The sequence below is a fragment of the Chloroflexota bacterium genome (assembly GCA_016235055.1).
Lineage (GTDB): Bacteria > Chloroflexota > Anaerolineae > JACRMK01 > JACRMK01 > JACRMK01.
Window position 1 is genome coordinate 1 of the sequence record JACRMK010000008.1, and the last position, 41,439, is coordinate 41,439.

General features: G+C 64.4%; 34 protein-coding genes and 2 tRNA genes. 31 read left to right on the plus strand and 5 right to left on the minus strand.

Annotation, left to right across the window (positions count from 1 at the left end):
• Positions 1-181: 181 nt before the first annotated feature.
• The 23 genes from HZB53_02170 (at position 182) to HZB53_02280 (ending at position 20,974) form a co-directional block, all read left to right on the plus strand.
• Positions 182-925: a PHP domain-containing protein gene (locus HZB53_02170; GenBank protein MBI5876431.1), complete on the plus strand. Its 744-nt coding sequence runs from the start codon at positions 182-184 to the stop codon at positions 923-925.
• 53 nt (positions 926-978) lie between these two features.
• Entirely contained in the window at positions 979-1,467 is a 489-nt protein-coding gene (locus HZB53_02175) for a TlpA family protein disulfide reductase (GenBank protein MBI5876432.1), read from the plus strand.
• Positions 1,468-1,541: 74 nt separating this feature from the next.
• Positions 1,542-2,078, plus strand: coding sequence for an NADH-quinone oxidoreductase subunit NuoI (nuoI, locus tag HZB53_02180; protein MBI5876433.1), 537 nt, complete (start codon positions 1,542-1,544; stop codon positions 2,076-2,078).
• A 57-nt stretch (positions 2,079-2,135) separates the two neighbouring features.
• Positions 2,136-2,909 (plus strand): slipin family protein, encoded by a 774-nt coding sequence (locus HZB53_02185; GenBank protein MBI5876434.1) that lies wholly within the window; start codon positions 2,136-2,138, stop codon positions 2,907-2,909.
• A 10-nt stretch (positions 2,910-2,919) separates the two neighbouring features.
• The gene (locus HZB53_02190) at positions 2,920-4,317 is read left to right on the plus strand and encodes a cation-efflux pump (GenBank protein ID MBI5876435.1); all 1,398 of its coding nucleotides are present in this window, start codon (positions 2,920-2,922) and stop codon (positions 4,315-4,317) included.
• Positions 4,318-4,397: 80 nt separating this feature from the next.
• Positions 4,398-5,756 carry a beta-lactamase family protein gene (locus tag HZB53_02195; GenBank protein MBI5876436.1) on the plus strand — a complete coding sequence of 453 codons (1,359 nt, stop codon included), beginning with the start codon at positions 4,398-4,400 and terminating at the stop codon, positions 5,754-5,756.
• A gap of 269 nt (positions 5,757-6,025) precedes the next feature.
• Positions 6,026-6,328 (plus strand): hypothetical protein, encoded by a 303-nt coding sequence (locus HZB53_02200; protein MBI5876437.1) that lies wholly within the window; start codon positions 6,026-6,028, stop codon positions 6,326-6,328.
• 65 nt (positions 6,329-6,393) lie between these two features.
• Entirely contained in the window at positions 6,394-7,002 is a 609-nt protein-coding gene (locus HZB53_02205) for a flavin reductase family protein (protein ID MBI5876438.1), read from the plus strand.
• Positions 7,003-7,145: 143 nt separating this feature from the next.
• Positions 7,146-7,811: a DUF3105 domain-containing protein gene (locus tag HZB53_02210; GenBank protein MBI5876439.1), complete on the plus strand. Its 666-nt coding sequence runs from the start codon at positions 7,146-7,148 to the stop codon at positions 7,809-7,811.
• An 87-nt stretch (positions 7,812-7,898) separates the two neighbouring features.
• A complete protein-coding gene (locus HZB53_02215; GenBank protein MBI5876440.1) occupies positions 7,899-9,344 on the plus strand; it encodes a CBS domain-containing protein in 1,446 nt (481 codons plus the stop codon).
• A gap of 25 nt (positions 9,345-9,369) precedes the next feature.
• Entirely contained in the window at positions 9,370-10,119 is a 750-nt protein-coding gene (locus HZB53_02220; GenBank protein MBI5876441.1) for an alpha/beta fold hydrolase, read from the plus strand.
• Positions 10,120-10,769: 650 nt separating this feature from the next.
• Complete coding sequence (locus tag HZB53_02225; protein ID MBI5876442.1) at positions 10,770-12,272, plus strand: DUF4118 domain-containing protein; 1,503 nt, start codon at positions 10,770-10,772, stop codon at positions 12,270-12,272.
• Complete coding sequence (locus HZB53_02230; protein ID MBI5876443.1) at positions 12,253-12,951, plus strand: response regulator transcription factor; 699 nt, start codon at positions 12,253-12,255, stop codon at positions 12,949-12,951. Before HZB53_02225 ends, HZB53_02230 begins: the two co-directional genes overlap by 20 nt.
• 224 nt (positions 12,952-13,175) lie before the next feature.
• Positions 13,176-13,625: a hypothetical protein gene (locus HZB53_02235; protein MBI5876444.1), complete on the plus strand. Its 450-nt coding sequence runs from the start codon at positions 13,176-13,178 to the stop codon at positions 13,623-13,625.
• Between the two features lie 6 nt (positions 13,626-13,631).
• On the plus strand, positions 13,632-15,611 hold the full coding sequence (locus tag HZB53_02240; GenBank protein ID MBI5876445.1) for an APC family permease: 1,980 nt from the start codon (positions 13,632-13,634) through the stop codon (positions 15,609-15,611).
• 293 nt (positions 15,612-15,904) lie between these two features.
• Positions 15,905-15,977: transfer RNA gene (locus HZB53_02245), tRNA-Lys, on the plus strand.
• Between the two features lie 66 nt (positions 15,978-16,043).
• A tRNA-Leu gene (locus HZB53_02250) sits at positions 16,044-16,126 on the plus strand.
• 339 nt (positions 16,127-16,465) lie between these two features.
• Positions 16,466-17,821: a trigger factor gene (gene tig / locus HZB53_02255; GenBank protein ID MBI5876446.1), complete on the plus strand. Its 1,356-nt coding sequence runs from the start codon at positions 16,466-16,468 to the stop codon at positions 17,819-17,821.
• Positions 17,822-17,939: 118 nt separating this feature from the next.
• Complete coding sequence (locus tag HZB53_02260) at positions 17,940-18,566, plus strand: ATP-dependent Clp protease proteolytic subunit (protein MBI5876447.1); 627 nt, start codon at positions 17,940-17,942, stop codon at positions 18,564-18,566.
• A 122-nt stretch (positions 18,567-18,688) separates the two neighbouring features.
• Positions 18,689-19,903: a molybdopterin molybdotransferase MoeA gene (locus tag HZB53_02265; GenBank protein MBI5876448.1), complete on the plus strand. Its 1,215-nt coding sequence runs from the start codon at positions 18,689-18,691 to the stop codon at positions 19,901-19,903.
• Between the two features lie 4 nt (positions 19,904-19,907).
• Positions 19,908-20,168 carry a DUF4160 domain-containing protein gene (locus tag HZB53_02270; protein MBI5876449.1) on the plus strand — a complete coding sequence of 87 codons (261 nt, stop codon included), beginning with the start codon at positions 19,908-19,910 and terminating at the stop codon, positions 20,166-20,168.
• A gap of 21 nt (positions 20,169-20,189) precedes the next feature.
• Positions 20,190-20,450, plus strand: a complete 261-nt coding sequence (locus HZB53_02275; GenBank protein MBI5876450.1) for a DUF2442 domain-containing protein — start codon at positions 20,190-20,192, stop codon at positions 20,448-20,450.
• A 170-nt stretch (positions 20,451-20,620) separates the two neighbouring features.
• Positions 20,621-20,974 carry a hypothetical protein gene (locus tag HZB53_02280; protein ID MBI5876451.1) on the plus strand — a complete coding sequence of 118 codons (354 nt, stop codon included), beginning with the start codon at positions 20,621-20,623 and terminating at the stop codon, positions 20,972-20,974.
• Between the two features lie 105 nt (positions 20,975-21,079).
• Here the strand turns inward: HZB53_02280 and HZB53_02285 are convergent, their stop codons facing one another.
• Positions 21,080-21,841 carry a hypothetical protein gene (locus HZB53_02285; GenBank protein MBI5876452.1) on the minus strand — a complete coding sequence of 254 codons (762 nt, stop codon included), beginning with the start codon at positions 21,839-21,841 and terminating at the stop codon, positions 21,080-21,082.
• A 1-nt stretch (position 21,842) separates the two neighbouring features.
• Entirely contained in the window at positions 21,843-23,213 is a 1,371-nt protein-coding gene (locus HZB53_02290) for an MFS transporter (protein MBI5876453.1), read from the minus strand.
• Between the two features lie 163 nt (positions 23,214-23,376).
• Here HZB53_02290 and HZB53_02295 point away from each other — a divergent pair, with 163 nt between their 5' ends.
• The 3 genes from HZB53_02295 (at position 23,377) to HZB53_02305 (ending at position 28,130) form a co-directional block, all read left to right on the plus strand.
• The gene (locus HZB53_02295) at positions 23,377-26,217 is read left to right on the plus strand and encodes a tetratricopeptide repeat protein (GenBank protein MBI5876454.1); all 2,841 of its coding nucleotides are present in this window, start codon (positions 23,377-23,379) and stop codon (positions 26,215-26,217) included.
• Positions 26,218-26,403: 186 nt separating this feature from the next.
• Complete coding sequence (locus HZB53_02300) at positions 26,404-27,321, plus strand: ABC transporter ATP-binding protein (protein MBI5876455.1); 918 nt, start codon at positions 26,404-26,406, stop codon at positions 27,319-27,321.
• Positions 27,318-28,130 (plus strand): ABC transporter permease, encoded by an 813-nt coding sequence (locus HZB53_02305; GenBank protein ID MBI5876456.1) that lies wholly within the window; start codon positions 27,318-27,320, stop codon positions 28,128-28,130. Before HZB53_02300 ends, HZB53_02305 begins: the two co-directional genes overlap by 4 nt.
• A 183-nt stretch (positions 28,131-28,313) precedes the next feature.
• On the opposite strand, the gene HZB53_02310 is transcribed toward HZB53_02305, so the two are convergent.
• From HZB53_02310 to HZB53_02320, 3 genes are all read right to left on the minus strand, one after another.
• Positions 28,314-30,275 (minus strand): ABC transporter ATP-binding protein, encoded by a 1,962-nt coding sequence (locus HZB53_02310; protein ID MBI5876457.1) that lies wholly within the window; start codon positions 30,273-30,275, stop codon positions 28,314-28,316.
• Between the two features lie 153 nt (positions 30,276-30,428).
• Complete coding sequence (locus tag HZB53_02315; protein MBI5876458.1) at positions 30,429-32,387, minus strand: ABC transporter ATP-binding protein; 1,959 nt, start codon at positions 32,385-32,387, stop codon at positions 30,429-30,431.
• 26 nt (positions 32,388-32,413) lie between these two features.
• Positions 32,414-32,947 (minus strand): winged helix DNA-binding protein, encoded by a 534-nt coding sequence (locus HZB53_02320; protein ID MBI5876459.1) that lies wholly within the window; start codon positions 32,945-32,947, stop codon positions 32,414-32,416.
• Positions 32,948-33,805: 858 nt separating this feature from the next.
• Here HZB53_02320 and HZB53_02325 point away from each other — a divergent pair.
• The 5 genes from HZB53_02325 to tuf form a co-directional block, all read left to right on the plus strand.
• Positions 33,806-37,624 carry a DNA-directed RNA polymerase subunit beta gene (locus HZB53_02325; GenBank protein ID MBI5876460.1) on the plus strand — a complete coding sequence of 1,273 codons (3,819 nt, stop codon included), beginning with the start codon at positions 33,806-33,808 and terminating at the stop codon, positions 37,622-37,624.
• Positions 37,625-37,924: 300 nt separating this feature from the next.
• The gene (gene rpsL, locus HZB53_02330; protein ID MBI5876461.1) at positions 37,925-38,362 is read left to right on the plus strand and encodes a 30S ribosomal protein S12; all 438 of its coding nucleotides are present in this window, start codon (positions 37,925-37,927) and stop codon (positions 38,360-38,362) included.
• Between the two features lie 150 nt (positions 38,363-38,512).
• The gene (rpsG, locus tag HZB53_02335; GenBank protein ID MBI5876462.1) at positions 38,513-38,983 is read left to right on the plus strand and encodes a 30S ribosomal protein S7; all 471 of its coding nucleotides are present in this window, start codon (positions 38,513-38,515) and stop codon (positions 38,981-38,983) included.
• Between the two features lie 192 nt (positions 38,984-39,175).
• The gene (gene fusA / locus HZB53_02340; GenBank protein MBI5876463.1) at positions 39,176-41,254 is read left to right on the plus strand and encodes an elongation factor G; all 2,079 of its coding nucleotides are present in this window, start codon (positions 39,176-39,178) and stop codon (positions 41,252-41,254) included.
• Positions 41,255-41,301: 47 nt separating this feature from the next.
• Positions 41,302-41,439, plus strand: a 138-nt coding sequence (gene tuf / locus HZB53_02345; protein ID MBI5876464.1) for an elongation factor Tu, incomplete at its 3' end; no start/stop codon positions are given.

Below are 41,439 nucleotides of genomic sequence, written 5' to 3' on the forward strand. Positions count from 1 at the left end.
CCCAACTCCGTTGGGAGGGGGTCGGGGGGAGGGCAACGCCGCTTTCTTGTCGAGCCAGCTTGCGTGACAAGTACCAGGGGCCAGTTCATAGCAAGCCGGCATTGGAAAATACCTGTCCAAAGCCAAAATGAGAATTGCTGCCCGCGCAACCCGCCCGCGGCCTGTGCTATAATTGACAGGTATGGGTAAAGCGGACCTGCATATCCACACCGAGTGGAGCGATGGCTTGCCCTCGGTGCGCGAGGTCCTTGAGCACATCGAGAACCAGACCGATCTCGACCTGGTCGCCATCACCGATCACGACATGATCGAGGGGGCGTTCGAGGCGCTTGAGATCGTCGCGCAGAAGCACTACCGGTTCGAGCTGATCGTCGGCATGGAGGTGACCACGCTGGAAGGGCACCTACTGGCCTACGACCTCAAGCAACCGCTGCGCATGATGAAGCCGCTCGATTGGACGATCCAGGCGATTCGCGACCAGGGCGGCTGGTGCCTGCTGCCGCACCCGATGAGCCCGCTGATCCGCAGCGTCGGCGCGCGCGGCATCCGGCGCGTCATGCGCGACACGCGCACCGGCATCAGCTTCGACGGCATCGAGGTGATGAACCCGAGCATCGCCGGGCGGGTCATCGCGGGCAAAGCGCGGCGTTTCAACGCCGAGGCGCGCCTGCCGGAGACCGGCGGCAGCGACGCGCACACGCTCGACCTGATCGGCTCGGGACACACGCTGTTCGAGGGGCACAGCGCGGCAGACTTCAAGGCCAGCCTGGCCGCCTCGCGCACGCAGGCCGGCGGCGCGTTCTGGGGCGGCCCGGAGTACCGCGCACTGGCCAAGATCGCGCGGCGCCAGATGTACAAGAGCATGATCCAACTGCCGCTGAAGCATATCCGCCGCTCGCGACAGATTCACGGCGGCAAAGCTTGACGTAATGCTCAAAAGAGTATAAAAGAAGAGGGATTCGCCCCAGCGCAAACGCCATGCCACTCCCCGAAATCGGACAGACACCGCCGGATTTCACGCTGACCGCCAACGATGGCGGCGCAACCTACCGGCTCGTGTCGCTCGCGCCGCAGGCGCCGACACTGGTCGCCTTCTTCAAGTTGTCGTGCGCGACCAGCAAGCTGACGCTGCCGATTATCGAGCGGCTGCACCAGCACTACCCGGCGCTGCAAGTGCTCGGCGTGTCGCAGGACGACACAGCCGACACCGCGGCGATGGCGGCGCATGCCCGCATCACATTCCCGATCGTGCGTGATGACGGCTGGCACGTTTCGGCGGCGTACGACCTGTTCACCGTGCCGACCGTCTTCCTGCTCGACACACAGGGCGCGGTGCGGCACATCAACATGGGCTGGAACAAAGAGCATTACCTTGCCCTGTCCGACGAAATCGCCGGCCTGCTGTCGGCTTCGCCGGTGCCGTTGCTGACCGAGACGGACCAGGTGCCGGCGTTCAAGCCGGGCTGAAGCTCGCGGCAACTTGAGGAACTAGGCTAGTTCCTTCAATCATAGGCACACATCTCATAGAGAGTACATTCCGCATGGGCATTCTCAAAGACACGATCAACGGTGCGACCGCCATCGCCAAGGGCATGAGCGTGACGTTCAAGGCGATGCTGTCCGCCAAGACCACGGTGCAGTACCCGGAAGAAAAGCCGCCGGTCAAGCAGCGCTTTCGCGGCCGCCATGTCTTGCAGCGTCACGAGAACGGGCTGGAGCGCTGCATCGGCTGCGCGCTGTGCGCTGCGGCCTGCCCCGCGCAGGCGATCTACGTCGAGGCGGCTGAGAACACGCCCGAGGCGCGCTTCTCGCCGGGCGAGCGCTACGCGAAGGTGTACGAGATCAACATGATCCGCTGCATCTTCTGCGGCTTCTGCGAGGAGGCGTGCCCGGTCGAAGCCGTAGTGCTCAGGCACCAGTACGAGCTGTCGGGCACCAACCGCCGCTCGTTCATCTACGGCAAGGACATGCTGCTGATGCCGGGATCCGACCTGCCCCAAAAAGACTCCGAGATTACCTCGGGGCCGAAAGAGCGCAGCAACACGCCAACGAGCGACTGGCGAGCCAGTCTGGCCTAGGAACCGACAGGGGCGCACCGGGTGCGCCCCTTTTTCGTTATAGTGCAAGGAGATTGCATGGAAATCCTGATTGGATTGCTGGGGCCGCTGGGCCTGCTGGTGGTCGTCTTCGGCTTCGTGCTGATACAGGCGTCGTTCAAGATCGTGCAGGAGTACGAGCGCGGCGTCATCTTCAGGCTCGGGCGACTGGCGGGGCCGCGCGGCCCCGGCTATTTCTTCATCATCCCGTTCATCGATCGTATGGTGCGCGTCGACCTGCGCGTCGTCACTCTCGACGTGCCGACACAAGAGGCGATCACCAAAGACAACGTGACCGTCAAGGTCAACGCGGTCGTATATTTCCGCGTGGTGGACCCATCGGCGGCGATCGTCAAGGTCGAAGATTTCCGGCGCGCGACCTGGCTGATCTCGCAGACGACCCTGCGCAGCGTGCTGGGCCAGGCGTCGCTCGACGACGTGCTCGCCAACCGCGAGGCGATCAACCAGAATTTGCAGCGCATCATCGACGAGCAGACCGAGCCGTGGGGCATCAAGGTCTCGACCGTCGAGGTCAAAGACGTTGAAATGCCGCAGACGATGCAGCGCGCGATGGCGCGGCAGGCCGAGGCTGAGCGCGAGAAGCGCGCCAAGATCATCCACGCCGAGGGCGAAGTGGCGGCGGCCCAGCAACTGGCCGAGGCCGCGCGCGTCATCTCCGGCTCGAACGGCGCGATGCAACTGCGCTACCTGCAGACGCTGACGGAGATCGCCGCCGAAAAGAACTCCACCGTCGTCTTCCCGATGCCGATCGACATCTTCGAAGCGATCAAGAAGATCACCGCGCACGAGTAAATCGAACGGCATGCAAGAGAAGACGCTGGTCGCCGCGTCGTCGGTGCTGGCGGCGATCGGCCTGACGACCATCAAGATCGTGGTCGGCGTGCTGACCGGCAGCCTCGGCATCCTGTCCGAGGCAGCCCACTCGGGGCTGGACCTCGTCGCGGCGGCCGTGACGCTGGTCGCCGTGCGCGTCGCCGAGCGCCCCGCCGACCACAACCACCCGTACGGCCACGGGAAGATCGAGAACCTCTCGGCGCTGATCGAGGCCGGGCTGCTGATCGTGACGTGCGTTGCGATCATCTACGAGGCGATCCAGCGGCTGTTTTTTCGGCCGGTCGAGGTGGAAGCGAGCCTCTGGGCGTTCGTCATCCTGGCCATTTCGATCGTGGTCGATTTCTCCCGCTCGCGCGCGCTCGCGCGCGCCGCGCAGAAGTACCAGAGCCAGGCGCTGGAGGCCGATGCGCTGCACTTCAGCACCGACATCGCGAGCAGCGCGGTCGTACTGGTCGGGCTCGGGCTGGTCAAGGCAGGCCAACTGTCCGGCTTACACTGGCTGGCGAGCGCCGACGCGGTGGCCGCGTTGGGCGTCGCGCTCATCTCCATCGTCATCAGTCTGCAACTGACGCGCCGCGCCGTGGATGTGCTGCTGGACACGGCGCCGAGCCACCTGGCCGATGAAATCCGCAAACAAGCGCTGGTCGTGGACGGCGTGGTGGACGCCGGGCAGGTGCGCGTGCGGCGCGTCGGCCCGCAGTCGTTCGTGGACATGCATATCGCCGTCGGCCGCGCCGCGACGCTCGAAGAGTCGCACCGCATCGCATCGGCCGTCGAGCAAGTCGTGAAGAACGCCGTGCCGCGCGCCGACGTGCTGGTGCACGTGGATCCGGTCGCGCCGCAGGACGAGAACCTGATGGACACCCTGCGCGGTCTGGCCGCACAGCACGAACTGCAACTGCACAGCATCCGCCTGCAGAACATCGGCGGGCCGATGTACATCCAGTTCCACGTCGAGGTGCCCGACAGCCTGACGCTCGAAGAGGCGCACGCGCTGGTCAGCCACCTGGAAGACGAGGCGCGTCGGCTGATCCCGCACGTCGCCGAGGTGACCAGCCACATCGAGCCGGTGCAGCGGCACGGCGGGCACGACGAACTCCCCGACACTGCGCTGGAAGCGGCGCGCCAGGATGTGGAGCGCATCGCGCGCGAAACGTGCGGGCCGGACGGCTTTCATCATGTGCGCGTGCGCAGCGTGGACGGCGAGCTGGCCATCCTGCTGCACGTCTTCTTCGACGACCGCTCGCCGATCGGCGAGGCGCACGACCTCGCGACGCGGCTGGAAACGACGCTGCGCCGGAAGATCTCGAACGTCGGGCAGGTGCTGGTGCACGTCGAACCGCGCTCGATGGCTGTTTCCGATTGACTTCACCGGCCATGTGTGACCGTGATCGACCGGCGCGCATGGCATGATCGTCTGACCAAACACATCTACCGGGAGCTTGCATGAAACACACTGCCAAAACCGAGAGCCTCAACGCGTTCATCCGCGATGCGATGAAGCGCTTCAGCGTGCCGGGTGTTGCCGTCGGCGTGCTGTTCGACGGCGAGGAGTACGCCGCCGGCTTCGGCGTCACCAACGTGCGCCACCCGCTGCCGGTGGACGCCGACACGCTGTTCCAGATCGGCTCGACGACCAAGACGTTCACGGCGACGACCGCGATGCGGCTGGTCGAGGCCGGCAAACTGGAGCTCGATGCGCCGGTACGTCGCTATCTGCCGGATTTCAAGATGCAGGACGAGCAGGTGGCCGCCAACGTCCAGGTGCGCGACCTGTTCACGCACACGGCGGGCTGGGCCGGCGATTATTTCGACGACACGGGCAGCGGCGACGATGCGCTGGCCGAGTACGTACGGCGCATGGCCGATCTGCCGCAGTTGACGCCGCTGGGCGCGGCCTGGTCGTACAACAATGCGGCGTTCAGCCTGGCCGGCCGCGTGATCGAGGCCGCCGCCGGCACGACGTACGAGCGGGCGCTGACCGATCTGGTGCTCAAGCCGCTCGGCCTGTCGATGTCGTTCATCATGCCGACCGACGTGATGACGCACCGCTTCGTCGCCGGGCACATCGTCGAAAACGACAAAGCGAACGTCGCTGCGCCGTGGCCGCTGGCGCGTTCGGCGCACGCCGCCGGCGCGCTCGCCTCGACCGCGCGCGATCAGTTGGCCTACGCGCGCTTCCACATGGGCGACGGCGCCGCCGCCAGCGGCGAACGCGTGTTGAAGGCCGAGTCGCTGAAGTTGATGCAGACGCCGATCACCATGGCGGCGCTGGGCGAGCAGATGGCGCTGTCGTGGTTCGTGCAGGACCACGGTGACGTGCGCGTCGTCCGGCATGGCGGCGCGACGAAAGGCCAACTGTCGGCGTTCCTCTTCGCGCCGACGCACGGCTTCGCGCTGACGGTGCTGACCAATGCCGACCGCGGCGCGGAACTGCACCGCGAGGCGACGGCGTTCGCACTCAAGGAGTTCCTCGGCGTCATGCCACCGAAGCCCAAGGTGGTCCGTATGGATACAGCCGCGCTGTCGGCGTACACCGGCAAATACACATCGCTGCTGAGCGACAACGAGCTATACCTGGAGGACAATCGGTTGATGATGAGCGTCACGCCAAGAGGCGGCTTCCCAACCAAAGACACGCCGCCAGGCCCAACGCCGCCGCCGACACGCCTGGTCTTCATCGGCCCGGACCGGGTCAGGGCGCTCGACGCGCCGCACACCGACCTGCAGGGCGAGTTCCTGCGCAACCCGGACGGCTCAGTGGCGTGGTTCCGCTTCGGCGGACGCATCCGCGCGCGGGCGTAAACATGCCCTCTCCCTTAACCCTCCCCCGCGACGCGCTGGTCAGCGGCTTCGGGCTGCTGACCGATAAGCGCGGCGGGGCCCGAAGCCCCGCCGCATCGTCGGCGTCGCGGGGGAGGGGACTGGCTCCTTCCCCTGTTCGCGCCATGTGCGAACGGGGGAAGGTATGCCCTGTGCGGCGGGGCGTATGCCCCGCTCCGCGCCTGCGGCGCGGGCACAGGGTGCGGATGGGGGCAGACGTGCCATGTACTTCGGAAAGGCCTGGTTCTTGCATGACGTGGATTGACGGCTCGCTGTATCCCGATAGCGAGCCGCCGGAGCAGATCGACTCGCTGGCTGATCGCATCGATTTCATCGCGCGCATGTGCGGCGCATGGGACTTCGGCATCTTGCCGGAGCCGGATACCATTCGCGAGGTTCGGCGTCCCGCATGGCGCGAGGCGGTGGACGCATGCAACCTGCTCACCTCGCCCACGTATCACCTGTTGCGTGCATGGCACGGGCTGCCGGTCAAGCCGTTTCTGGGAAGCATCCCGGCTTATATTCGCGATGACCCCAGCCTGGCGTATATCTAAACGACGCGTGGGCATCCGCTGCACGGTGATTTACGCACGGCACGTGTCACGCTTCACTCGCGAGCATGAGGCTTATGGAAATTGATCCGGCCACGTTTGGCCAGAGCGTCTATCCCTGGCTGACCAGCACGGTCATCCCGCGCCCGATCGGCTGGGCATCGACGATATCCGCCGGCGGCGTGCCCAACCTGGCGCCGTTCTCGTTCTTTAACGCGCTGAGCGGCGAACCGCCGTACCTGATGATCTCGGTCGGACGGCGCGCCGGCGCGGCAAAAGACACGCTGGCGAACATTCTGGCGACGAACGAGTTCGTGATCAACATCGTCGGCGAGCACGTCGCCACGCACATGAACCTGACTTCCGGCAACTACGCGCCGCACGTGGACGAGTTCGCCGTCAGCGGCCTGACGCCCGCGCCGTCGGTCAAGGTGAAGCCGCCGCGCGTCGCCGAGGCGAGCGTGAACATGGAGTGCGTGCTGGCACAGGCGGTGCCGCTGCCGCGCTCCGAGTACACTATGATCATCGGCGAGGTCGTGCAGTTCCGCATCGCCGACGACATCCTCGACGAGCGCGGACGGGTGGACCCGCAAAAACTCGCGCCGGTGGCCCGGCTGGGCGGCAGTTCGTGGTACACCACGCTCGGCCGCCTGTTCGAGATGCAGCGACCGCCGTAAGCGCCGCCGCGCCGCGAAACGCCCTACTTTGTGTCTTTGCGGGTTCGTGGCAAAATACCGGGACAAACGTCGAGACCCTTCGGGCACGCAATCGCTCGGAGGGTCTTCTGTTCGATCAGCTATCGAGGGGGGAGAAGCGAGCCATGTCGCGAACAAGCGAACGGCGCGCGCAGCGCCTGGACGCACTGCGCAAGAAGGACCAAGCGGGCGGCACAAGCGCCCTGCTGCAGAACCGCAAGATTTGGATCGCCGGAGGCGCCGGCGTGCTGGTGTTGATCGTGATCGCGGCGATTGCCGCCGCAGTCATGGCCGGCACGGCCGCTCAGAGCGCGCCCGCAACGGCCGCCGCCGCGACACCGAACGGCGACCTGGTCGGCAAAGAGGTCGCGGTGCCGAACATGGGCGGCACGCACATCGCCGTCGGCCAGCCGCATCAAGCGTACAATTCGATTCCGCCGACCTCCGGCCCGCATTTCGACACGGCGGCGGCATGGGACACGCCGGCAGACAAGACGCTGCCGCCGGAGCAGTGGGTGCATAACCTCGAGCACAGCGGCGTCGTCGCGCTGTACAACTGCCCGCAGGGCTGCCCCGATTTGCTCGCCAAGCTGGAAGGATTCCGCCGCACCGGCGTGCGCAGCAAGTTCGGCTATGTGAAGCTACTGGTCCAGCCGTACGACCAACTGGCGAACAAACTGACGCTCGTCGCCTGGAACTTCTACCTGAAGCTGGACGATTACGATGAAGCCGCCGTGCGTGCATTCTTCGTCGCGCACCAGGATAAAGGCCCGGAGCCGGACACGCCATAGAATGAAAATCCCAAATCCCCAAAACCAAATCCCAAAAGCCGAACAGTGGGGGTTTGGAGTTTGGGGCTTGGGATTTAGGAGTTATTCATGTATACCGTCAAGAACGTCATGTCGTCGCCGGTGCACACCATCGCGCCGGAGACGCCGGTCAGCGACGCGATGCACACGATGAAGCAACTGGACAAGTCCAGCCTCGTCGTGCCGATGCCGGATGGCAGCTTCGGGATTGTCACCCAGCGCGACATCGTCGGCAAGGTGATCGCCGGCGGGCGCGACCCGGAGCAGACGCGCGTCGCGGACATCTGCACCGCGCCGATCGCCACCATCCAGCAGGAGGCCAGCCTGCGCGAGTGCTCGGCGCGCATGATGGACCTGAAGGTGCGCCGCCTGCCGGTGCTCGACGACGCGCGGCAATTGGCCGGCATCATCACCGAGACCGATATCTTCGTGGCCGTCGAGGAGCGCGGCTGGGGGCCGGACCAACTCGGCTCGTCCAAGCTGCGCCTGATCGGCACGCTGGCGCGCATCCGCCGCACCACGGTCGAGGATGTGATGAGCAAGCCGGTCGCGCAGGTGGCGCCGGACGCCACGGTCGCGTCCGCGCTGGCACAGATGGCCGCGCAGGGCATCTCCAGCCTGATCGTCACGCCCGAAGCCGGGGCGGCGCGGTACGGCATCGTGACCAAGCGCGACATTATCAGCAAGGTCGTGGCGGCCAACCGCGACCCCGCCGCGCTGCACGTCGCCGCCATCATGTCGGCGGGGCTCTACACCATCGCGCCGCACGTCACGCTGCCGCAGTGCGCGGCGCGCATGGTGGAGCTCGGCGTGCGGCGGCTGACCGTGACGCAGGACGGCCACCCGGTCGGCATCATCAGCGACACCGACATTTTTCGCGTCGTGGAAGGACGCCGTGGCGGCCCGCTTGACCGGCGGCCGCTGCCGCGCCCGGATTTCCGGCACATCACCCGCTCGCATGTGCATACGGCCGCCGACGTCATGGAGCGGCAGGCGCTGCGCGTGCCGCCCGGCACCACCGTCAGCACCGCGCTCGAACTGATGGAAGCGCACGGCATCCTGAGCCTGCTGATCGAGCCGCGCCGGGTAGGCGGGCCGCTTGGCATCGTCACCCAGCGCGACATCGTCTCCAAGATTGTGGCGCAGGAGCGCGACCCGGACGAACTGACGGTCGGCGAGATCTGCTCGTCGCCGCTGATCACGGTCACGCTGCATACGTCGATCGGCGAATGTTCGGACATCATGACGCGCCTCAACATCCGCCGCCTGCCGGTGCAGGACGGCGACGATATTGTCGGCATCGTCAGCGACACCGACATCTTTGCGGCGGTCGAGGAGCGCGGCTGGGAGGCGGAGCCGTCAGCACCGGACAGCACACGCGCACCGCAGGCGGCGCCCGCGCAGCCAAAGGTACCGGCCCGGCGCAAGACGCCCGTCAAGCGCGTCGCAAGAAGCACGCGCAAGCCCGCGCCGAAAAAGCCGACGCGACGGGCGAAGCCAAAGAAGCGCAAGTAGCCCGACGCGAGCGCTCGAACACCCGATGACGAACATCATGCCCGGCGCGGAGCCGTTCCATATGAAGGGTGGTCCAACCGGCTGCCTGCTGGTGCACGGCTTCACCGGCACGCCGCACGAGATGCTCTGGCTGGGCACGCAGTTGGCGGCCGACGGACACAGCGTGCGCGGGCCGCGCCTGGCCGGGCACGCCACGACGCCCGAGGAGATGAGCACGACGCGCTGGCCGGACTGGTACGCCGGCGTGCGCGACGCCTACCGGCAGCTGCACGCCGAGTGCGCGCGTGTCTTCGTGATTGGCCTCTCGATGGGCGGCATGCTGGCCGCGCACCTGGCCGCCACGGAGCAGCCCGACGGCATCGTGCTGATGGCGTCGCCCGCCCACATCCGCGACTGGCGCATCACGTTGTTCCGCCCGTTCCAGCGCTTCATCCCGTACTGGCCGACCGGCGGCGTCTCATATACCGACGCGGAACTGGGCGACGGCCACCTGGTCTATGACCGCTACCCGACCGGGTGCGTGGTCAGCCTGCTCGACTTGGCCGGCGAAATGCGCAAAGATCTGCCGCGCGCAACCGCGCCGAGCCTGCTCGTCTTCTCCAAAGTGGACCGGCTGGCGGACGAGCCGGAGGCACGCTGGGTCTTCGACCGGCTGGGCGCGGCCGACAAGCGGCTGGTGCTGCTGGAGCGCAGCGGCCATATAATCTGCGCCGACTGCGAGCGCGAGACGGTGCTGGCCGAGGTGCGCCGTTTCATCAGCGCGCACGGGGGTTAGGGTTTGACCGGAAACAATCTGCCCACTTGAGTGCGAAAACGCCCGGAAATAGGCGTGTTTCGATGGATCCAATTTGCAAACGGGTCAAGTTATTTCCGGTCAAAGTCTTAGTAGTGGCGCGGCGACTATCGCACCCTTTGGGGTGTCGCCGCGCCACGGGTCGTTATCGATGGCCTCCGTAAGTCGTCGAACACGAAACCTTTGGAGCACGAACGGCGCGAAACTCTGGAACACGAAAGGCGCGGTAGGACTCCATTTAAGGGTGGGCGGGTGCCCAGCGATGTTTTGTTTCAACCATCGTTTTTCCCTCCAGTCTTTGGGGGTCACACCATCCCTTTGTTGAATCCAAGTGCATACCCGTAGTGATCGTATACGACGACGCAGACGACGTGCAGCATTACTACGGCGACGCGAAGCTGGTCGACGCGGGCGCGAAGATGAACCCGGACGATATCGAATAGGACTCGGAATTGACGCTGGAGTGGCCCGCGACCAGCTAACGATATGCGTTGGCGGCCGGTCGATGCGAGCGTAGACAAAGAGCAACCCCTCGAACGGTTGCTCTTTCTGCTGGCTCCGTTCCGCCCGTCGCGCGGGGCGACTGCATGTGGTGGTGACGCGCCTCCCAGCGATGCCCGATTTGCCATTGCATGCTGCGCCGCCGTACAATGATGGCTGCGCCGCTGATCGGCGCAGTCACCATGTTCACATTTAGCTGGCTCCAGTCGCGGCCGGTGCGTTACGCAGCGGTGCCGGTGCTGGTCGCCGCCACCACGCTCGTCCTGGAATTGTCGTTCGAGCCGGCCTCGAGTCCGGTGGTCGCGCTCGTCTATCTGCTGCCGGTACTGGTCAGCACGCTGATCGCGGGCTGGGTCGGCGGCCTCGTCGCGTCACTACTGTCGTTTCTCGCCTTCAACTACTTCTTTCTGCCGCCGTACCACACGCTCGTCGTCGCGAACCCGAGCGACGTGCTGGCGCTGTTCGTGTTTCTGGCCGTGGCCGGGCTGGTCAGCTACCTGCTGGCGCGGGCGCGCCGCGAGGCCGGCACCGCCCAGAAGCAGCAGCACGAATTGGCCGTGCTGTACGACCTGAGCAAGGCCGTCTCCGGGCAGGTCGGCCTGGATATGATGCTGCAGACCATTGCCGGGCGCATCAGCACCGTGTTTGCGGGCAGTCGCTGCGAAGTCTGGCTGAAGCCGGACGCCGGCGCCCTGCGCCTGGCCGCCGAAGCGGGCTCCGTGCCCGCACCGGATGTTGCTCCGTTCGAGGCACTGATCCAGTCTGAGCATGGGCCGCTCGGTATCATCAAGCTCTTCACGCGCGTGCCGCCGGGCGCTGATGAGCGGTTGCTGATCGCGGCGATTGCCGCGCAGGCGGCTGCGGTTATCGAGCGAGCGCGCCTGGCGCAAGCGGCGACGCGCGCCCGCGTGCTGGAAGAGAGCGACCGCATCAAATCGGCGCTGCTCTCGTCGATCTCGCACGATCTGCGCACGCCGCTGGTCACCATCAAGGCGGCCGTGACCGGGCTGATGCGCCGCGACCTGCGCTGGGATGAGGAGTCGCTGGTCGATCAATTGTCTGCGATCAACGAAGAGACCGATCGCCTGAACCGCATCATTGGCAACCTGCTGAGTATGTCGCGCATCGAAGCGGGCGCGGTCCGCTTGCAGAAGCAACCCTATGCGCTGAGTGAAGTGATGGACACGGTGCTGCGGCGGCTGGCGGCGCGCACGCAGGCGCATCTGATCAAGACCGACGTGCCGTCCGACCTGCCGCCGGTGCCGCTCGACTACGCGGCGTTCGAGCAGATCATGACGAACCTGATCGACAATGCCGTGAAATACTCGCCGCCCGGCGCGCAGATCGACATCGCCGCCCGGCGTGTCGGAAACTTCGTCGAGATCGCCGTCAGCGACCATGGCCGCGGCATTCCGCCGGAGGCGCAGCAGTCGGTCTTTGACAAGTTCTACCGCGCCGACAACAGTCCGCGGGTGCCGGGCAGCGGCCTGGGGCTGTCGATCGTCAAGGGTTTCGTGGAGGCGCACGGCGGGCGCGCCTGGATCAGCAGCCAGGCCGGCACGGGCACGCGCGTGACGTTTCTGCTGCCGCTCGAACCGGACGGGGAGGGCGCGCATGAGCAGCCGGGCGCTTAAGGTGCTCATCGTGGACGACGAGCCGCAGATCGTCCGCGCGCTGCGCGCGGGCCTGCGCGCGGGCGGCTACGAGGTCGTCAGCGCCTCAGATGGCGACAGCGCGGTGCGCGCCGCGACCGCCGACACACCCGATGTGATGATTCTCGATCTGTCGATGGCGCCGGTGGACGGCTTTGAGGTGGTCGAGCGCGTGCGGCAAAGCTCGGCGGTGCCGATCATCGTGCTGTCGGTGCGCGATAGCGATCAGGACAAGGTGCGCGCGCTCGATCTCGGCGCCGACGACTACCTCGTCAAGCCGTTCAGCCTCGACGAGTTGCTGGCGCGCATCCGGGTCGCCCTGCGCCATGCCGAGCGCACCACGCCGTCAGCGCCGGCAATTCAGGAGTACGGGCCGCTGCAAATCGATCTCGACGCGCGAGTGGTGACCCGTCGCGGCGAGGAAGTGAAACTGACGCCCAAGGAGTTCGCGCTGCTCAAGGTGCTGATCGAAAACGCCGGCAAGGTGCTGACTCAGCGCGTATTGCTGCAGAAGGTCTGGGGACCGGAGTACGGCGACGAGGCGGCGTACCTGCACGTGTATATCGGCCAGTTGCGCCGCAAGCTGGAAGACGACCCCAGTCGCCCGCGCCTGATTGTGACCGAGCCAGGGGTCGGTTATCGCTTCCGCCTCGATGCGTGAGGCCGCGGATACGAATGCAATCAAACACCAAGTCACCAGGACGCACAGCAGGAAGGATCGGCCTGGCGCCTTGTGACTTGGTGGCCTGGCGCTGAAATACCGAATGCTTCACTCCCGCCGCGGACTGCCCGGCGGGATTTTTTAGTTATTCTTTAGCCACGCTTTAGTCGCGGCTTAGTGCTCCTGCGGTAACCTGACTGTGTAAGCCTACCCAGGAGCATATCATGTCCACGACCGTCTACTCCTCCAATTCGCCCTTGCTGGTCGATCCCGTTGCCGACACACCCGCAGACCGCGAGGAGTTTGCCGCGCGGCCGCGCCTGTTGCTGATGGAGCCCGACCCGGCGCTGCGGCGCGTGCTGGCCAGCGCCCTGTTGCGGCTGGGTTGCGTGCTGAACTTCAAGCGCGATTTGGAGTCGCTCAAAGCAACGATCGCGACCGGCGACTATTCTGGCGCGATTGTCGCGCTGGATACGGACCTTGCGCCGGTGATTCAATTGAGCTCGGCTGCGCCGCCGGGCTTCCGGCTCGCCATCGTGGCCCATGCCCCGCCCGACCCGGTGCTGGCCCGGCGACTGCCCGACGTGCGCTTCCTGCAGAAGCCGTTCGACCTGCGGGAGCTATTGGTGATACTCAACCTGCCCGCAAGGGCAGAGATTATCAAGCGTGACTGAAATCCTATGAGTGAAGTTGTCCGACATATCCGTCAGCGCCGCGACGAGCAGCGACGCCGGTCGATTACCAGCATGCTGCTCGGCCAGGCGCTCGAAACCTCCGAAATGCCGCATCAGGCGATCGGCAAAGTCGTGGCGCTGGCCGTGTTCGCATCCGACGCCCTGTCGTCGGTGGCGTACGCCACCGACGAAATCCTGCTGGTGCTGGCCGCGGCCGGCACCGCTGCGTTCGCGTTTTCGCTGCCTGTGGCGGGCGCGATCTCGCTCCTGCTCGTTATCCTGACGCTGTCGTACCGGCAGACGATCTTCGCATACCCTGGCGGCGGCGGCGCGTACATTGTGGCGCGCGACAACCTCGGCGAAGGGGCCGCACAGACCGCCGGCGCGGCGCTGATGACCGACTACATTCTGACCGTGTCCGTTAGCGTCGCGTCGGGCGTGGCGCAACTGGTCTCCGCATTTCCGGAGTTACATAGCTTTCGCGTCGAATTGGCGCTGGTGATCATCGCGTTCATGACGATCATGAACTTGCGCGGCGTCAAAGAATCCGGCCGTGTCTTTGCCGTGCCGACGTACTTCTTCGTCGGCATGATCGGACTCATGCTCGGCGTCGGCTTGTTCCGCTACTTGACCGGCACGCTGCCGCAGGTGACCGGCGTGCTTCACCCCGTGGAAACCGGCGTCGAGACCTTGTCGTTGTTTCTCGTGCTGCACGCGTTCTCCAGCGGCTGTACCGCGCTGACCGGCGTCGAAGCGATCTCGAACGGCATCACGGCGTTCCGTGAGCCGAAGAGCCGCAACGCCGCCACGACCATGCTCTGGATGAGCGGCATCCTGATGACGACCTTCCTGGCGATCACGTTCCTGGCCGGCCAGGCGGGCGTCGTGCCGTCGAAGGACGAGACGGTCATCTCGCAACTGGCGCGCACGATCATGGGCGCGAGCACGCCGCTGTATCTGCTCACGATTGCGGCCACGACGCTGATACTTATTATGGCGGCCAATACCTCGTTCGCGGACTTCCCGCGACTGGCCGCGCTGCATGCCGGCGACCGCTTCCTGCCGCGGCAGTTGACTTTTCGCGGCCACCGGCTGGTCTTCTCGTGGGGCATTACGCTGTTGGCGATGCTGGCCTCGCTGCTGATTGTGGTGTTCGAGGCCGATGTGTCCGCGCTGATTCCGCTGTACGCCATCGGCGTCTTCCTGTCGTTCACGTTGTCGCAGGCGGGCATGGTGGTCCGCTGGTGGAAAATTTCGAAGCTGAAACCGGGCGATACCATCAAGACGCATGGCTCGATGCTGGAGCACGACCCACGCTGGCACTGGAAGATCGCGATCAATGCGATCGGCGCGGCAGCGTCGTTCGTGGTGATGATCATCTTTGCCGTGACCAAGTTCCCGCAGGGAGCGTGGATCGTGGTCGTGTTGGTGCCGACGCTGGTGATCGTCTTCTTCCGCATCCACCACCATTACCAGCGCGTGGCAACCGAGTTGAGCCTGCGCGGCAAGGCAGTGCAGATGGGGCCGCGACCGTTGAAGACGATCCTGCTGGTGGACGATGTGCATGCGGCCACGCTGCGCATGGTCAATTTCGTCAAGTCCACCGGTGAGCCGTGGGAAGGCGTGCACATCGCGATCAACCCGGAGAAGACCGAGCAGGTGGCGCAGAAGTGGGCCGAGCGCCTGCCGGACGCGCCGCCGCTCGTGATCCTCGAATCACCGTACCGCAGCCTGACGCAGCCGCTGGTCGACTATATCCAGGCGTACCTGAAGGAGCGGCCGGACGCGTTCGTACACGTCATCCTCAGCCAGATCACTTTTGACAGCTACTGGGAGCACGCACTACACCAGAACAGCTCAATCGTGTTCAAGCTGGCGCTGCAGTCGATGCCGCGCGTGGTCGTGACCGATGTGACGTACCAGTTGCACGTCCATGCCAACGGCAAGCCGGCCGAAGTGGCCGGCGCAGCGAGCTCCGGCCGGTAGCACCGCCTGCACTACGCTGCTCATGACATTAGCGGCATTTCGCGTAGGGGCACCCCTTGCGGGTGCCCGCTGCCGGGCCGGGGCAAGCCCGGCCTCTACGCGGATGTAATGCAACTACTCATGCTCGCCGGGCATGGGGTTCGCGCAAGAACGAAGCGCAGCGCGCCCGGGTCGTCAGGCAATGGTGATCCGGGCGCGCTGGGCGTTGGGCCGCCGCGCCGAAATTTGTCCGCGTTTTGAATTCTGCTATAATCTCTTGGCGTCCAGCGGGCAGCAGATTGTGGCTGGCACGCGGGCCATTAGCTCAATTGGCAGAGCAAGCGACTCTTAATCGTTAGGTTACAGGTTCAAGTCCTGTATGGCCCACTGACACGATCACACCTGCCAGGTCTAATCGCCTGGCAGATTCTTTATCGGGTGTGTCCACCGCGCGCCGGGGTGGTGAAATGGCAGACACGCAGGCCTTAGGAGTCTGTGCGGGCAACCGCGTGTGGGTTCAAGTCCCTCCCCCGGCAACCCGAAAGCAGTAGGCACCAGGCATAAGGCAGACGGCGTTTCCGGCGCCTGCCCTCGCTTCGTGCTTACTGCTTTCTTTGCGCCTGCGGCCGGGAAGCGCCCGTCGGGGCGCGTTTCAGATTTGGGGCGAACTGGTGCCTGGGCAATACAAGTCGTCACTCCCGCGGAAGCGGGAGTCCAGGGGCAACACCACTGGATGCCCGCTTTCGCGGGCATGACGTATTGCTCCCGCCTCGCCGCTCCCCAATCTGAAATGCACCCCCCGGCCGCGAGTCTTTGACACTCCGATTCATCACTTTTATAATGACGCGTACCCCAAGGACATGCGAAGGTAAACTATGACGACACTGCAAAATGTTACGGAAGAGAAGCTCGGCCCCTGCCTGATCGCGCTGCAGGCGGAAGTAGCCGCCGCCGACGTGGCCACGGCCATGCAGTCGGCTGCGCAGCGCATCGCCCGGCAGACGCGCATCCCCGGTTTCCGGAAAGGGAAGGCACCGTACGCCGTGGTCCTGCGCACGATCGGCAAAGAGGCGCTGCGGCAAGAGGCGGTCGAAGAGATCGCCGACGATGTGCTGATCAAGCTGCTGGACGAGCGCAGCATCAACGCCTATGCGCGGCCGGTGCTGGAGGTCGTGAGCCAGGAGCCGATGACGCTCAAGTATACGGTGGCCACCCGCCCCGTGATCGACCCGGGCGCGTACCGATCGCTACGCCTGGAGCCGAAGCCGGCCGAGCAGATCGGCGACACGCAGGTTGACCGCGCGCTGGCGCAGGTGCAGCGCGCGCATGCCACCATCGCGACGGTCGAGCGCGCCGCCGAAATCGGCGACATCGTCAACATGGATGTCAAGATCATGTCCGGCGAGGCCATGCTGATCGACCGCAAAGCGACCGATGTGGCGCTGGTCGAGGGCGAGGAGGACCTGACGCCCGGCTTCAGCCGGGCGATGATCGGCGTGGCCAAAGGCGATTCGCGCACGATCAACCTGCTGGTGGCGGAGAGCGACACCGAGAGCGGGCTGGCCGGGCAGACGCTGAACATCACGGCGGTGGTTCACGAGGTCAAGTCGATGACGCTGCCGGCGCTCGACGACGAGTTGGCCAAGACCGACGGGCGCTTCGAGACGCTCGACGAATTACGGGCCGATCTCAAGAAGAATCTGCAAGACAATGCCGACCACGTCGCGAAGGAGACGTTTGACGATGAGGTGCTGAAGGCAGCCGTCGCTGGCGCCAAGGTTGAGTACCCCGACGTGATGCTCAATGAGGAAGTCAACCATCAGATCGAGCACTTCAAAGAGGACGTGGCGCAGCAGGGCTTCGTGTTCGACCAGTGGCTGCGTATGAATAACATGTCGCTTGACACCTTCCGCTCGTCGATCCGGCCCGGTTCGGAATCGCGCTTGCGCAACACGTTGTTCCTATACGACATCGCGGAGCGCGAGGGGCTGAAGGTGCAGGCCGACGACATCAACGTCGAAGTGGAGTCGATGGCGGCGCGCTATCCCGAGGATCTACGCGGCTATGTGCGCGACGCTTACAAGGACAAGAACTCGCAGGTGGCGCTGGGCCTGACGCTCCTGCAGCGCTGGACGATGGAGAAGTTGGTGGCGATCGCGAAGGGTGAGGTCGTCATGCTGCCCGGTGATGCCGATGCGGCGCGCCCAAGCGACGTGGTCGTCGCCTCGTAACAGACACGGCGCGCCGGCACCCATGCGGGGATGCCCCCGCGCCGTATTGGGTAGTGATAGTCAATTCTCAGCGGGCGCGCCACCGGCCGCCCGCCGGTAAGGCGAGGTAAATAACCGCATGGAGATTCAGAGCGTGATCCCGTACGTTATCGAAAACACCGGCCGCGGCGAGCGGGCGATGGACATCTATTCGCTGCTGCTCAAGGAGCGCATCATCTTCCTGGGCACGCCGATCAACGACCAGGTCGCCAATGCGATCGTGGCCCAGTTGCTCTTCCTCGACCGCGAGGACCCGGATCGCGAAATCCAAATGTTTATCAATTCGCCGGGTGGCGTCATCTATTCCGGCCTGGCGATCATCGACACGATGGGCCTGATCCGCGCGCCGATCTCGACGGTGGCGGTCGGCTCGACGGCGTCGTTCGGCACGGTGGTGCTGGCGATGGGCTCCAAGGGCCGCCGCCGCGCGCTGCCCAATGCAACGATCCACCTGCACCAGCCGCTGGGCGGCGCCGAGGGGCAGGCCACGGATATTGCCATCCACGCCAAGGAGATCCTGCGCCTGCGCGAGAAGCTGAACACCATTCTGGCGGCCGCGACCGGCAAGACGCTGGAAGTGATCGCGCACGACACGGAGCGCGACTTCTTCCTGGACGCGCAGGGCGCGGTCGACTACGGCCTGGTCGACGAGGTCCTGACGCGCGGCCTGGACGGCAAGGATGGCGACAAGCCGAAGAACGGCTAACGCGCCGCTCGCTCTGCGGCGGTGCTCCTGCTTCGTATGAATTCGTGCGCGCGCTCCGGGACGGCATTTTGCCTTCCGGGCGCGCGCATGCTGTTTATCTCGCAGGGCGGTTGACACGAACCATGACACAGTCCAAATACGCGATGATCTCGGTTGACGAGGCGCTCGCCATCGTGCTCGATCACGTGCATGCGCGGCCGCCGGTGCGCGTGCCGCTCGATGCGGTGCACGGGCTGGTGCTGGCGGAGGACTGCGCGGCGACCGATGCGATGCCGCCGTTCGCCGCCGCCGGCGTCGATGGCTTCGCCGTTCGCGCGGCCGATGGCGCCAGGCCGCGCCGGTACCTGGGCGAGCAGATGGCCGGGTACGTGGCGGGCATCCGCGTGGAGCCCGGCACGGCGATGCGCATCACCACCGGCGCGCCGGTGCCGGATGGGGCCGATGCGGTCGTGATGGTCGAGGTGGCCGAGGTGCGCGACGGGCAGGTCATTGTCCATGCAGCGCCTAATGCGGGCGACGGCATCCGGCCGGTAGGGCAGGATATCCAGACGGGTGAAGTCGTGTTACGCAGCGGAACGCTGCTCGGTCCCGCCGAGATCGGCCTGCTGGCGATGATCGGCTGCGCGGAGGCGCCGGTGATTCCGCGCCCGCGCGTCGCCGTCTTCTCCACGGGCGATGAACTGGTGGAGCCGGGGCAGACGCCCGGCCCCGGCCAGATCCGCGACAGCAATCGCTTTGCGCTGCTGGCGGCGGCGCGCGCGGCCGGCGCCGAGGCGCTCTCACTGGGCGCGGCGCGCGACAATGCCGACGAACTTAGCGCGAAGATGGACGAGGCGCTGGCGCGCGGCGACGTGATTGTCTCATCCGGCGGCGTCTCGATGGGCCAACTCGATCTGGTCAAGCCGCTGCTGGAACGGCGCGGGCAGGTGCACTTCGGCCGCGTGACGATGAAACCCGGCAAGCCGCTCACCTTCGTGACGATCGGCGAGACGCCGTTCTTCGCGCTGCCGGGCTTCCCGGTCTCGTCGCTCGTCTCGTTCGAGCTGTTCGTGCGGCCCGCGCTGCTGAAGATGGCCGGTCGCAGCGACGTGCTGCGCCCGCGCATCACCGTCGCGCTGGCGCACGACGTGAAGCACGACGCGGCGCGCACCGAATTCCAGCGCGCGATCGCCACGGCGCGCGACGGGGAGTACGCGGCGACGACCACCGGCTTTCAAGGCTCCGGCCGCCTGCTGTCGATGGCCGGCGCGAACGTGCTGATCAAACTGCCGGTCGGACGCGGCGACTTCAAGCGCGGCGAGTACGTCGAGGCGCTGGTAATCGGGGAGATCAGGTAACCAAGTGCCAGAGATCAGCCGTTTCTTTGGGATCGTCATACGCATGTACTATGATGATCACGACCCGCCTCACTTCCATGCAATTTACGGTGGCGAAGAAGCACAAATTGGTATCGAACCAATTGCGTTGCTTCATGGCAATTTACCTGGACGGGCGTTGTCAATGGTATTCGAGTGGGCTGCCATACATCAACAAGAATTACTGGGGAACTGGCAACTTTTGCGAGTTGATAGCGTGCCGGTTAAGATAGCGCCGTTGCGCTAGGGAGGGCCTGTGTTTCCACGTATTAAGGCTGTGCGATACATAGACGGCTACACGCTGGAACTGACCTTTGGCGACGGGGTGGTGGCGCGCCTTGATTTCCAAGCTAAGGTCTGTGGCCGCGGAGGCGTATTTGCGCCTCTTGCCGATACGCGCGTTTTTCGCCAGGTCGCCGTTGACTCGGAATCGGGCACGCTAGTGTGGCCGAACGGAGTTGATCTGGATCCGGATGTGCTGTATAGCGAAGCAACGGGCAAAACGCTCCCGATGCCACAAGCCGCGTGATTACTGCGGTCGGCCGCGGCGACTTCAAGCGCGGCGAGACCGTCGAGGCGCTGGTGATCGGGGAATTGCGCTGATTGCGCGGTTCCAAGCACGGGTTGGCATTCAGGACGTTCTGCGGTCATCTACACCGCAAAGCACGTACAGACCATTCACCGAAAGGAGCATCACCTATGAGTCGCTCGGCTCTGTCGGTCTCTGTTTTCGGCGTGTACCTCGTTGGAATGGGCGTATCGCTCTTCCTGGCGCCCAATCTCATTTTTAGCCTGTTCGGAATCCCGCCGGTCACGGATATCTGGGCGCGGGTGGTTGGCGTGCTGGCGTTGGTGCTGGCCTATTACTATCTCTCGGCCGCACGCGCCGGCCTGACGGCGTTTTTCCAGTGGACGGTGACGGCGCGTATCGGCGTGTTCGTGCTGTTTGCAGCGCTCGTGCCGCTGTTTGCCGCGCCGCCGCAGTTGATCATGTTCGGCACAGTGGACCTGCTCGGCGCCGTGTGGACGTGGTGGGCGCTGCGTAAAGGGTAGATAGCCAGCGCAACGGAACCATCAAAATTGAGAAGGCGCCGGGCTGTGTGCCGGTGCCTTTTTTGTTCGCCCTGCGCGTGCGCTTCTACCGCTTGCGCGCGATGCTCAGCGCCCCAGCGCGCGCTTTGTGACCGCCGGGTGGTTCGACAGCACGACCGGTACGCCAAGCCAGCGATAGTACGCCAGCCGCGGCTCCGGCACATCGTCCAGCGGGCAGACCAGCTTGCCCTGCCGCCGCGCCCACCAGACGTATAGCGGGTTCAACATAATGATGGGCCAGAACGGGCCGAGGAAGTCGGTGGGGTAGAGCGGTAGCACGTTGGAAAGCGTGATCATGCCGATTGGCAGACTCGGCGCGAGCGCCTTGATCGCCTGTAGAAGCGGCAGATGGAACGAGATCAGCACGCAGCGCGCCAGCGCGTTGTGCCGCATCAGCAGATCCACCAACCGCTGCGCGTCAACCGGGTTCGCGAAGCGCGCATCCTTTAGTTCGAGCGCCAGCGGCACGCTCGTTACCGCCAGTAGTTGCTCGAGCGTCGGCGGCGCTTCACCGCCAAACAACTCCGCAAACGGCCGGCGCGTCTTTAGCGCCTGCACTTCGGCCAGCGTCATGCCGGCGATCGGCCCGCTGCCGTTGGTCGTGCGGTCCACCGTGGCGTCGTGCATCAATACGATCTGGTCGTCGCGCGTGAAGCGCAGATCGGTTTCCAGCACCGCTGCGCCCTGCTCCAGCGCCAGCCGGAACGCGCCGAGCGTGTTCTCCGGCAGGTCGTCCGACGCGCCACGGTGCGCCATGATCAGCGGCAGGGCCGTGCGCGGCTGGCGGCGGAACGACTGCCAGGTGAGCGCTTCGTTGGCGGCAGGCATCCTACGCCGCTTCGATCAGATGCGCTGTCTCGGCTTCCTTCGTTGCGCGCGCCAGGTTGACCGTCAACAGCACGGCCAGCCCGCCGATGAACAGCACGATCAGCGACAGGAGCCCGTAGCGCATCGAGCCGAAGATCTGGTTGGCCAGCCCGAACAGCAGGGGGCCGATCCACGACGTGCCTCGGTCGCTGATTTCATAGAACGAAAAGAACTCCGCTTCGCGCCCATGCGGTATCATTTGTGCGAACAGCGAGCGCGCCAGCGCCTGGCTGCCGCCCATCACGACGGCGATGACTGCGCCAAGCAGCCAGAACTCGGTCTTGGTCGTCAGCGCCAGCCAGGCGTAGACGACGACGATTGACCAGACGATCAGCGTGCCGATCAGCGTGCGCATGCCGCCGATGCGCTGCGCCAGGTATGAGATGCTGTATGCTCCGACGAATGCGACCGCCTGAATCATGAGCAGGACAAGCAGCATCTCGGTCGTGCTCATGCCCAGTTCAACCGTGGCGAACAGCGTGGCGACGACGATCACCGTCTGGATGCCGTCGTTGAACAGCAGATACGCGACCAGGTAGCGCAGCGTCTCCGGGAAGTTCGCGACCTGCCGCAGCGTGTTCGACAACTGCTTGAGCCCGATCGTCAGGTAGTTCTCGCCGGCGGGCATCTGCCGCACGGCATGACGCGGCTGGATGGCGCGGAAAGTGATGAACGAGAAGCCGAGCCACCAGGCGCCCGCGCTGGCCAGCGAAATGCGCGCCGCGAGCGCGTCGTCCACGCCGAACGATTTGCCGGTGACGAACAGCACCAGGTTCAGCGCCAGCAGAATGCCGCCGCCGGCGTAGCCCATCGCGAAGCCGCGCGCCGACACGGCATCGCGCTGATCGGGCGTGGCGATATCCGGCAGGTAGGCATTGTAGAAGACGATGCTGGCGCCGAATGCGAGGTTGGCGACAATAAACAGCAATCCGCCCAGCCAGTACAGGTCGGCGGTCACAAAGAAGAGTAGTACCGTGGAGGCCGATCCGAGCAGCGCGAAGAACATCAGCATCCGCTTGCGCAGGTGCGAGTAGTCTGCAATGGCGCCGAGCACCGGCAGGAAGAAGACCTGCAGCAGCACCGAGAGCGACACGCAGTAGGGGTAGAACGAGTCGAACTTGACCGGGATGCCCAGGATGTTGACAAACCCGTTGACGGCGGCGGCCCTGGTGACGGCAGAGAGGTACGGGCCGAGAAAGCCGGAGACGACCGTGGTGCTGAAGGCGGAGTTGGCCCAGTCGTACATGGTCCAGCCCCAGATCTCGCGCGGGTTGTTTGGCGCTATGCGATGGGTTTCCACGGCGGGTCCTTTCACATTCGGAGGTGGCGGCATTGTAGCGGTTTTCTGCGGCAATTGCAACGATGGCGCGCGGCACGAGACCCCAAGGGTTTTTGAAACCCTTGGGCTCTGGCGGGCGCCAGGGCGTGTTGACAGCCATCCATACGCGGTGTTATGATGCGCGCAACGTAATAGCCGAAGCCCGAGTGTGAGGGTTATGACCGCACTACCCAGCGGCACCGTCACCTTCCTCTTCACCGACATCGAGGGCAGCACGCGCCTCGCGCAGCAGCACCCCGCCGCGTGGCCGGGCGCCAAGGCGCGCCACCACACCATCCTCCGAAGCGCCATTGAGTCTCATGGCGGCTACGTCTTCCAGGTCATCGGCGACGCCTTCTGTGCCGCGTTCCACACCGCGTCTGACGCACTGGCCGCGGCGCTGGAGGCGCAACGCGCGCTCGTAGGGGCGACAACGGACGCGCAACGGACAAACGGACAATCGGTAGGGGCAACCCTTGCGGTTGCCCCGGATGGGCAGGGCTTACCCCTACCGATTCGTGTGCGCATGGGCATTCATACCGGCAGCGCGACCGCCCGGCCCGATGGCGACTACGAAGGTTACATGGCGTTGGTACGGGTGCAGCGCATCATGTCCGGCGCGTACGGTGGTCAGGTGCTCATGTCGCAGGACGCGGCCGAACTGGTTGGACGTGATCTGCCTGCAGGCGTCGGTCTGCGTGACCTCGGCACACACCGGCTCAAAGACCTGGCTGCCCCAGAGCATCTATTTCAGGTTGTCGCACAGGGACTGCCCGCCGACTTCCCGCCGCTGAAGACCGCCGATCACCCCAACAACCTGCCGATGCAACTGACGTCGTTTATCGGGCGCGAGGCCGAAGTCGCCGAGGTGCGCCGGTTGCTTGGTGGCACGCGCCTGCTGACGCTCTCCGGTGCCGGTGGGGTTGGCAAGACGCGACTCGCCTTGCAGGCCGCCACCGAAGAACTCGCGTCGTTCGGTGATGGCGTTTGGTTCGTCGAACTGGCACCGCTGGCGGACCCCGCGCTCGTGCCGCAAGCGACTGCATCGGCGCTGGGACTTCAAGAACAAGCGGGCAGACCGTGGATAAACAGCCTGAGCGATTATCTCCGCGCAAAGCATTTGCTGCTCGTCTTGGACAACTGCGAACACTTGATTGAAGCGTGCGCCAGATTAGCAGATCAACTCTTGCGCGGCTGTCCCAAATTGAACATTCTCGCGAGCAGCCGCGAGGCGCTGGGCATCGCCGGCGAGACAGCCTATCGCGTCCCTTCGCTCTCACTGCCTGACCCGCGCCAATTCGTGGAGGCATGGCTGAGTGGTCCGTTAGACCATGCCCCTGATCATGCAGGGCAACCGGCCGGCTTCCCCCTACAATCCCTCATGCAATACGAAGCAGTGCGCCTGTTCATCGAACGTGCGATCGCCGTGCAGCCTTCGTTTGCGCTGACCAACCAGAACGCGCCCGCCGTCGCGCAGATCTGTCGCCGCCTCGATGGCATCCCGCTCGCGATCGAACTTGCGGCGGCGCGGATCAAGTCACTCTCGCCGGAGCAGATCGCCGCGCGGTTGGATGACCGCTTCCGACTGCTGACGGGCGGCAGTCGCACCGCGATGCCGCGCCAGCAGACGCTGCGCGCAGCGGTTGATTGGTCGCACAGTTTGTTGACCGAGCCGGAGCGCGTCCTGCTGCGAAGGCTGGCGGTCTTTGCGGGCGGCTGGACGCTCGAAGCGGCGGAGACAGTCTGCAGTAGTCAGAAGTCAGATATCAGTAGTCAGACTGAAACCTCAACACCTAGCACCAATCTGGCTACTGACGACCGGCTACTGAAATCTGACGATGTGCTCGACCAGCTGGCGCACCTGGTGGACAAGTCGCTGGTCGTGGCGGAAGAGCGCACCGGCAGCGCACGCTACCGGATGCTGGAGACGATCCGCCAGTATGCGCGCGAAAAATCGCTGGAATCGGGAGAGGCGGAGCGGATACGAGACCAACACCTGGCGTTCTTCCTGACGGTAGCCGAGGCGGCCGAGCCAAAGTTGTACGGCGCTGAGCCTGCTAAGTGGTTGCAGCGATTGGATACGGAACACGACAATCTGCGGGCGGCGATAGACTGGGCGACTGAGCGCGGAAAAGTAGAATTGGGATTGCGGCTGGTTGTGGCGCTGTCGTGGTATTGGTTCATGCGCGTATATTACACCGAAGCTCGTGCACGAATCGGCGCCCTGATTGCGCGTTCAACAACGGTGGCGAAAACCCCACAGATTAGATTGGCAGTTGCAAAGGCGCTGAATAGGGCTGCCGATTTTGCCCAAGATCTGGGGGATGTTGAGAAGGCACGCTCGTTCTCTGAGGAGAGTCTGTCAATGGCATCTGAGGATGAGAACAAGGAAGAAATCGCTCATGCCTTCTACAACTTGGCGCGCCTGGCGTTGGCGGAAGGTCATCATCCGGAGGCGGCGGCTCTATATGATCAAAGTATAGCGCTATATCGGGAAGCGAAAGACAGTCGGGGACTCGGGGGATCGCTCCAGGGGCTTGCGGTTGCGTTAACACGGCAAGGCAATTTGGAACAGGCTGTGTCGCTCTACGAAGAAGTCATTGTGTTGAGGCGAGAAATGAATGACAAAACATTACTCGCCTTCGCGCTTGATCAGCTTGGGCGTGTCATGCAACTGGCGGGGAACTTTGAACGTGCCGCGGTGCTCCATAAGGAAAGTTTGCTCCTGCGAATCAGAGTGGATAACAGGCGTGGCATTGCCTTTTCATTGCTCTCATTTGCTGGTCTGGCGGCGCAGCAGAAAGCAGAACGCGCCGTGCAACTATATGGCGCGGGAGAGGCGTTGCTTGAAGCTCTCCACGCGCAGGAAGAGTTTCGTGACCCCGTCGTGCATGTGCAAGACGTTGCCACGCTACATGCGCAACTCGACGAAGCCGCGTTCAGCACCGCGTGGAATGAAGGTCGCGCGATGACGATGGAGCAGGCGACCGCCTACGCCCTGGAGAGGACCGATGTCTGACCCTTCGACAAGCTCAGGGCAAGCCCGTCCCTCGGGCACCGTCACCTTCCTCTTCACCGACATCGAGGGCAGCACGCGCCTCGCGCAGCAGTTTTCCACGGCGTGGCCAGGCGCGCAGGCGCGCCATCATACCACTGTCCGGGGTGCCATCGAATCACCCGGGGAAAAACGAGGATGAACGAAGCCATGACGAACACCGTGATTGAAGTAACAGGGTTTCGCAAGGCGTACGGCAATTACGTTGCCGTGGACGGCATCAGTTTCGACGTAAAGCAGGGCGAGATATTCGGTTTTCTCGGCCCCAACGGCGCTGGAAAGACTAGCACGCTCGAATGCCTGGAAGGCTTGCGAACTCCCAGTGCGGGCTCTTTGCGCGTGGCAGGCTTAGACCCGGGCAGCGAGTCCCGCAAGCTGCGCAACGTGATTGGCGTCCAACTGCAATCGGCGGGATTGCCGGAGAGCATTACGCCGGACGAGGCGATGCGGTTCTTCTGCGCTTATCACAGCGTGGCGCCCCGCTTCGACTTGTTGGAACGCCTGGGTCTGGCGCAGAAACGGAACACCCAGTTTTACGAGCTCTCCGCCGGACAGCAACGGCGGCTCGTGCTTGCTCTGGCGGTTGCTCACAAACCCCAGGCGCTCTTTCTGGACGAACCGACGGCTGGACTGGATGTGGCGACCCGCGTCGAGTTGCATGCCATGATGCGAGAGTTGCAAGCGGCGGGCACCACGATCATGCTGGCGACCCATGACATGGCCGAAGCGGAGCAGATGTCCGACCGGGTTGCGATCCTGCTGGGAGGCAAGATCGTCAGTATCGGGACCCCGTTGGAGATCACAGCCACCGGCGCGGGCCTGACCAAGATCTCCGTGCGGACGCAGGCATCCAGCCTGTGCGCCCCGGGCATCACGTTCCCGGCCGTCAGCCAGCACTCAGTCAAAGACGACTATAGCATCTACTTCAGCTCCGATATCGGCCCAACCGTTTCGGCCATTATCGCGCGGATTGATGCCAACAAGGATACGCTGATCGATCTGCGCGTGGAGCGCCCTTCGCTGGAAGATCGGTTCCTCGAAATCACGAACGCCGGAGCGGCCCAATGAACGCCTTTGTCCACCACTTCGCTTTCGAGTTTCGAACGGGCATCCGCAACAAACAGTTACTGTTGATGAACTATCTGTTCCCGCTGGGCTTTTACTTGCTGATGGGGTTTATTATGGCCGAGATCAACCCGTTCTTCCGGGAGGATATCATCCCGGCCATGGTCGTCTTTAGCATACTGGCTGCAACGTTGCTGGGGCTACCGGACCCGCTCGTCAACGCCCGCGAGAACGGGATCTTTCGCAGCTACAAGATCAACGGCATTCCAGCCATCTCGATCCTGGTCATTCCGGCGCTGACGACCATGCTGCACCTGCTGATCGTCGCGGCGATAATCACTGTCAGCGCGCCTTTGCTATTTCGTGCTCCTGTGCCGGTAAACTGGCTCAACTTTGCGCTGATCGTCGCCGCGATGGCGCTGGCCTGCGCCGGCTTGGGTGTCCTGATCGGCGTGGTCTCGCCGAGTTCGCGCATGACGGTGCTCTGGTCGCAGCTTGTCTTCGTGCCCTCCATGATATTGGGCGGTATGATGCTCCCATACGCGATGCTGCCTGCGGCGGCCGCAAAGCTCGCGCAGCTTCTGCCGGCCACGCAAGCGATGAATGCGTTCAGGGGTCTGGCGATGGGGAAGGCGGCCGCGTTTTCGCCCGAAGGGTCGGTCATCGCGTTGCTGATCAGCGGCATACTGGCGTTTGGGCTGGCTGCCTATCTCTTTAGCTGGGATAGCCGCAACACGGCGCGCCGGGGGCATCCCGTGCTGGCGCTCCTGGTGCTCTTGCCATATGTCGTCGGCATACTATTGTTTGCGTAACTACCGATAAATACCTTCAATGCACTGAGCCCATCGGGGAGTACGCCCTCGCGTAAGTGGTTGCCTGTCCTCCCTTGACCGTCGAAATGCAAGACGCCGCTCGATTCGAGCGGCGTCTTGCATTCCGTGCCCGGACACCTGGAACTTGGTTGTTTGGATTTGGCGCTTGGGATTGGGGAGTTGTTAGTCCGCCGGTACCGCTGCGTCGGTCGTGGCACCGGCCGGTTCCACACCTTCGAGTGTGAAATCGATATCGCGGCGGAACTGGCTCATATACAGGTCGTGGTAGAACCCGCCCTGCTTGAGCAGTTCGTTGTGGTTGCCGCGCTCGATGATCTCGCCATCCTTCAGCACCAGCACCTGGTCGGCGTGGCGGATGGTGCTCAGGCGGTGCGCGATAACGAACGACGTGCGCCCGCGCATCAGTTCCTCCAGCGCCTTCTGGATCAGCCGCTCGGTGCGCGTGTCCACCGACGAGGTCGCCTCGTCGAGGATCAGGATGCGCGGGTTGACCAGCGCCGCGCGCGCGATCGAGATCAACTGCCGCTGGCCCTGCGAGAGCCCCGCGCCGCGCTCGCCGAGCAGCGTCTGGTAGCCTTGCTGTAGGCGCTCAATGAACTCGTGCGCCCGCGCCAGCTTGGCTGCTTCAATCACTTCCGCGTCGGTGGCGTCGGGCCGCCCGTAGCGGATGTTGTTCATCACTGTGTCACTGAACAGGAACGAGTCCTGCAGCACAATGCCGATCTGCTTGCGCAGACTGGCCTGCGTCACGTCGCGCACGTCAATGCCGTCGATGCGCACCTCGCCCGCGACCACGTCGTAGAAGCGCGGGATCAGGTTGATGATCGTCGTCTTGCCGGCGCCGGTCGGCCCGACAATGGCGACCGTCTGCCCCGGCTGCGCCGACAGGCTGACGTCGCACAGCACGCGCTGGCCCGGCTCGTACTCCGCCGACACCACGTCGAACTCGACCAGGCCATTGATCGGCGGCATCTCCTTCGCCTCGCGCCGGTCCGTCAGGTCCGGTGCCTGGTCGAGGAACCCGAAGATGCGCTCGCCGCCGGCGATGGCGCTCTGCACGTTGGCCCACATGACCGAGATCTGCGAGATCGGCTGCGCCAGCCGCTGCGAGTAGTTGATGAAGGTGATGATCAGTCCGATCGAGAGCGACGTGCCGAACAGGTCGCCGCCGCCCAGCAGCAGGATGCCGCCGACGCCGGCCACCAGTGCGATCGAGACGTAGCCGAGCGCTTCGAGCGTCGGCTGCAGGCCGCTGGTGAACGCCACGGCGCGGATGTTCGCGTCGCGCGTGGCGGCGTTGCTCTCCGAGAACTGCTGGATGCTCTCATCCTCGCGCCCGAACGCCTGCACCTCGCGCACGGCGGCGAAACTTTCCTGCAGGTTAGCGTTGACGTTGCCGACCTCGCGCCGCACCTTGCGGTAAGCGTTGCGCGCCTGCGTCGAGAACCAGAGCGTGGCCGCCAGCATAATCGGCGCCGTCAGCAGGCTGATCAGCGCGTAGCCCGGGCTTTTGGCGATCATGTTGACCGCAATCCAGAAGATGACCAGCACGCCCTGGATGACGCCGATCAGCGGGAAGCCGACGACCTGCTGGATCGTGTCTGAGTCGTTCGTGATGCGGCTCATCACGTCGCCCGCCTCGTGCCGCGTGTAGTAGCCAAGCGACAGGCGGTGAATGTGCCGGAAGACCTGCGCGCGGATGTTGTACAGTACCTTCTGGCCGGCGTAGGTCATCAGATAGATTTGCGTGCCCTGCACGACCGCGCCGCCGACGTACAGGCCGACGATCAGCAGCACCAGACCGCCCAACCCGGCTACCCGGTCGGCCGGCGTGGCCTGCGGATTCGGCGGCGCGTACCAGCAGTTGGTGGGGCGCGCCGCGCTCGTGGCCGCGCCGGCGAAGGCGCTCTGCGCGGCGGGCGCGATGTAGCAGTCGATCGACTGCCCGATCAGGTCGGGCACCAGCACCTGCATGTACACGCCCATCAGCACAAACGAAATGACGCCAATCAGAATATACCAGTAGCGCTTGAAGTACTGCCAGAACCGGCCCAGCGTGGCGCTCACGCTCTTGGGCTTGCTCGTTTCGACCTGGAGCGCCATGTCACGGTGACCCATCATCATAAGAAGACTCCGTATCCAGTCGTCAGTCGTCAGTAGTCAGAAAGCAGTGAACAGTGAACAGTGAAAAGTGAACAGTGAACCGTGAACGGTGAAAAGTGAACAGTCGTCAATGCAAGGTGCGCGAGTCGCAGCCGACCGCTCACTGTTGACTGTTCACTGTTGACTGTTCACGGTTGACTGCACTTGTGCATCGTCCATCAGTTGCGACGAGTAGATTTCGGCGTAGATCTCGGACGAGTCGAGCAGGTCTTCGTGCGTGCCGCTCGCCACGACGCGTCCCTTCTCCAGCACCAGAATCTGGTCGGCGTTCAGCACCGTGCTGATGCGCTGCGCGATGACGAACGAGGTGCGGCCCTTCATCAACTGGTCGAGCGCCTGCTGGATGCGGTACTCCGTCGCCAGGTCGACGCTGCTCGTCGAGTCGTCCAGGATCAGGATGCGCGGGTTCATCAGCAGCGCGCGCGCGATGGCGATGCGCTGCTTCTGGCCGCCGCTCAGCGTCGAGCCGCGCTCGCCGACATGGGTGTTGTACCCTTCGGGGAACGTCATGATGAAGTCATGTGCTGCGGCCGCCTTCGCCGCCGCCATGACATCGTCCAGGCCGGCATCCGGCCGCCCGAACGCGATGTTGTCGCGAACGGTGCCGGTGAACAGCGTCGTCTCCTGCAGCACGATGCCGATCTGCGTGCGCAAGCTCTCGATCGTCACGTCGCGCACGTCGCTGCCGTCAATCGTCACGCGGCCCTCGCTGGCGTCGTAGAAGCGCGGCAGCAGGTTGATGATTGTCGTCTTGCCGCTGCCGGTCGCGCCGAGCAGGGCGACGGTCTGGCCGGGTTTGGCCTCGAAGGTGACGTTGCTCAGCACCGGGTCGCCACCCTTGAAGTAGCGGAATGTGACGCCCTCGAACTTCACAGCGCCCTGCACCTGCTGCAGCGTGACCGCGTCGGGCTTGTTCTGCACGTCGTTCCGGGCGTCCACGATCTCGAAGATACGCTGGGCCGAGGCGGCCGCCTGCGCCATCAGGGTGATGATGAAGCCGAGGTTGCCGAGCGGGAAAAACACATAGACGACGTAGAGGCTGAACTTCTGCCACTCGCCGATCGTCAGCAAGTTGTTGATGATCTGCTCGCCGCCGAAATACAGGATGGCGGCCTGGCCGAGATTGGCCAGCACAAAGACGACCGGAAACAGGAACGCCATGATGCGCGACACCATCAACTGGTTCGCGAGCACGTCGCCCGCCGCGCGCTCGAAGCGCTTCTGCTCGCGCGGCTCCTGCGCGAAGGCGCGCACGACCTTCAGTCCCGCCAGGCTCTCCTGCAGGACCGTGTTCATGGCCGAAATGCGCATCTGCACAGAGATAAACAGCGGCTGGGCGATGCGGCCAAAGAACATGAACAGGATCATCGCCGCCGGGACGATCGGCAGGATCACCAGCGTCAGGAAGTGGTTGGTAAACCAGAGCACCGTCAGCGTGCCGAGCAGCAGGACGATCGCCTGTGTGGACATCACCAGCCCCTGGCCGATGAAGAGGCGCACCTTTTCCACGTCGTCGGTCGCGCGGATCATCAACTGGCCGGTCTGGTTCTGGTCGTGGTACGAGAACGACAGCCGCTGGATCTTGGCGAACAGCTCGTTGCGGAAGTCGAAGGCGACGTTCTGCGAGATGCGCTCGGTGTTGAAGAGCTGCCCGAAAGCGAACAGCGCGCGCATGGCCGCGAAGACGAGCACCAGCAGCATGACCCAGCCGATGGCGCCGACTGCGCCGTCCTTATCGGCCTGCAACTCGATGAGCGTTTTGCCCAGCCGCTGGATGGCGGCGGCCTGTGCGGACGCCGGCAGCGCCAGCACCTGCGTCGCGATGTACGCTTTGGTGATCGTATCGATGATCGCCTGCACGAGCTGCGGCACCATCAACTGCGCGCCCGTCGCAAGGAACAGCGAGCCGTACGCCATGACGGCTAGGTTGCGGTAGCGGCCGACGTAACCGATGGCGCGGCGCAGGCTCTGCATGTCAGGCTTGGGACGCGCGCCGGTCATGCCGCGCGCGCCCACCGCGCCGGCGCCCGCGCCGCCCATCGCCCCACCGGGGCGCATGCCTTGTGCTTGCATAACGACAGTCTCCTTATGAGTGTTGCCTACGACTTGAGCTCCAGCCCGGCGCTCAGGCGCTGCAGCAGGCCGAGCAGTCGCTCGCGCTCTTGCGGCGCCAGCATATCAAACGAATGGCCGAGCGAGCGGATGTGGTTCGCCATCTGCATGCCGACGACCTTGCGGCCCTTGGCCGTCAGCCGGATCATGAACTTGCGGTGATCGGTCTCGTGCAGCTCCCGCGAGATGTAGCCGGCTTCTTCCAGGCTGCCGATCAGCGCACTGGCCGTGTTGCGGCTGATATTCTGCCGCTCGCTCAACTCGGATGGCTGCAGCCCCTCGCTGCGCCCCTCGCGCTCGACGTGCATCAGCAGCATCAGCAGGCGGAACTTGGGCCACGTCAGGCCGATCGCGTCCAGGCGCTTTTCGGCGATGTGTATCAGTTGATTGGAGGCGCGGTGGACGGCGCCGAACAGGATGACGCTCGTCAGGTCGGCGTCGGGGCAGACCTGGCGCACGAAGTGCAGATACGCTTCGCGGCTCTGGAAGGTCGGCCCGGCGGCAGCGGTTGAGCGGGTCATGGATAGTTCACCGTGGAATAATTCACTATCGAATTATACGCCATAGAACTATATTGTCAACCTGCCCATTCGGACAGCAGCAATTCTCATTTTGGCTTTGGACGGGTACTTTCCAATGCCGGCTTGCTATGAACTGGCCCCCCTGGTGCTTGTCACGCAAGCCGGCTCGACAAGAAAACGGCGTTGCCCTCCCCGTTAGCTTTTCCCCTGCTCCCCCGCGCGCGCGGGGGAGCAGGGGCCAGGGGATGAGGGGGCATATTGGCAGCCGACTCCAAATTGAGAATTGCTGTTCGGATAGGGGCGACCGCAACGTCATTTCGAAGCCGCGAAGCGGCTGAGAAATCCATCCCGTGCCGGGGCAGCAAGATTTCTCAGGCACGGCGTGCCTTCGAAATGACAGCGCTTGGCGTGCATGCCGGCATGCCACGGGCGGTCGGGGCCGGGCTTGCCTCGGCCCGGGCGGCTCCAAGCCAGAGCGTCCCGCGGGTCGCCCCCCATGGGATCGCCAATGTAGTGAACAGCGCGATAGAACGCATGTTTTCAATCTGTCAAATTCCCATGCCGCCCGGTTTTGACAAATTACGGCCCCGTGTCTATACTACCTGCTTGCGAATATGCTTTTCGCGTCTGTTGAACCCAATATCCCCACCGACCTTTGCCCGGCGCAACGCCTGGGGCGGGGATTGTCTGTCTCTCGAACGATTCACGTTATCTGATGGCTCCGCCTCGCGCGCCGTGCAGACCCCATGCACCGATTACTGCGCGCGTCCGCGTGAGTCATCGTACTGCTTGCGGAATCTGCCGCGAGCAGGGTAATGGCCGCTAATCTGATCTGTTTACCGGGGAGGTGCCGCACCCATGAGCAATGGCTCCTTGAGTTCCACCGTGCCGACCAAATCATACGCCCGCATTCCGACCGTTCACCCGCTGCCCACGTTGATCGAAGTCCAGCTCGATTCGTTTGAGTGGTTCCGCCGCGAGGGCCTGCGCGAGTTGTTCGACGAAATCTCGCCAATCACGTCTTTTAACAAGAATCTCGAACTCTCGTTCCTCGACTATCGCTTCGAGGAACCCAAATACAGCGAAACCGAATGCCGCGTGCGCGATATGACGTTCGCCGCGCCGCTGTGGGTCAAAGTGCGCCTCGTCAACAAAGAGACGGGCGAAGTCCAGGAGCAGGATGTGTTCATGGGCGATTTCCCGCTCATGACGAAAAACGGCACATTCGTTATCAACGGCGCCGAGCGTGTGGTCGTCTCGCAGTTGATCCGCTCGCCGGGTGTGTACTTCCAGGCTGACGAAGACCGTGCCAGCGGCCGCCAACTAGCCACGGCCAAACTGATCCCGAGCCGCGGCGCCTGGCTGGAATTCGAGACGTCGAAGCGCGACGTGCTGTCGGTCAAGGTCGATCGCAAGCGCAAGATCCCGGCGACGGTGCTGCTGCGCGCGGTGGGCTTCGGCAGCAACGAGGAGTTGCTCGCGCAGTTCACCGAGGTGGACACCGGGCCGGACCACCTGTACGTCCAGTCCACGATCGAGCGCGACCCGATCACCAACACGAACGATGCGATGCTGGAGTTCTATCGCAAGCTCCGGCCGGGCGACCCGCCGACGCTCGACAACGCGCGCACGTTCCTGAACGGCCTACTGTTCAGCAACCGCCGCTACGACCTGGGCAAGGTCGGCCGCTACAAGCTGAACAAGCGGCTGGGGCTGGATATCTCGCTGGAGCATCGCACGCTGACCAAGGAAGACATCGCCAAGGTCGTGGCGACGATGATCCGCGTCAACAACGGCATCGAGCACGCCGACGATATCGACCACCTCGGCAATCGCCGCATCAAGACGGTCGGCGAGCTGATTCAGAACCAACTGCGCATCGGCCTGCTGCGCATGGAGCGCGTGGTGCGTGAGCGCATGTCGGTGCGCGACCCGGAGCAGGTGGCGCCGGCGCTGCTGGTGAACATCCGGCCGGTCGTCGCCGCCATCCGCGAGTTCTTCGGCGGCTCGCAGTTGTCGCAGTTCATGCAGCAAACGAACCCGCTCGACGAATTGACGCACAAGCGCCGCCTCTCGGCGCTGGGCCCGGGCGGCCTGCGCCGCGAGCGCGCCGGTTTCGACGTGCGCGACGTGCATCACTCGCACTACGGCCGCATCTGCCCGATTGAGACGCCGGAAGGCCCGAACATCGGCCTGATCGGCTCGCTGGCGACCTACGCCGAAGTCAACCAGTTCGGTTTCATCGAAACGCCCTACCGCCGGATTGTCAAGGCGGTCAAGAATGACGGCAAGGAAGCGGTCGGGCGCAAGTCGTTCGAGCGCGTGGCCGATGACGCCGGGCACGTCATCGTGGACGCCGGCGCGGAGATCGACGCGGCGGCGGCACGGCGCCTGGCGCGCCTGTCGTTATCCGAAGTGCACATCGTGCCGTTCGTGAGCGCCGACGTGGACCGCCTGAGCGCGGACGAAGAAGAGCACTACACGATCGCGCAGGCGAATGCGCTGCTGAACGTGCAGAACGAGTTCGTCGAAGGGCGCATCTCGTGCCGCCGTGGCCCAGACTTCGTCGAGGAAACGCCGGACAAGATCGACTTCATGGACGTGTCGCCGAAGCAGATCGTGTCGGTCTCGGCGGCATTGATCCCGTTCCTGGAGCATGACGACGCCAACCGCGCGCTGATGGGCTCGAACATGCAGCGCCAGGCCGTGCCGCTGCTGCGCCCCGAGGCGCCGATCGTCGGCACCGGCATGGAGCGCGTGGCGGCTGTGGACTCCGGTCAGGTGATCATCGCGGAGGAAGCGGGCGAGGTGGTCAGCGCGACGTCGCGCACCATCCGCGTCAAGTCCGGGCGCACCGTGCGCGCGTACGACCTGCGCCGCTTCAGCCGCTCGAACCAGAGCACCTGCATCGACCAGCGTCCGATTGTCTTCAAGGGCCAGCAGGTCGAGAAGGGGCAGGCGATCGCCGATTCGTCCTCGACGGACAACGGCGAGCTGGCGCTCGGCCAGAACGTGTTGGTCGCCTTCCTGTCGTGGGACGGCGGTAACTTCGAAGACGCGCTGCTCGTCAGCGAAGAGATCGTGCGCGACGACAAGTTCTCCTCGATTCACATCGAGAAGCACGAGGTCGAGGCGCGCGACACGAAGCTGGGTCCCGAGGAGATCACGCGCGACATCCCGAACGTCGGCGAGGACGCGCTGAAGGACCTCGACGAGGAAGGCATCATCCGCATCGGCGCCGATGTCGGGCCGGGCGACATCCTGGTCGGCAAGATCACGCCGAAGGGCGAGACGGAACTGACGCCGGAAGAGAAGCTGCTGCGCGCGATCTTCGGCGAGAAGGCGCGCGAGGTGAAGGACTCGTCGCTGCGCCTGCCGCACGGCGAAAAGGGCAAGGTCGTGGACATCAAGGTGTTCACGCGCGACGAGCACCCGGACATGTCGGCGGGTGTGGACAAACTCGTGCGCATCTCGATCGCGCAGCGCCGCAAGGTGACGCAGGGCGACAAGATGGCCGGCCGCCACGGCAACAAGGGCGTCATCAGCCGCATCGTGCCGATCGAGGACATGCCGTACCTCGGCGACGGCACGCCGGTGCAGATCATCCTGAACCCGCTGGGCGTGCCTGCCCGCATGAACATCGGCCAGATCCTGGAGGCGCACCTGGGCCTCGCGGCGCGCGGCCTCGGTTTCCGCGCGATCTCGCCCGTATTCGATGGCGCGCGCGAAATCCAGATCGAAGGCGAACTGGCCCGCGCGTGGCTGATGGAGCGCGCCTGGACCGAATGCACGGCGCGCGCCTGGCAGTACCTGCAGGAGCAGGGCGCCAACGTCGAGGCGATGAAGGACGACGACGCCGCGCGTACCGAGTACCTGAAGCACCTGCGGCGCGAAGATCGCGCGCTGGATCCGTCGTCGGTCGCGACGAGCCGCCGCACGTATGTGGCACACTGGCTGCGCGAGAAGGGCCACGAGCCGAAAGAGATCCTGATGTTCGAGGATGAGTCGCGCAGCGATGAGTTGCGCTTCGAAGCGGCCGAGAAGGCCACCGACGTCTGCCTGCGGCTGTGGATGGCCGACAACGGCCACAAGGTCGGGGCGCACCCGCGCGACCTGCGCGCCGATGCCGAGAAGCTCAGCATGCAGCTCGGCTTGCCGGTGCCAACCTCCGGCAAGACCAAGCTGTATGACGGCAAGACCGGCGATGCGTACGACCACCCGGTGACGGTCGGCGTCGTGCAGATCATGAAGCTGGCGCACCTGGTCGAAGACAAAGTGCACGCCCGCTCGACGGGCCCTTACTCGCTCGTCACCCAGCAGCCGCTGGGCGGCAAGGCGCAGTTCGGCGGCCAGCGCTTCGGCGAAATGGAAGTGTGGGCGCTGGAAGCGTACGGCGCGGCGCATACGCTGCAGGAGATGCTGACGGTCAAGTCCGACGACGTGACCGGCCGCGTCAAGACGTACGAAGCGATCGTCAAGGGCGAGCACATCGAGGAGCCGGGCATCCCGGAATCGTTCCGCGTGCTGGTCAAAGAGTTGCAGTCGCTGGGCCTCTCGGTCGAAGTCATGGACCGCGAGGGGCAGGTGGTGCAGTTCGGCAAGGAGCACGAGGAGAAGCCAACCCCGCGCCTGGCGCTGGGCATGGGCGCCACGTTCTCCGATATCGACATGTCGTAGCGATTCGCGCCAGGCGGCGGCTGACCCGGTCACCCGCCGCCGGCGCGCGAACATTGCATGAACCTTCGTTCAGGTGAATTCGTCATCGGCGCGGTTCTGCGGTATACTAGCCGACGCACGCAGACGCCGGACGACGAGTGCGCCGGCGTGCTGTTGTGTGTGCGTCCGGCGTTATATTTGACAGTCTGAATAAGTGCCGTTATAATTTCTACGCTTTACGGGTGGTTTGTGTGTCACTCGTGCCGCGCGGCTGTTGCGCGGCGCGTTGTATCTGTGAGCGTTGTTTTGCGGAGGATTGCGTTGCCGACCATCAATCAGCTGGTGCGGAAGGGCCGAAAATCAAAGAGCAGCAAGTCCAAAGCGCCAGCGCTGTCGTTCACGTTTAACGCGCGCGACAACCGTCGCACGTTCCGTCCGAAGGGTTCGCCGTTCAAGCGCGGCGTGTGCACCCTCGTCAAGACCATGACGCCGAAGAAACCGAACTCGGCGCTGCGCAAGATTGCGCGCGTGCGCCTGACGAACGGCATCGAAGTGACCGCCTACATCCCGGGCGAAGGCCACAGCCTGCAGGAGCACTCGGTCGTGCTCATCCGCGGCGGCCGCGTCAAGGACCTGCCGGGTGTGCGCTACCACGTGGTGCGCGGCACGCTCGACACGGGCGGCGTGGACAAGCGTCGTCGCGGCCGCTCGAAGTACGGCTCCAAGCGGCCCAAGGAGTCGGCCGCCGCTGCCTCGTAGCCGCCGGCGCGAGGATTTTCGCCGAATTACCATAATCCCTTCGCGTGGGTGTTCCGTCGCTCTCATTGCCGCACCCGTCGCCGACCTGATGTGTGATTTCGAACACCGCAAAGCCGAAGGGATTTTTGTCGCCATTTTCCAGGAGCAAGCATGACGCGCAAAGGGTACAAGAAGCACAATCGGGCGCAGCCCGATCCGAAGTTCAAGAGCGAAACGCTGACCGCGTTCGTCAACCGGCTCATGTTCAGCGGCAAGAAGAGCACGGCGCTGACGATCATGTACCGCTCGTTCGACCTGATCGAGGGGCGCATGAAGAAGCCGGGTCTCGAAGTGTTCGAGCAGGCGCTCAAGAACGCCAGCCCGCTGCTGGAAGTGCGCCCGCGCCGCGTGGGCGGCGCCACGTACCAGGTGCCGATGGAAATTCGCGGCGACCGCCGCAATGCGCTGGCGATGCGCTGGTTGATTTCGTCGGCGCGCACGCGCCCCGGCAAGTCGATGGCCGAGAAGCTGGCCAACGAGCTGATGGACGCCGCGCAGGGCCAGGGCAACACCATCAAGAAGAAGGAAGAAGTGCACAAGATGGCCGACGCCAACAAGGCGTTCAGCCACTTCCGCTGGTAAGCGGTTGGCCGCCCGCGTGGCGGCCATGTTCCGGGTGACTCATCCTGAATTAAGGGAGAAGCGCCGCGAAGAATATCTAAGGTGATTCGGCTGCCACAGGGGCGCCGGACAGGGGCCGGGCTAACATGGTCCCCAGGCAAAGTCCTTAGACAATTTTCGGTCCTGACTTAACCGTCGCGATTAAAGACTACTATGGCAAGAGAAGTACCGCTCGAGCGAATCCGAAATCTCGGAGTCATCGCTCACATTGACGCGGGCAAGACCACCGTCAGTGAACGCATCCTCTATTACACGGGCAAGACCTACAAGATCGGTGAGGTCCATGAGGGCACGGCCACCATGGACTGGATGCCGCAGGAACGCGAGCGCGGCATCACCATCACGTCGGCGGCTACCACCTGTTTCTGGGAAGAACACCAGATCAATCTGATTGACACGCCAGGCCACATCGATTTCACCGCCGAAGTGCAGCGCAGCCTGCGTGTCCTCGACGGCGGTATCGTCGTGTTTGACGCGGTGGCCGGTGTGCAGCCGCAGTCCGAGACGGTCTGGCGCCAGGCCGACCGCTTTAATGTTCCCCGCATCTGCTTCGTCAACAAGATGGACCGCATCGGCGCCGACTACGAGCGCACGATCAACATGATCATCGACCGCCTGGGCGCCAACCCGATCGCCATTCAGTGGCCGATCGGCGCCGAGTCGCACTTTGAAGGCATCGTCGATCTGGTCGATCAGAAGGCGCTGTATTACCTGGACGAAGCGGGTAGCGAAACCGAGTGGCGCGACGTGCCCCCGCAGATGAAAGACCTGGTCGCGGAGAAGCGCGCCCAGCTCATCGAGCGAGTCGCCGAGACCGACGAAGCGTTGACGATGAAGTACCTCGAAGGCGAGGAGATTTCCGCGGCCGAGCTGAAGGCCGCCCTGCGCAGGGCGACCATTGCCGGCAAACTCGTTCCGGTGCTGGCGGGCGCGGCGCTGCGCAATCGCGGCGTCCAGCCGATGCTCGACGCCGTCATCGCATACCTGCCGTCTCCGCTCGATGTGCCTGCGATGAAAGGCACGAACCCCGTTACTGATCAGGAAGAAACCCGCGGCGTCGATGAGAACGAACCGCTGTCGGCGCTGGCGTTTAAGATCGTGGCTGACCCGTTCGTCGGACGCCTCGCTTATGCGCGCGTCTACTCCGGCCAGTTAAAGTCGGGCTCATATGTGCTGAACTCCGTCAAGGGCGAGAAGGAACGCGTCGCGCGCCTGCTGCGCATGCACGCCAACCACCGCGAAGAGGTCAGCGAGGTGCTGGCCGGCGACATCTGCGCCATTGTCGGCTTCAAGAATACCTTTACGGGCGAGACGATTTGCGACCCCAATAAGCCGATCTTGCTGGAAGCAATCCGCTTCCCGACCCCGGTCATCGACATTGCGATCGAGCCGAAGACGAAGATAGACCAGGACAAGATGGGCGAGGCGCTGCGCCGCCTGGCCGAAGAAGATCCGACCTTCCGTGTCCGCACGGACGATCAGACGCTGCAGACGATCATCTCCGGCATGGGCGAGTTGCACCTGGAAGTCATCGTCGACCGCATGCTGCGCGAGTTCCGGGTTGCGGCGAACGTCGGCCGCCCGCAGGTGGCCTACCGCGAGACGATCACACGCCCGGCGCGCGCCGATGCGCGCTTCAGCCGCCAGACCGGCGGCCACGGCCAGTATGGCCACGCGGTGATCGAGATCGAGCCGCAGGAATCGGGCAAGGGCTACGAGTTCGTCGACGCGGTGCGCGGCGGCCGCATCCCGCGCGAGTACATTCCGGCGGTCGACAAAGGCATCCGCGAGGCGATGGAGTCCGGCATCATGGCCGGCTTCCCGGTCGTCGATGTGCTGGTGCGCCTGGTGGACGGCTCGTATCACGAAGTGGACTCGTCCGAAATGGCGTTCAAGATTGCCGGATCGCTGGCTATCAAAGAAGCGTTCATGAAGGCCGGGCCGGTGCTGCTGGAGCCGGTGATGCGCGTCGAGGTCAACGTGCCCGACGAGTTCACGGGTGATGTGATCGGCGACCTGTCGGCGCGGCGCGCCCAGGTCGGCGGCATGGAAAAACGCGGCGACCTGCAGGCGGTGCATTCCACCGTCCCGCTGTCCGAAATGTTTGGCTATGCCACGTCGCTGCGCTCGATGACGCGCGGCCGCGGTACCTTCACGATGGAATTCGCGCACTACGACCAGGTCCCGCGCAATGCGGCCGAGAAGATCCTGGCCGGCGATAAGAAAAAATAATCAGCGACTAGCAACTAGCGACTAGTTGCTAGCCAGAGGATGAGACGATGGCGAAAGCGAAATTTGAGCGGACGAAGCCGCACGCGAACGTGGGGACGATCGGGCACGTGGACCATGGCAAGACGAGCCTGACGGCGGCGATCACGAAAGTGCTGGCGATGAAGAAGATGGCGGAGTACCGGGCG

Bases quoted from the DNA above. Each gene is read 5' to 3' on its own strand.
- HZB53_02170 (MBI5876431.1), top strand. From the start codon at position 182: ATGGGTAAAGCGGACCTGCATATCCACACCGAGTGGAGCGATGGCTTG.
- HZB53_02175 (MBI5876432.1), top strand. From the start codon at position 979: ATGCCACTCCCCGAAATCGGACAGACACCGCCGGATTTCACGCTGACC.
- nuoI (MBI5876433.1), top strand. From the start codon at position 1,542: ATGGGCATTCTCAAAGACACGATCAACGGTGCGACCGCCATCGCCAAG.
- HZB53_02185 (MBI5876434.1), top strand. From the start codon at position 2,136: ATGGAAATCCTGATTGGATTGCTGGGGCCGCTGGGCCTGCTGGTGGTC.
- HZB53_02190 (MBI5876435.1), top strand. From the start codon at position 2,920: ATGCAAGAGAAGACGCTGGTCGCCGCGTCGTCGGTGCTGGCGGCGATC.
- HZB53_02195 (MBI5876436.1), top strand. From the start codon at position 4,398: ATGAAACACACTGCCAAAACCGAGAGCCTCAACGCGTTCATCCGCGAT.
- HZB53_02200 (MBI5876437.1), top strand. From the start codon at position 6,026: ATGACGTGGATTGACGGCTCGCTGTATCCCGATAGCGAGCCGCCGGAG.
- HZB53_02205 (MBI5876438.1), top strand. From the start codon at position 6,394: ATGAGGCTTATGGAAATTGATCCGGCCACGTTTGGCCAGAGCGTCTAT.
- HZB53_02210 (MBI5876439.1), top strand. From the start codon at position 7,146: ATGTCGCGAACAAGCGAACGGCGCGCGCAGCGCCTGGACGCACTGCGC.
- HZB53_02215 (MBI5876440.1), top strand. From the start codon at position 7,899: ATGTATACCGTCAAGAACGTCATGTCGTCGCCGGTGCACACCATCGCG.
- HZB53_02220 (MBI5876441.1), top strand. From the start codon at position 9,370: ATGACGAACATCATGCCCGGCGCGGAGCCGTTCCATATGAAGGGTGGT.
- HZB53_02225 (MBI5876442.1), top strand. From the start codon at position 10,770: ATGCTGCGCCGCCGTACAATGATGGCTGCGCCGCTGATCGGCGCAGTC.
- HZB53_02230 (MBI5876443.1), top strand. From the start codon at position 12,253: ATGAGCAGCCGGGCGCTTAAGGTGCTCATCGTGGACGACGAGCCGCAG.
- HZB53_02235 (MBI5876444.1), top strand. From the start codon at position 13,176: ATGTCCACGACCGTCTACTCCTCCAATTCGCCCTTGCTGGTCGATCCC.
- HZB53_02240 (MBI5876445.1), top strand. From the start codon at position 13,632: ATGAGTGAAGTTGTCCGACATATCCGTCAGCGCCGCGACGAGCAGCGA.
- tig (MBI5876446.1), top strand. From the start codon at position 16,466: ATGACGACACTGCAAAATGTTACGGAAGAGAAGCTCGGCCCCTGCCTG.
- HZB53_02260 (MBI5876447.1), top strand. From the start codon at position 17,940: ATGGAGATTCAGAGCGTGATCCCGTACGTTATCGAAAACACCGGCCGC.
- HZB53_02265 (MBI5876448.1), top strand. From the start codon at position 18,689: ATGACACAGTCCAAATACGCGATGATCTCGGTTGACGAGGCGCTCGCC.
- HZB53_02280 (MBI5876451.1), top strand. From the start codon at position 20,621: ATGAGTCGCTCGGCTCTGTCGGTCTCTGTTTTCGGCGTGTACCTCGTT.
- HZB53_02285 (MBI5876452.1), bottom strand. From the start codon at position 21,841: ATGCCTGCCGCCAACGAAGCGCTCACCTGGCAGTCGTTCCGCCGCCAG.
- HZB53_02290 (MBI5876453.1), bottom strand. From the start codon at position 23,213: ATGCCGCCACCTCCGAATGTGAAAGGACCCGCCGTGGAAACCCATCGC.
- HZB53_02295 (MBI5876454.1), top strand. From the start codon at position 23,377: ATGACCGCACTACCCAGCGGCACCGTCACCTTCCTCTTCACCGACATC.
- HZB53_02300 (MBI5876455.1), top strand. From the start codon at position 26,404: ATGACGAACACCGTGATTGAAGTAACAGGGTTTCGCAAGGCGTACGGC.
- HZB53_02305 (MBI5876456.1), top strand. From the start codon at position 27,318: ATGAACGCCTTTGTCCACCACTTCGCTTTCGAGTTTCGAACGGGCATC.
- HZB53_02310 (MBI5876457.1), bottom strand. From the start codon at position 30,275: ATGATGATGGGTCACCGTGACATGGCGCTCCAGGTCGAAACGAGCAAG.
- HZB53_02315 (MBI5876458.1), bottom strand. From the start codon at position 32,387: ATGCAAGCACAAGGCATGCGCCCCGGTGGGGCGATGGGCGGCGCGGGC.
- HZB53_02320 (MBI5876459.1), bottom strand. From the start codon at position 32,947: ATGACCCGCTCAACCGCTGCCGCCGGGCCGACCTTCCAGAGCCGCGAA.
- HZB53_02325 (MBI5876460.1), top strand. From the start codon at position 33,806: ATGAGCAATGGCTCCTTGAGTTCCACCGTGCCGACCAAATCATACGCC.
- rpsG (MBI5876462.1), top strand. From the start codon at position 38,513: ATGACGCGCAAAGGGTACAAGAAGCACAATCGGGCGCAGCCCGATCCG.
- fusA (MBI5876463.1), top strand. From the start codon at position 39,176: ATGGCAAGAGAAGTACCGCTCGAGCGAATCCGAAATCTCGGAGTCATC.